Origin of the sequence: Kitasatospora sp. NPDC059795, assembly GCF_042732175.1 — a bacterium.
Taxonomy (GTDB): domain Bacteria; phylum Actinomycetota; class Actinomycetes; order Streptomycetales; family Streptomycetaceae; genus Kitasatospora.
Window position 1 is genome coordinate 147,243 of sequence record NZ_JBHWID010000010.1, and the last position, 55,863, is coordinate 203,105.

Annotated in this window: 52 protein-coding genes (1 of these 52 cut by a window edge); 33 read left to right on the top strand and 19 right to left on the bottom strand. The window is 72.4% G+C overall.

Annotated elements, in window-relative coordinates:
- Positions 1–206: 206 nt before the first annotated feature.
- Together ACFV4P_RS21610 and ACFV4P_RS21615 are read right to left on the bottom strand one after the other, a co-directional pair.
- On the bottom strand, positions 207–947 hold the full coding sequence (locus ACFV4P_RS21610; RefSeq protein WP_380473365.1) for a hypothetical protein: 741 nt from the start codon (positions 945–947) through the stop codon (positions 207–209).
- Entirely contained in the window at positions 944–1,852 is a 909-nt protein-coding gene (locus ACFV4P_RS21615) for an ABC transporter ATP-binding protein (RefSeq protein ID WP_380473366.1), read from the bottom strand. The genes ACFV4P_RS21610 and ACFV4P_RS21615 overlap by 4 nt, the downstream gene beginning before the upstream one ends.
- A 142-nt stretch (positions 1,853–1,994) precedes the next feature.
- On the opposite strand from ACFV4P_RS21615, the gene ACFV4P_RS21620 reads away from it, so the two are divergent.
- Positions 1,995–3,155, top strand: a complete 1,161-nt coding sequence (locus ACFV4P_RS21620) for a sensor histidine kinase (protein WP_380473368.1) — start codon at positions 1,995–1,997, stop codon at positions 3,153–3,155.
- Positions 3,152–3,820, top strand: a complete 669-nt coding sequence (locus tag ACFV4P_RS21625; RefSeq protein ID WP_083646467.1) for a response regulator transcription factor — start codon at positions 3,152–3,154, stop codon at positions 3,818–3,820. The genes ACFV4P_RS21620 and ACFV4P_RS21625 overlap by 4 nt, the downstream gene beginning before the upstream one ends.
- Positions 3,821–3,844: 24 nt before the next feature.
- Here ACFV4P_RS21625 and ACFV4P_RS21630 read toward each other — a convergent pair whose 3' ends face one another.
- The gene (locus ACFV4P_RS21630) at positions 3,845–4,432 is read right to left on the bottom strand and encodes a hypothetical protein (RefSeq protein WP_073808049.1); all 588 of its coding nucleotides are present in this window, start codon (positions 4,430–4,432) and stop codon (positions 3,845–3,847) included.
- Between the two features lie 347 nt (positions 4,433–4,779).
- Here ACFV4P_RS21630 and purN point away from each other — a divergent pair, with 347 nt between their 5' ends.
- Positions 4,780–5,439, top strand: a complete 660-nt coding sequence (purN, locus tag ACFV4P_RS21635) for a phosphoribosylglycinamide formyltransferase (protein ID WP_380473370.1) — start codon at positions 4,780–4,782, stop codon at positions 5,437–5,439.
- Positions 5,436–7,019 carry a bifunctional phosphoribosylaminoimidazolecarboxamide formyltransferase/IMP cyclohydrolase gene (gene purH / locus ACFV4P_RS21640; RefSeq protein WP_380473372.1) on the top strand — a complete coding sequence of 528 codons (1,584 nt, stop codon included), beginning with the start codon at positions 5,436–5,438 and terminating at the stop codon, positions 7,017–7,019. Before purN ends, purH begins: the two co-directional genes overlap by 4 nt.
- 69 nt (positions 7,020–7,088) lie before the next feature.
- Here the strand turns inward: purH and ACFV4P_RS21645 are convergent, their stop codons facing one another.
- The 3 genes from ACFV4P_RS21645 to ACFV4P_RS21655 all read right to left on the bottom strand — a co-directional run bounded on the left by ACFV4P_RS21645 (position 7,089) and on the right by ACFV4P_RS21655 (position 8,841).
- Positions 7,089–7,820, bottom strand: coding sequence for an RDD family protein (locus ACFV4P_RS21645; RefSeq protein ID WP_380473374.1), 732 nt, complete (start codon positions 7,818–7,820; stop codon positions 7,089–7,091).
- A 140-nt stretch (positions 7,821–7,960) separates the two neighbouring features.
- On the bottom strand, positions 7,961–8,407 hold the full coding sequence (locus ACFV4P_RS21650) for a DUF2752 domain-containing protein (protein ID WP_380473376.1): 447 nt from the start codon (positions 8,405–8,407) through the stop codon (positions 7,961–7,963).
- Positions 8,404–8,841, bottom strand: a complete 438-nt coding sequence (locus ACFV4P_RS21655) for a hypothetical protein (RefSeq protein ID WP_380473378.1) — start codon at positions 8,839–8,841, stop codon at positions 8,404–8,406. Before ACFV4P_RS21655 ends, ACFV4P_RS21650 begins: the two co-directional genes overlap by 4 nt.
- Before the next feature lie 259 nt (positions 8,842–9,100).
- Here ACFV4P_RS21655 and ACFV4P_RS21660 point away from each other — a divergent pair, with 259 nt between their 5' ends.
- From ACFV4P_RS21660 to ACFV4P_RS21685, 6 genes are all read left to right on the top strand, one after another.
- The gene (locus ACFV4P_RS21660) at positions 9,101–9,955 is read left to right on the top strand and encodes a bifunctional methylenetetrahydrofolate dehydrogenase/methenyltetrahydrofolate cyclohydrolase (protein ID WP_380473380.1); all 855 of its coding nucleotides are present in this window, start codon (positions 9,101–9,103) and stop codon (positions 9,953–9,955) included.
- A gap of 17 nt (positions 9,956–9,972) precedes the next feature.
- On the top strand, positions 9,973–10,371 hold the full coding sequence (locus ACFV4P_RS21665; protein ID WP_380473382.1) for a DUF3017 domain-containing protein: 399 nt from the start codon (positions 9,973–9,975) through the stop codon (positions 10,369–10,371).
- Positions 10,372–10,613: 242 nt separating this feature from the next.
- Positions 10,614–11,606, top strand: coding sequence for a malate dehydrogenase (locus ACFV4P_RS21670; RefSeq protein WP_380473384.1), 993 nt, complete (start codon positions 10,614–10,616; stop codon positions 11,604–11,606).
- Between the two features lie 69 nt (positions 11,607–11,675).
- Positions 11,676–12,989 carry a hemolysin family protein gene (locus ACFV4P_RS21675; protein WP_380473386.1) on the top strand — a complete coding sequence of 438 codons (1,314 nt, stop codon included), beginning with the start codon at positions 11,676–11,678 and terminating at the stop codon, positions 12,987–12,989.
- Positions 12,990–13,018: 29 nt separating this feature from the next.
- Entirely contained in the window at positions 13,019–14,056 is a 1,038-nt protein-coding gene (gene trpS / locus ACFV4P_RS21680; RefSeq protein ID WP_073808061.1) for a tryptophan--tRNA ligase, read from the top strand.
- Positions 14,056–14,613: a 2'-5' RNA ligase family protein gene (locus ACFV4P_RS21685; protein ID WP_380473388.1), complete on the top strand. Its 558-nt coding sequence runs from the start codon at positions 14,056–14,058 to the stop codon at positions 14,611–14,613. The genes trpS and ACFV4P_RS21685 overlap by 1 nt, the downstream gene beginning before the upstream one ends.
- 69 nt (positions 14,614–14,682) lie before the next feature.
- On the opposite strand, the gene ACFV4P_RS21690 is transcribed toward ACFV4P_RS21685, so the two are convergent.
- Positions 14,683–17,118: a CDP-glycerol glycerophosphotransferase family protein gene (locus ACFV4P_RS21690; RefSeq protein ID WP_380473390.1), complete on the bottom strand. Its 2,436-nt coding sequence runs from the start codon at positions 17,116–17,118 to the stop codon at positions 14,683–14,685.
- A 115-nt stretch (positions 17,119–17,233) separates the two neighbouring features.
- Positions 17,234–20,812: a CDP-glycerol glycerophosphotransferase family protein gene (locus ACFV4P_RS21695; RefSeq protein ID WP_380473392.1), complete on the bottom strand. Its 3,579-nt coding sequence runs from the start codon at positions 20,810–20,812 to the stop codon at positions 17,234–17,236.
- Positions 20,813–20,954: 142 nt separating this feature from the next.
- Here ACFV4P_RS21695 and ACFV4P_RS21700 point away from each other — a divergent pair, with 142 nt between their 5' ends.
- From ACFV4P_RS21700 to ACFV4P_RS21710, 3 genes are all read left to right on the top strand, one after another.
- Positions 20,955–21,953: a glycosyltransferase family 2 protein gene (locus ACFV4P_RS21700; protein ID WP_380473394.1), complete on the top strand. Its 999-nt coding sequence runs from the start codon at positions 20,955–20,957 to the stop codon at positions 21,951–21,953.
- A gap of 61 nt (positions 21,954–22,014) precedes the next feature.
- Positions 22,015–22,959, top strand: coding sequence for a YihY/virulence factor BrkB family protein (locus tag ACFV4P_RS21705; RefSeq protein WP_380473396.1), 945 nt, complete (start codon positions 22,015–22,017; stop codon positions 22,957–22,959).
- A 93-nt stretch (positions 22,960–23,052) separates the two neighbouring features.
- Positions 23,053–23,964 (top strand): class I SAM-dependent methyltransferase, encoded by a 912-nt coding sequence (locus ACFV4P_RS21710; protein ID WP_380473398.1) that lies wholly within the window; start codon positions 23,053–23,055, stop codon positions 23,962–23,964.
- A gap of 4 nt (positions 23,965–23,968) precedes the next feature.
- Here the strand turns inward: ACFV4P_RS21710 and ACFV4P_RS21715 are convergent, their stop codons facing one another.
- Positions 23,969–25,231 carry a D-alanyl-D-alanine carboxypeptidase family protein gene (locus ACFV4P_RS21715; RefSeq protein WP_380473400.1) on the bottom strand — a complete coding sequence of 421 codons (1,263 nt, stop codon included), beginning with the start codon at positions 25,229–25,231 and terminating at the stop codon, positions 23,969–23,971.
- 136 nt (positions 25,232–25,367) lie between these two features.
- Here ACFV4P_RS21715 and ACFV4P_RS21720 point away from each other — a divergent pair, with 136 nt between their 5' ends.
- The 3 genes from ACFV4P_RS21720 (at position 25,368) to ACFV4P_RS21730 (ending at position 28,818) form a co-directional block, all read left to right on the top strand.
- Positions 25,368–25,625: an SCO4848 family membrane protein gene (locus tag ACFV4P_RS21720; RefSeq protein ID WP_073808072.1), complete on the top strand. Its 258-nt coding sequence runs from the start codon at positions 25,368–25,370 to the stop codon at positions 25,623–25,625.
- 110 nt (positions 25,626–25,735) lie between these two features.
- Positions 25,736–27,337, top strand: a complete 1,602-nt coding sequence (locus tag ACFV4P_RS21725; RefSeq protein WP_380473402.1) for a hypothetical protein — start codon at positions 25,736–25,738, stop codon at positions 27,335–27,337.
- Between the two features lie 140 nt (positions 27,338–27,477).
- Positions 27,478–28,818, top strand: a complete 1,341-nt coding sequence (locus ACFV4P_RS21730; protein ID WP_380473404.1) for a hypothetical protein — start codon at positions 27,478–27,480, stop codon at positions 28,816–28,818.
- Between the two features lie 70 nt (positions 28,819–28,888).
- Here ACFV4P_RS21730 and ACFV4P_RS21735 read toward each other — a convergent pair whose 3' ends face one another.
- From ACFV4P_RS21735 to ACFV4P_RS21760, 6 genes are all read right to left on the bottom strand, one after another.
- Positions 28,889–29,662, bottom strand: coding sequence for a succinate dehydrogenase iron-sulfur subunit (locus tag ACFV4P_RS21735; RefSeq protein ID WP_380473406.1), 774 nt, complete (start codon positions 29,660–29,662; stop codon positions 28,889–28,891).
- Complete coding sequence (gene sdhA, locus ACFV4P_RS21740) at positions 29,662–31,404, bottom strand: succinate dehydrogenase flavoprotein subunit (protein WP_380473408.1); 1,743 nt, start codon at positions 31,402–31,404, stop codon at positions 29,662–29,664. The genes ACFV4P_RS21735 and sdhA overlap by 1 nt, the downstream gene beginning before the upstream one ends.
- Before the next feature lie 25 nt (positions 31,405–31,429).
- The gene (locus tag ACFV4P_RS21745) at positions 31,430–31,918 is read right to left on the bottom strand and encodes a succinate dehydrogenase hydrophobic membrane anchor subunit (protein ID WP_073808080.1); all 489 of its coding nucleotides are present in this window, start codon (positions 31,916–31,918) and stop codon (positions 31,430–31,432) included.
- Between the two features lie 6 nt (positions 31,919–31,924).
- Positions 31,925–32,305 (bottom strand): succinate dehydrogenase, cytochrome b556 subunit, encoded by a 381-nt coding sequence (gene sdhC, locus ACFV4P_RS21750; protein WP_073808082.1) that lies wholly within the window; start codon positions 32,303–32,305, stop codon positions 31,925–31,927.
- A 218-nt stretch (positions 32,306–32,523) separates the two neighbouring features.
- A complete protein-coding gene (locus ACFV4P_RS21755; RefSeq protein WP_083646471.1) occupies positions 32,524–33,021 on the bottom strand; it encodes a 2-oxo-4-hydroxy-4-carboxy-5-ureidoimidazoline decarboxylase in 498 nt (165 codons plus the stop codon).
- A 239-nt stretch (positions 33,022–33,260) separates the two neighbouring features.
- Complete coding sequence (locus tag ACFV4P_RS21760) at positions 33,261–34,004, bottom strand: SDR family oxidoreductase (RefSeq protein ID WP_380473411.1); 744 nt, start codon at positions 34,002–34,004, stop codon at positions 33,261–33,263.
- Positions 34,005–34,201: 197 nt separating this feature from the next.
- Here ACFV4P_RS21760 and ACFV4P_RS21765 point away from each other — a divergent pair, with 197 nt between their 5' ends.
- Positions 34,202–35,791 (top strand): methylmalonyl-CoA mutase, encoded by a 1,590-nt coding sequence (locus ACFV4P_RS21765; protein WP_380473413.1) that lies wholly within the window; start codon positions 34,202–34,204, stop codon positions 35,789–35,791.
- A 94-nt stretch (positions 35,792–35,885) separates the two neighbouring features.
- On the opposite strand, the gene ACFV4P_RS21770 is transcribed toward ACFV4P_RS21765, so the two are convergent.
- Positions 35,886–37,937, bottom strand: coding sequence for a protease pro-enzyme activation domain-containing protein (locus ACFV4P_RS21770; protein WP_380473415.1), 2,052 nt, complete (start codon positions 37,935–37,937; stop codon positions 35,886–35,888).
- A 393-nt stretch (positions 37,938–38,330) separates the two neighbouring features.
- Between ACFV4P_RS21770 and ACFV4P_RS21775 the strand changes: the two genes are divergently transcribed.
- The 9 genes from ACFV4P_RS21775 (at position 38,331) to ACFV4P_RS21815 (ending at position 47,737) form a co-directional block, all read left to right on the top strand.
- Positions 38,331–39,581: an amidohydrolase gene (locus ACFV4P_RS21775; protein ID WP_380473417.1), complete on the top strand. Its 1,251-nt coding sequence runs from the start codon at positions 38,331–38,333 to the stop codon at positions 39,579–39,581.
- 269 nt (positions 39,582–39,850) lie between these two features.
- Entirely contained in the window at positions 39,851–40,921 is a 1,071-nt protein-coding gene (locus ACFV4P_RS21780; protein ID WP_380473419.1) for a BMP family protein, read from the top strand.
- Between the two features lie 223 nt (positions 40,922–41,144).
- Positions 41,145–42,770: an ABC transporter ATP-binding protein gene (locus ACFV4P_RS21785; RefSeq protein ID WP_380473597.1), complete on the top strand. Its 1,626-nt coding sequence runs from the start codon at positions 41,145–41,147 to the stop codon at positions 42,768–42,770.
- Positions 42,771–42,774: 4 nt separating this feature from the next.
- Positions 42,775–43,953 carry an ABC transporter permease gene (locus ACFV4P_RS21790; protein WP_073808088.1) on the top strand — a complete coding sequence of 393 codons (1,179 nt, stop codon included), beginning with the start codon at positions 42,775–42,777 and terminating at the stop codon, positions 43,951–43,953.
- Positions 43,950–45,215, top strand: coding sequence for an ABC transporter permease (locus tag ACFV4P_RS21795; protein WP_380473421.1), 1,266 nt, complete (start codon positions 43,950–43,952; stop codon positions 45,213–45,215). The genes ACFV4P_RS21790 and ACFV4P_RS21795 overlap by 4 nt, the downstream gene beginning before the upstream one ends.
- On the top strand, positions 45,212–45,598 hold the full coding sequence (locus ACFV4P_RS21800) for a cytidine deaminase (RefSeq protein ID WP_073808091.1): 387 nt from the start codon (positions 45,212–45,214) through the stop codon (positions 45,596–45,598). Before ACFV4P_RS21795 ends, ACFV4P_RS21800 begins: the two co-directional genes overlap by 4 nt.
- A gap of 95 nt (positions 45,599–45,693) precedes the next feature.
- Positions 45,694–46,971 (top strand): thymidine phosphorylase, encoded by a 1,278-nt coding sequence (locus tag ACFV4P_RS21805; RefSeq protein ID WP_380473423.1) that lies wholly within the window; start codon positions 45,694–45,696, stop codon positions 46,969–46,971.
- Positions 46,972–47,018: 47 nt separating this feature from the next.
- Positions 47,019–47,402, top strand: a complete 384-nt coding sequence (locus ACFV4P_RS21810) for a type II toxin-antitoxin system RelE/ParE family toxin (RefSeq protein ID WP_380473425.1) — start codon at positions 47,019–47,021, stop codon at positions 47,400–47,402.
- Entirely contained in the window at positions 47,399–47,737 is a 339-nt protein-coding gene (locus ACFV4P_RS21815; RefSeq protein WP_380473427.1) for a helix-turn-helix domain-containing protein, read from the top strand. Before ACFV4P_RS21810 ends, ACFV4P_RS21815 begins: the two co-directional genes overlap by 4 nt.
- Here the strand turns inward: ACFV4P_RS21815 and ACFV4P_RS21820 are convergent.
- Together ACFV4P_RS21820 and ACFV4P_RS21825 are read right to left on the bottom strand one after the other, a co-directional pair.
- Positions 47,734–48,294: a Uma2 family endonuclease gene (locus ACFV4P_RS21820; RefSeq protein ID WP_380473429.1), complete on the bottom strand. Its 561-nt coding sequence runs from the start codon at positions 48,292–48,294 to the stop codon at positions 47,734–47,736. The two genes, ACFV4P_RS21815 and ACFV4P_RS21820, sit on opposite strands and share 4 nt — an antisense overlap.
- Positions 48,291–49,568 (bottom strand): MFS transporter, encoded by a 1,278-nt coding sequence (locus ACFV4P_RS21825; protein ID WP_380473431.1) that lies wholly within the window; start codon positions 49,566–49,568, stop codon positions 48,291–48,293. Before ACFV4P_RS21825 ends, ACFV4P_RS21820 begins: the two co-directional genes overlap by 4 nt.
- Before the next feature lie 64 nt (positions 49,569–49,632).
- Between ACFV4P_RS21825 and ACFV4P_RS21830 the strand changes: the two genes are divergently transcribed.
- From ACFV4P_RS21830 to ACFV4P_RS21840, 3 genes are all read left to right on the top strand, one after another.
- A complete protein-coding gene (locus tag ACFV4P_RS21830) occupies positions 49,633–50,589 on the top strand; it encodes a LysR family transcriptional regulator (RefSeq protein WP_380473433.1) in 957 nt (318 codons plus the stop codon).
- A 597-nt stretch (positions 50,590–51,186) separates the two neighbouring features.
- Positions 51,187–52,332, top strand: a complete 1,146-nt coding sequence (locus tag ACFV4P_RS21835; protein ID WP_380473435.1) for an adenosine deaminase — start codon at positions 51,187–51,189, stop codon at positions 52,330–52,332.
- Between the two features lie 250 nt (positions 52,333–52,582).
- Positions 52,583–53,065 (top strand): hypothetical protein, encoded by a 483-nt coding sequence (locus ACFV4P_RS21840; protein WP_380473437.1) that lies wholly within the window; start codon positions 52,583–52,585, stop codon positions 53,063–53,065.
- Between the two features lie 100 nt (positions 53,066–53,165).
- Here ACFV4P_RS21840 and ACFV4P_RS21845 read toward each other — a convergent pair whose 3' ends face one another.
- Positions 53,166–53,348: a PspC domain-containing protein gene (locus ACFV4P_RS21845; RefSeq protein ID WP_073808100.1), complete on the bottom strand. Its 183-nt coding sequence runs from the start codon at positions 53,346–53,348 to the stop codon at positions 53,166–53,168.
- Between the two features lie 274 nt (positions 53,349–53,622).
- Here ACFV4P_RS21845 and ACFV4P_RS21850 point away from each other — a divergent pair, with 274 nt between their 5' ends.
- From ACFV4P_RS21850 to ACFV4P_RS21865, 4 genes are all read left to right on the top strand, one after another.
- Positions 53,623–54,417: a hypothetical protein gene (locus ACFV4P_RS21850; protein WP_380473439.1), complete on the top strand. Its 795-nt coding sequence runs from the start codon at positions 53,623–53,625 to the stop codon at positions 54,415–54,417.
- Positions 54,418–54,566: 149 nt separating this feature from the next.
- On the top strand, positions 54,567–55,382 hold the full coding sequence (locus ACFV4P_RS21855) for a hypothetical protein (protein WP_380473441.1): 816 nt from the start codon (positions 54,567–54,569) through the stop codon (positions 55,380–55,382).
- 92 nt (positions 55,383–55,474) lie between these two features.
- Positions 55,475–55,801 carry a hypothetical protein gene (locus ACFV4P_RS21860; protein WP_380473443.1) on the top strand — a complete coding sequence of 109 codons (327 nt, stop codon included), beginning with the start codon at positions 55,475–55,477 and terminating at the stop codon, positions 55,799–55,801.
- Positions 55,798–55,863 carry the 5' end (the start) of a hypothetical protein gene (locus ACFV4P_RS21865; RefSeq protein ID WP_380473445.1) on the top strand. Its footprint extends 165 nt past the window's final position, so only the first 66 of its 231 coding nucleotides appear in the window; it begins with the start codon at positions 55,798–55,800; its stop codon lies off the right edge, out of view. Before ACFV4P_RS21860 ends, ACFV4P_RS21865 begins: the two co-directional genes overlap by 4 nt.

A 55,863-nucleotide genomic window follows, 5' to 3' on the forward strand; every position in this document is an offset into this window, starting at 1 on the left:
GGTGCGGGGCCGGGTGTCTGTCGGCTGGCGTGCCGAGAGCGCGTCATGCGTCGCGGCGGCGCAGGGTGCGCAGGCCTGCCGCCACTGCGAGGGCCGCCCACGTGACCGTCAGCAGCAGGCCGCCGCCTTGACGCAGAGTGCCGGGCTGCGGGCTGCGGCGGTGCCGGCGCCTACCGGCCGACTGAGAGCGTGCCGAGCGCCGAGCGTCATGCGTCGCGGCGGCGCAGGGTGCGGAGGCCTGCCGCCACTGCGAGGGCCGTCCATGCGGCCGCCAGCAGCAGGCCGGTGGTGTGGCCGTAGTGGACGTCCGGGGCGTCGTGCAGGCGCATCGCGTACAGGCCGGCCCGGTCCGGGAGGAACTGGGTCACGTCACGGACCCCGGGGATCGCGGACAGCGCGGTGGTGCCGAGGAAGACCATCGGGGAGAGCAGGCCCAGCGCGGCGGTCTGGTTGCGCAGCACGGTGGTCAGCGACAGGCACAGCACCAGCAGCAGCGGGTGGTAGAGCACGCCCGCCGCCAGCGCCCGCGCGGTGCCCGGGGCGGACAGGTCGAGGCCCACCGAGGCTTCGGTGGCGGCGAGCTGGCCCGCCACCGAGAGCACCCCGACGGCCAGGCCCAGGCCCGTGCCGAGCAGCAGCTTGCCGCGGAAGAACCGCACCCGGTCGGGGACGGCCGCCAGCGAGGTGGCCAGGGTGCCGGAGGCGTACTCCTGGCCGACCAGCAGGATGCCCAGGCAGACCACCGCGACCTGGCCGAAGTTCAGACCGTAGAACACGCCCTCCATCGGGTCCTCGGTGAGCGAGGTGTCGGTCTTCCCGTAGGAGAACTGCACGACGGCGGTGATGCCCGCGCTCAGCGCGACCGCCAGCAGCGGCGTCGTCCACAGCGAACGCAGCGTGGTGAACTTGGCCCACTCGGCGCGCAGCGGGAACGTGGTGGCGCTCATGCCGTCACCGCCCGGTACTCGACGGCGTCCGCGGTCATCCGCATGAATGCTTCCTCCAGGGAATCGTGGGTGACGGACAGTTCGATCAGCACCACCCGACGGGACGCGGCCAGCGCGCCCAGCTCGCCCGGGTCGGCGTCGGGGACGTCCCACGCGCCGTCGCCGAGCGGCGCCGCCTCCGGGTGGGCCTCGGCGAGCAGCGCGGCCAGCCCGGCCGGGTCGACGGCCCGGACGCGGACCCGGCGGCGGCCGTTCTCCGCCAGGAAGTCGGCGGTGGAGGTGTCGGCCAGCAGCCGGCCCCGGCCGATCACCACCAGGTGGTCGGCGGTCTGGGCCATCTCCGCCATCAGGTGCGAGGAGACCAGCACCGCGCGGCCCTCGTCGGCGAGCCGGCGCAGCAGCGTCCGGATCCACCGGATGCCCTCCGCGTCCAGGCCGTTGACCGGCTCGTCCAGCAGCAGCGCGGCCGGGTCGCCGAGCAGGGCGGCGGCGATGCCCAGACGCTGGCGCATGCCGAGCGAGAAGGTGCGGATCCGGCGGCCGGCGGCGTCCGGGAGGCCGACCAGGGCCAGCACCTCGTCCACCCGGCGGGCGGGAAGCCGGTGCGAGGCGGCGATCCAGCGCAGGTGGCCGGCGGCGGTGCGGCCGCCGTGCACGGCCTGTGCGTCCAGCAGGGCGCCGACCCGGCGCAGCGGCTCGGTCAGCCGGGCGTAGGGCAGGCCGTCGACCAGGGCCGTGCCGGAGGTCGGCCGGTCCAGGCCGAGCGCCATCCGCAGGGTGGTGGACTTGCCCGCGCCGTTCGGCCCGAGGAAGCCGGTCACCCGGCCCGCCGCCACCCGGAAGGTGAGGCCGTCGACGACCCGGCGCTCCCCGTACGCCTTGGTCAGGTCACGAATCTCGATCACGCCGGCTCCCTCCGTCGGTGCCCTTCGGCCTGTGGGAGCAAGTCAACCGGCGTGCCGTGCAAGGGAGATCCCGCCGGGGAGTGGTCCGTCTCCCTCTCGGGAGGGAGGGTGCGGCGGGGTGTCGGTGCGGGAGGATGGCGCGATGCCCGCACTGCTGATCGCTCCGCTGCTGCGCCCCGTCACCTACGTCCGCTGGCTGCATCTGCTGATCGGCCTGGTGTTCGCCGGGGTCGTGCTGCTGGTCTACCCGGGGACGGAGGGCGTCTCCACCGGGCGGGCGCTGCTGGTCGGCAGCGCGGTCGATGTGCCGCTGCTGTGCCTGGTCGCGCTGGTGCCGGCGGTGCGGCGGGCCGAGGGCGTGCAGGCGCGGCTGCTGCTGGCGCCGGAGCGCGAGGAGTCCATCGGCGTCGCGCCGTCGGCGAGTTGGGCCGATCGCGGGCGGACGGCGCTCTGGCTGGTCGCCCGGGTGGCGCTCGGCACCGCGGTGGGCACGCTGACCGTCGCGGCGCTCGGCGCGGCCGCCCGTGCGGCCGGGCCGCCGTTCGGCCCGCAGGTGCTGCTCGCCCCGCTCGTCCTGTTCGCCCTGCTGTGGCTGGTGGTGCTCGCCGGGCGGCTGCAACTCGCGCTGGCCGTCAGGCTGTTGGGGCCTTCGGCGGCCGAGCGGCTGGCCGCGGCGGAACTGCGCGCGGAGCGCCTGCTGGAACGCAACCGGCTGGCCCGCGAACTGCACGACTCGATCGGCCACGCCCTGACCGTGACCGTCCTCCAGGCCGGCGCGGCCTGCGAGGTCGCCGACCCGGCGTTCCGCGACCGGGCGCTGGAGGCGATCGAGACCACCGGCCGGCGCGCCCTGGACGACCTGGAACGGATGCTGGTCCTGCTCCGCGAGGCCCCCGAGACCGCCGCCACCGAACAGCCCGGCCTGGACCGCGTCGAGGAACTGTTCGCCGCCGCCCGCGCCGCCGGCAGCCCCGTCGACGTCCGACTGGACGTCCGCGTCGGCGAGTTGCCGGGCGTGCTGTCCCGCGAGGCGTACCGGATCGTCCAGGAAGGCGTCACCAACGCGCTGCGGCACGCCCCCGGCGCACCCATCGGCATCCGCGGCGCCGTCGCCGACGGCGCCCTCGCCCTGGACTGCCGCACCCCGCGCACCGGCGGCGGCTCCGGCAGCCGCAAGGGCGGCGGCAAGGGCCTGCGCGGCATCCGCGAACGCGCCGTGCTGCTCGGCGGCGAGTGCGAGGCCGGCCCGGACGGAACGGACTGGCTGCTGCGGGTCCGGCTGCCACTACGGTTGGGCCGATGACGATGATCAAGGTGCTGCTGGTCGACGACGAGGAGCTGATCCGGGCCGGCCTGCGCGCCGTCCTGGACGCCCAGGACGGCATCGGCGTGGTCGGCGAGGCCGAGGACGGCGCCCAGGCCCTCGGCCTGGTCCGCTCGCTGCGCCCCGACGTGGTGCTGATGGACGTCCGGATGCCCGGTGTGGACGGGCTGGCCGCGACCCGGGCGATCCTGCGCGCCGCCGACGAGCCGCCGAAGATCCTGGTCGTCACCACCTTCGAGGCCGACGACTACGTGTACGAGGCGCTGCGGGCCGGCGCGGACGGCTTCCTGCTCAAGCGTTCCCGCCCGGCGGAGATCGTCCAGGCGGTGCGGCTGGTCGCGGCCGGCGAGTCGCTGCTGTTCCCGGCGTCGATCCGCCGGCTCGCCGCGGCCCGCGCCGAACGGGCCGCGGACGGCGGGGCGGTGGCCCGGGCCGGCCTGACCGAACGCGAGGGGCAGGTGCTGCGGCTGATGGCGCGCGGACTGTCCAACGCGGAGATCGGCGACCGGCTGCACCTGGGCGTGCAGACCGTCAAGACGCACGTCAGCAGCCTGCTCGGCAAGCTCGGCGCGCGCGACCGCACCCAGGCGGTGATCGCCGCCTACGAGTCGGGCTTCGTCACCCCGTCCGCCGAGGAGGCCTGACCGCCGGGGCGGCCCGGCCGCAGGTCACTCCGCGGGGCCCTCGTAGATGGTGGTCACCCACTTGGGGACGTCGGTGCCGCAGCTCTGCACGCCCTCCTTGGTGATCGCGGAGTTCACGCAGTCCAGGTAGTCGTGGTACGTGAACTGCAGGGCGAAGGTCGCCAGCGACATCGCCAGCGCCAGGCCGCCGGTGAGCAGCGCGGAGAGCGCCGCCGGGACCTGCGGGCGGACCGGGCGCGACGCGAACGGGTCGGTGACCGGCTCGGCGGGCACGCGCAGCACGGCGACGGCGTACCAGACGGCCAGCAGGGACAGCGGGAAGCCGATCCAGAACAGGCCGAACAGCGTGGTCAGCAGCGCGCCGAAACCCGACAGCAGGGCGTTGCGGGCGGTGCGGTGGGTCGGGTCGGCCAGGTCGAGGCGGGGGCCCTGCGGGCCGGGCTCGGGGCGCGGGCCCCACTGCGGCGGCTGCGGGCCGTCGCCCTCCGGCGACCCGTCGGGCCGCTCACCGGAAGGCGACTGCGGGACGCGGGGACGCCAGGGCTGGTCCGGGGCGCCGGGCGGAGGGGGCGCGAAGGGGTTGCGCTCGCCGCTGTCCTCGCCGCTGCTCATGGTGTCGGCCGTTTCTGCTCGTCGTCGGTCCGCCCGGCGGTGGGGGAGTGGGCGGTCGGTCAATGATCCCTCACGCGCATCGCGGCTGTACGGCACCCCGCACGTCCGGGGCCGGACGGCCGGGAGATCCCCGTCTCAACTACGCGCGTAGCGTTGCCGGGTGGTTACGGGTGGCCTCCCACCAGCCGTTATCGTGGTGACGGTCGGCAGCTCCCGACGGTTCCCAGGGCCCCGCAGCGCCGCGGCCGTCCGTGCCCGTCGACGGTTCCCGACCTGCCGCCGCCCGTAATGGCCCCACCGACGGTGGACGTACCAGCGGGCGACACGACCTACGGAGAATCGCTGCCGTGGCTGCCGCTGACGCCCAGGTGTTCCCGCCCCGTACCCCCGGACCGGCCCGCCTGGTGGTGCTCGTCTCCGGCTCCGGCACCAACCTCCAGGCGCTGATCGACGCCGCCGCCGACCCCGCCTACGGCGTGGAGATCGTCGCGGTGGGCGCGGACCGCGACCACATCGCCGGCATCGACCGGGCGCAGCGGGTCGGCATCCCGGTGTTCGTCGAGCGGGTCAAGGACCACGCCGACCGCGCCTCCTGGGACGCCGCGCTGACCGCCGCCGTCGCCGCCCACCGGCCCGACCTGGTGATCAGCGCCGGCTTCATGAAGATCCTCGGCCCCGCGTTCCTCGGCGCCTTCGCCGGACGCACCGTCAACACCCACCCCGCGCTGCTGCCCGCGTTCCCCGGGGCGCACGGCGTCACCGACGCCCTGGCGTACGGCGTGAAGGTCACCGGCTGCACCGTGCACCTGGTGGACGCCGGCGTGGACACCGGGCCGATCATCGCCCAGGGCGTGGTGGAGGTCGAGGACGCCGACCACGCCGACGGCGGCGACGCGCTGCACGAGCGCATCAAGACTGTCGAGCGCAAGCTGCTCGTCGAGGTCGTGGGCCGGCTGGCCCGCGAAGGACACCGCATCGAAGACCGAAAGGTATGGATTCCGGCATGAGCGCCGCTTCCTCCGCCAACACCCCCGTCTCCGAGAACGTACGCCCGATCCGGCGCGCGCTGATCAGCGTGTACGACAAGACCGGTCTGGAGGAGTTGGCCCAGGGGCTGCACGCCGCCGGGGTCGCCATCGTCTCCACCGGCTCCACCGCCGGCCGGATCGCCGCCGCCGGCGTCCCGGTCACCGAGGTCTCCGAGCTGACCGGCTTCCCCGAGTGCCTGGACGGCCGGGTCAAGACCCTGCACCCGCGGGTGCACGCCGGCGTCCTCGCCGACCTGCGCCTGGAGTCGCACCGCGCGCAGCTCGCGGAGCTCGGCGTCGAGCCGTTCGACCTGGTCGTGGTGAACCTGTACCCGTTCACCGCCACCGTCGCCTCCGGCGCCACCCCCGACGAGTGCGTCGAGCAGATCGACATCGGCGGCCCGTCGATGGTCCGCGCCGCCGCCAAGAACCACCCCTCGGTGGCCGTCGTGGTCGACCCGGCCCGCTACGCGGACGTGCTGACCGCCGTCCAGGGCGGCGGCTTCGACCTGCTGACCCGCAAGCGCCTGGCCGCCGCCGCGTTCGCGCACACCGCCGCGTACGACGTCGCCGTCGCCTCCTGGTTCGAGCAGTCCGGCTACACCGAGTCGGACGCGGCGTTCCCGTCCTTCCTGGGCGACACCTGGGAGCTCGGCAACGTCCTGCGCTACGGCGAGAACCCGCACCAGCAGGCCGCGCTCTACCTCGACGGCACCGGCGGCCTGGCGGGCGCGCAGCAGCTGCAGGGCAAGGAGATGTCCTACAACAACTACGTGGACACCGACGCCGCCCGCCGCGCCGCCTACGACCACGCCGGCCCCGCCGTCGCGATCATCAAGCACGCCAACCCGTGCGGCATCGCCACCGGCGCGGACGTCGCCGAGGCCCACCGCAAGGCCCACGCCTGCGACCCGGTCTCCGCGTACGGCGGCGTGATCGCCGTCAACCGCCCGGTCACCGTCGAACTGGCCGAGCAGATCGCCCCGATCTTCACCGAGGTCGTCGTCGCCCCCGGCTACGAGGACGGCGCCCTGGAGGTGCTGACCAAGAAGAAGAACCTGCGGGTGCTGCTCGCCCCCGAGGCCCCCGCCGACAAGCTGGAGTCCCGCCGGATCTCCGGCGGCGTGCTGCTCCAGCAGGTCGACCGCGTCGACGCCGCGGGCGACGACCCGGCCACCTGGACGCTGGCCACCGGCGAGGCGCTGTCCGCCGACGAGCTCGCCGAACTCGCCTTCGCCTGGCGGGCCTGCCGGGCCGTCAAGTCCAACGCGATCCTGCTCGCCAAGGACGGCGCCTCGGTCGGCGTCGGCATGGGCCAGGTCAACCGGGTCGACTCCTGCAAGCTGGCCGTCACCCGGGCCGGCGAGCGGTCGGTCGGCGCCTACGCCGCCTCCGACGCGTTCTTCCCGTTCGCCGACGGCCTGGAGATCCTGCTCGCCGCGGGCGTCAAGGCCGTGGTCCAGCCCGGCGGTTCGATCCGCGACGAAGAGGTCGTCGCCGCCGCCGAGAAGGCCGGCGTGACCATGTACTTCTCCGGGACCCGGCACTTCTTCCACTGACGCCGCGCCCCGGAACGCCGAGGGCCCCGCACTCCGTCCGGAGTGCGGGGCCCTCGGGCTTCTGCGGTGCTATCGCTTGATCACGACGGTGCCGGCGGCACGGTCGTGCCAGCCCTGCAGCTTGCCGGAGTTGTCGAAGAACGGCGACAGCCAGATCAGGAGCTGAACGAGGAAGCACAGGAACGCACCGACCTGCGGGATGATGAAGCGGATGAAGCCGCCGCCCACGCCCGGGTTCTGGCCGTCGGCCTCCTTGACCACGCGCAGGCCCAGGGCCATCTTGCCCAGGGTGGCGCCCACCAGGCCGACCATCAGCCACTCGTAGAGCAGGTTGAAGATGCCCATCACGGCGATCATGCCGAAGAACGCGGCGATGCTGCCGCCGGAGGCCGAGGTCTGCTCGTTCACGCAGTTGCTGTACGACACGGTGCCGTAGTCGTAGCCCGAGCAGTCCTTGAGGTCGCTCGACAGACCGATCATGCCGGCCAGGCCGAGCGCAAACGCGATGGCGAGGACCACAAGGCTGATCAGAATGTCCAGCAGACGGGCCAGGAAACGCTGGCCCATGGTGGCGACCCGCACCATGCCGAGGTTGGCGATGTTGATGTAGCCGTTGTTGGCCTGGATCGTGCCGGGCGCCTGCGGGTAGCCGTAGCCGTAACCGGGCTGCGGCGGCACCTGGCCCTGCGGGTAGCCGTAGCCGGGCTGCTGCGGCGGCTGCTGCGGGTAGCCGTAACCCGGCTGCTGCTGCGGCGGCGGCTGCTGGCCGTAGGGGTTGTTGGGGTCGGGCGGGTAGCTCATCGATGCCTCCGGGCAGGAAGGAGCGTGGACGGAACAGTGAAAACCTGGGGACGGACGGGCAGGGGAAACGCCGACCGGGTCGGAGAGTAGCGGACGAGTCCGACGGTGAGGGGATCAACAGCCATCAGCCGGACCTCCGTTCAGAGCGTGAGAACACCGAGGCGGACCAACTCCCAGGCCCAGGCCACGATCGCGGCCACGCCCAGCAGCAGGTTCCGCCGGCCGTACGACAACGCGCCCCACCAACGGGCCGGGCCCAGCGGCGCGAACACCAGCGCCGCCACCGCCGCCACCGTCACCGGGTTCGCCGCCAACGCGGCCCCCCAGTGCGCGTGGCCGGCCTCGATGAACACCGTGGTGCTGCCGCACAACGGGCACGGCACACCGGTCGCCAACCGCAACGGGCAGAGCACGCCCGGGTCGTGGGCGTCGTGCACCGCCGCCACCGCCAGCGCCGCACCGGCCACCGCGGCCAGCCGCAGCACCGTGTCGGCCCACCGCCGCCAACGACCCGTCGACGCAGCGCCGGGCGGCGGCAGCGGACGGTCCGTCACCGGGGCGGGCGGCGCGGGCGTCGCCGGGCTCATGCGTCCGGAACGACGAAGTAGAGGACCACGACCGCGATGCTGATCAGCAGCGCCAGCGAGTTCAGCGCGATGCCGCCGATCGCGGCGGTACGCCCCGTCCCGCCCAGCTGCGCGGACCTCTTCAACCCCGAGACGCCGAGGCCCACGCCCACCACGCCCACCAGGCCGACGAACCAGCAGGACAGCAGGATCGCCAGGAAACCGACCACCACCGAGGCCGTGGCCAGCGAATTGTTCACCGCCATCGGCACACCGGGCGGGTACGGGTGAGAGGTGTGCGGCGGCTGCTGCGGATAGCCGTAGCCGTAAGGAGGCTGCGGCTGCGCCGGCGGCGGCGCCTGGGGATAGCCGTACGGCTGCTGCGGCGGCGGCCCGGGCCGGCCGCCGGCCTGGCCGTAACCGCCGTACGGGTCCGGCTGGTACGGATTGCTCACGTGTCGATTCCCCCGACTTTTTCGTCCCCCGCCGCCGGACGATCCGTCACCGGACACGGGCGGCGGTACTTGCCCCGTCATCGTGAGCTTTGGCGCGGCGCGATGTCCAGCCACATGCAGGCCACACGCACGAACGTGGCACAACTGCAATCCCCCGGCACGCTCCGTGGCCGCCGCCGGGACGCTCCGTGCAGGACCGCCCCGGCGCCGACACCCGCCCCGGCACCGACACCCGCCCCGCATCCGGAAGAATGGAGACATGACTGCCCAGATTCTCGATGGCAAGGCCACCGCGGCCGCGATCAAGTCCGAACTCGCCGTCCGCGTGGCGGCCCTCAAGGAACGGGGCATCGTCCCCGGCCTCGGCACCGTCCTGGTCGGCGACGACCCGGGCAGCCGGTGGTACGTCAACGGCAAGCACCGCGACTGCGCGGAGATCGGCATCTCCTCCATCCAGCGCGAACTGCCCGCCACCGCCACCCAGGAGGACGTCGAGAACGTCGTCCGCGAGCTCAACGCCGACCCGTCCTGCACCGGCTACATCGTCCAGCTGCCGCTCCCCAAGGGCCTGGACCAGAACCGCGTCCTCGAACTGATGGACCCCGACAAGGACGCCGACGGCCTGCACCCGACCTCGCTCGGCCGCCTCGTCCTCGGCATCGACGGCCCGCTGCCCTGCACCCCGCTCGGCATCGTCGAACTGCTGCGCCGCCACGACGTCGCCATCGACGGCGCCGAGGTCGTGGTCGTCGGCCGCGGCATCACCGTCGGCCGCTCCATCGGCCTGCTGCTCACCCGCCGCAGTGAGAACGCCACCGTCACGCTGTGCCACACCGGCACCCGCGACCTCGCCTCCCACCTGCGCAAGGCCGACATCGTGGTCGCCGCCGCGGGCGTCCCGCACCTGGTCAAGCCCGAGGACGTCAAGCCCGGCGCGGCCGTGCTCGACGTCGGCGTCTCCCGCAGCGAGGGCAAGATCGTCGGCGACGTGCACCCCGGCGTCGCCGAGGTCGCCGCGTGGATCTCCCCCAACCCCGGCGGCGTCGGCCCGATGACCCGGGCGATGCTGCTCAACAACATCGTCGAGGCGGCCGAGCGCCGCGCCGGCGTCTGAGACCGGTGCCCGGCGTCATGAAGCGCGCCCGCCGCCGCCCCGTCACCACCGAAGGCACCCTGCCGCCGGAAGGCTCGCGGGCGGCACTCGGCCGCGGCCACACCCTCCCGCTGCGGCAGTGGCCGATCACCCTGGTGCTCGCCGTCGTCACCCTCGGCCTGCTGATCACCTGGGCCGGGAACTTCCGCCTCGGTCTGCTCGCCGTCGGGGTCGCCCCCCTGCTCGGCGCGCTCCTCCGGCTCGGCCTCCCGGACGTCGGCCTGCTCGCCGTCCGCAGCCGGTTCACGGACGTCACCCTGATGTTCGTCCTCGGCGGGGTGATCGTGCTGCTCACCCTGGTGGCGCAGCCCAACCCGTGGCTGAACGTCCCCGTGCTCGACAACATCGGACGCCTCATCGGGCACCCGGTGCACTGAGAAGAACTGCGCGACAAGCGCAAAGCACCCCACCGCAAGGTCGCGATCACGTGCAGGTCATTGTCCTGCGTCGCGATCCTGCGGTGGGGTGCCTTCCGCTTCGCGCAGTTCCCCGCGCCCCTGTTTTCCCAGCCATCTGCCTTCGCGATAGCCTGTCTCGGGTCTCTCGACATCGAGAGATCATCTCGGCTCCAGCGCGCCGATGTGCCTGGGGCGCCTGGCGACAGCTGGAGAAGGTAGATATGACTCGCACCCCCGTCAACGTCACCGTTACCGGAGCGGCCGGCCAGATCGGCTACGCGCTGCTCTTCCGCATCGCCTCCGGTCACCTGCTGGGTGCCGACGTGCCGGTGAACCTGCGCCTGCTGGAGATCCCGCAGGGCGTGAAGGCCGCCGAGGGTGTCGCGATGGAGCTGGACGACTGCGCGTTCCCGCTGCTGCGTGACATCACCATCACCGACCAGGCGAACGTGGCGTTCGACGGCGCCAACGTCGCGCTGCTGGTCGGCGCGCGTCCGCGCACCGCCGGCATGGAGCGCGGCGACCTGCTGGCCGCCAACGGCGGCATCTTCGGTCCGCAGGGCAAGGCGATCAACGCCCACGCCGCGGACGACATCAAGGTCCTGGTGGTCGGCAACCCGGCCAACACCAACGCCCTGATCGCCCAGCGCAACGCCCCGGACGTGCCGGCCGAGCGCTTCACCGCGATGACCCGCCTGGACCACAACCGTGCCGTCGCCCAGCTGGCGAAGAAGGCCGGCGTGACGGTCGAGGACGTCAAGAAGGTCACCATCTGGGGCAACCACTCCGCCTCCCAGTACCCCGACCTGTTCCACGCGGAGATCTCCGGCAAGTCCGCGTTCGACGCCGTCGGCGCCGACCAGGAGTGGGTCGAGAACTTCTTCATCCCGAAGGTCGCCAAGCGCGGCGCCGAGATCATCGAGGTCCGCGGCGCGTCCTCGGCCGCCTCGGCCGCGAACGCCGCCATCGACCACGTCCACACCTGGGTCAACGGCACCCCGGCCGGCGACTGGACCTCGATGGGCATCGTCTCCGACGGCTCGTACGGCGTGCCGGAGGGCCTGATCTCCTCGTTCCCCGTCACCGCCAAGGACGGCAAGTTCGAGATCGTCCAGGGCCTGGACCTCTCCGAGTTCGACCGCAAGCGGATCGACGCCTCCGTCAAGGAGCTCGCCGAGGAGCGCGACGCGGTGCAGGAGCTCGGCCTCATCTGAGTGCCGCTCCGCCGCGTGTGAACGGCCGGGTGCCCACGGGGCGCCCGGCCGTTCTCCTACACTCGGGCCGTGAGCGAAACCCTGCAGGACGCCGCGCTCGTCCTGGTGTTCATCATGCTGGGCGGGTTGTTCAACGTCGCGGAGATCGCGCTGATCTCGCTGCGCGAGGGACAGATCCGCGCCCTGGAGTCGGCGGGCTCCCGCCGCGCCGCCCGGGCGGCGCATCTGGCGGCCGACCCGAACCGGTTCCTGGCCGCCGTGCAGGTCGGGGTGACGTGCATGGGCTTCCTGTCGGCGGCGTTCGGCGCCGACACGCTGGCCGGCAAGCTCGCGCCGGTGTTCGTGAAGGCCGGCCTCTCGGACGGCGTCGCGGACGCGGTGGCGCTGGTCGGCCTGACCCTGGTGATCTCCTACGCGTCGCTGGTGCTGGGCGAGTTGACGCCCAAGCGGATCGGCCTGCAGCGGGCCGACTCGATCGCCCTGCTGGCCGCGCCGGTGGTGGACGTGATGTCGGTGGTGCTGCGCCCGGCGATCTGGCTGCTCGGGCACTCGACCGACCTGATGGTGCGGCTGCTGGGCGGCGACCCGACCGCCGGGCGGGGCGCGATGAGCCCGGAGGAGCTCCGCGGTCTGGTCGCGTCCAACACCGAACTCGGTTCGGACGAACGCGAGTTGATCAACGAGGTGTTCGCGGCGGGGGAGCGCCAGCTGCGCGAGGTGATGGTGCCGCGCACCGAGGTGACCTTCCTGGACGGCGACCGGCTGGTGCGCGAGGTCCGCGCCGAGACGGACTCCTCGCCGCACTCCCGCTACCCGGTGGTGGAGGGCTCCTACGACGCCGTCACCGGTTTCGTGCACGTCCGCGACCTGTACGGGGTGCGCGGCGAGCAGGCCGCCCGGGTCCGCGACCTGGCCCGGCCCGTCAAGCTGCTGCCCGCCACCAAGCGGGTGCTGGAGGCGATGAGCGAGATGCGCCGCGAGGGCCACCACCTGGCCATCGTGGTCGACGAGTACGGCGGCACCGCGGGCATCGTCACCCTGGAGGACCTGGTCGAGGAGGTGATCGGCGAGATCCGCGACGAGTACGACGCCCAGGACACCACCGCGACCCGGCGACTGGCCGGCGGCGGCGTCGAACTCGACGGCCTGCTCAACCTCGCGGACTTCGCCGAGGAGACCGGCTTCACGCTGCCCGAGGGCCCGTACGAGACGGTCGCCGGGTTCGTGGTGCGCGAGCTCGGCCGACTGCCGGAGAAGGGCGACCAGGTGCTCACCGAGTCCGGCGCCCGGCTCACCGTGGCCCGCCTGGACGGGCGGCGGATCGAACGGCTGCGGGTGAGTGCCGTCACACTGCCGAACCCGGGTTCGGCGGACGTTTCCTGAGCGGCCGGGGGAACTGGAACAATGGCTCCATGGTCAACGCAGCGGTCACCGGTCCGGTGAAGGACCGTCCCCGGGTGCTCTCCGGCATCCAGCCCACCTCAGGCTCCTTCCACCTGGGCAACTACCTCGGCGCGGTGCGCCAATGGGTCGACATGCAGGAGGCGAACGACGCCTTCTACATGGTCGTCGACCTGCACGCGATCACCGTCGAGCAGGACCCGGCGACGCTGCGGCAGAACACCCGGGTCTCGGTCGCGCAGCTGCTCGGTGCGGGTCTCGACCCGGAGCGCTGCACCCTGTTCGTGCAGTCCCAGGTGCCCGAGCACGCGCAGCTGGCCTGGGTGATGAACTGCTTCACCGGCTTCGGCGAGGCCTCCCGGATGACGCAGTTCAAGGACAAGTCGCAGAAGCAGGGAGCCGACCGCACCACCGTCGGCCTGTTCACCTACCCCGTGCTGATGGTCGCCGACGTCCTGCTGTACCAGACCCAGACCGTCCCGGTCGGCGAGGACCAGCGCCAGCACCTGGAGCTCACCCGCGACCTCGCGGAGCGGTTCAACACCCGCTACGGCAAGACCTTCACCGTCCCCGAGCCGTACATCCTGAAGGCCACCGCCAAGATCCAGGACCTGCAGGACCCGGCGGCGAAGATGAGCAAGTCCGCGGCCAGCGACAAGGGCCTGATCAGCCTGCTCGACCCGCCGAAGACCAGCGCCAAGAAGTTCAAGAGCGCCGTCACCGACACCGACACCGTGGTCACCTACGACGAGGCGAACAAGCCCGGCGTCTCCAACCTGCTGCGCATCCACTCCGCGCTCAGTGGGATGAGCATCGAGCAGCTGGTCGCGCACTTCGACGGCAAGATGTACGGCGCCCTGAAGACCGAGCTGGCCGAGCTGTTCACCGACTGGGTGACCCCGTTCCAGACCCGCGTCCAGAGCTACCTGGACGACCCGGCCGAGCTCGACCGGGTGCTGGCGCTCGGCGCCGAGAAGGCCCGCGCGGTGGCGTCCGAGACGCTCGCCGAGGTGTACGACCGGGTCGGCTTCCTGGCGCCGAAGCGCTGATGCCGACGGCTGCCGCCCCCGATGGCGACGGTCTCCCCGAGACCGTCACCATCGGCGTGTCCATACACGTCCCGGAGCCGTACGGCAGCCAGGTGCAGGACGCCCGGGCCGGCCACGGCGACCCGCAGGCCCGGGCGATACCCACCCACGTCACGCTGCTGCCGCCCACCGAGACCCGGGCCGAGCACCTGCCCGGAATCGAACGGCACCTGCGGGCGGTGGCCTCGGCGCAGCGCCCGTTCCGGATGCTGCTCCAGGGCAGCGGCACCTTCCGCCCGATCTCCCCGGTGGTCTTCGTCCGGGTCGAGGAGGGCGCCCAGGAGTGCCGCGAGCTGGAGGCCGAGGTGCGCTCCGGCCCGCTCGCCCGCGAACTCGCCTTCCCCTACCACCCGCACGTCACCGTCGCCCACGGCCTGCCGGACGCCGTCCTGGACGAGGCGCACGAACAGGCCCGGAGTTTCCGCGCGGTGTTCGACGTCACCGAATTCGTGCTGTCGACATTCGGTGACGACGGGGTGTGGCGGCCGTGGCGCAGTTATGAATTCGGCTGTTCCTGAGCATTTGCTTTCTGAAGGTTCTCCGAAAAGGCCGGCCGCCGGTGCGGAGGCCGGGAGTTTCCGGTGGATTCACTGGGAGTCGGCTGAGTGCCCGGCGGCCAGCTCCAGCATCCGGTCGACCACCCGGGCGGCGGCCTTCCCGTCGTCCAGCGGACAGAACCGCTCGCGGAACGCCCGGTAGCGCTCCCGGTGGGGGGCCGGGTCGAAGTCGCGGAGCGCGGCGACCAGGTCGGCGGAGGTGGCCAGCACCGGGCCCGGGGCGTTCGCCTCGAAGTCGAAGGTGAAGCCGCGCAGCCGCGTCCGGTAGTGCTCCAGGTCGTAGGCGAAGAACAGCATCGGCCGGCCGGTCACCGCGAAGTCGAACATCAGCGACGAGTAGTCGGTGACCAGGACGTCCGCGATCAGCATCAGGTCGGCGACGTCCGGATGGTCGGAGACGTCCCGGACGAACGCGTCGTCGGGCATCCGGCCGCCCACGTGGACGTGCGGGCGCAGCAGCAGCACGTGGTCGTCGCCGAGGGCCGCGCGGGCCTGCTCGACGTCCAGCTGCAGGTCGAGCCGGTAGCGGTCGCCGTCGCCGCGCTGGTCGTCGCGCCAGGTCGGGGCGTACAGCACCACCTTGCGGCCCTCCGGGATGCCCAGCCGGGCGCGGACCCGGGCGGCCTCCTCGGGGTCGTTGCGCACCAGCCGGTCGTTGCGCGGGTAGCCGGCCTCCAGCATCTCGCCGCGGTAGTCGAAGGAGTCGGCGAGGATCGGCGTGGCGAACGGGCTCGGCGACAGCAGCAGGTTCCACTGCCGCACCTCGTGGGCCAGCCGGTCCAGGTAGCCGTCCGCGGTCAGCCAGTCGCTCTCCACCTGGCGGGCGATCCGCTTCAGCGGGGTGCCGTGCCACAGCTGGGCCACCACCTGGCCCTCGCGGCGGTCCAGGAAGTCCGGGAAGTGCGTGTTGCCGACCAGGTAGCGGCTGGTCGCCAGCGCCTCGTACCACTCGGGGCTCCACTGGCGGACGGCGGTGGCGCCCGGCGGGGGCTGCTCCTGGCCGTCCTCGACCACCCACAGGTGCTGCAGCGGCAGGCCGCGGGCGACCAGTTCCTCGTGGACGGCACGCGGGTTGCACGAGTAGCTGCGGCCGCCGAACACGTCGTACAGCACGGTGTCGCGCAGCGGCCGGCGGCGGGCGGCCGGGTAGCTCTCGGTGCGCAGCCGCAGCTGGCGGTGGGCGCTGCGCTCGACGGCGGCCAGCACCGGCTTGCTGTCCAGGATCAGGGTGTCGTGCCAACGGTGCTGCAACTGGAACGACTTGGGGCCGGCGTGGGCCACGGCGGGCAGCTGCGGCAGCACGTTGGGGTGCAGGCGCAGCGACAGGCCGGAGTGGTCGGGGTCGTCGGCGGGGCGCAGCGCGGGTTCCCAGACGCCCTTGGCGAGCGGCCGGGGACGGCCGTCGGAGGCGGCCGGTTCGAGGGCGAGCACGGCACGGAAGCGGCCGTTCGGGCCGACCTGGGCGGGCAGCCGGCGCTCCCGGCCGTCGCCGCTGTGCCGCAGCACGAGGTCGACCGGGCGGGACCCGAAGTGCGGGAGTTCGCCGCGGAGTTCGAAGCCGGCCGGGGACGGCACCATGGCGTCGACCAGCGGCTCGGGCTCCTGGACGCAGAACTGCAGGCGCTGGTCGGACAGTTGCTTGGCGTACAGCACCTGCCCGTCGTCCAGCGGGAGCTGCCGGCGGCCGCCGGGCGGGCAGTTCAGCAGCAGGTCGTGCCCGCGGCCGTCGCGGTCGACCAGCGCCGGGTCCCAGTGCCCGTCCGACCGGCACAGCCTGGCGGGGACGAGCGCGGTGAAGGTCCCGCCGTCCCAGTCGGTGGCGCAGGTGACGGTGGCGTCGCTCTGCCGGTGGCGCAGCGTCAGGGTGCTGCCGGCGGCCCGGGCGGGGGCGGCGCCGGACAGTCGGAATCCGGCGTCGGTGCAGGTCAGTTCGGTGGCGACGGCCCGGTCGAGGTGGACGGTCAGCTGCAGGGTGCCGTCCTCGAAGTGCAGGACGAGCAGCACGTCGTCGCCGGCCCAGTGCGCGGGCGGGTACTCGCCGGTGCCGCACCAGTGCGGGGCGAGCGGGGTGACGGCCCGCTGGTCGCCGGCGGTGAGGCGGGCGGTGATCCGCCAGGTGCCGGCCTGCCACTGGCCGCGCCGCTGGAGCAGCGCCGGGTCGAGCAGCGCGGTGAAGCCGGTCCAGTCGAGCCGGTACAGGTCCTGGCCGCTGTCGTCGGTGGCCTCCGGCAGGTAGTGCGGGAAGGTGCGCAGCAGCGTCGGCCGGCGGCCGTTCGGCGGCGTCAGTTCGAGCTCGACCCGGGTGGCGCCGGGACGGTCGCCCGGCTGCCCGTCCACCCGGCCCTCGCCGAGCAGCGTGAGCACGCCGCCGTCCCAGCTCGCCCGCCGCAGCCCGGTGCGGGCTGCGGCGGACGTCGTGGTCCGGGCGCGGCGGAAAAGGCCGGGGAAAAGCGGAAGACGCAGCACGCAGTCATGACATCCAAGGGAACTGGTGAAGTCAATTTCCCCAACCCTGGGAATACCCTGGGTTTCCTGGGAATTGGGGGAATCGGCTGTCCCTTGACCTGCGGTTTACTCTCCGTTATTTGCCTTCTGCCAGCAGTGCGTCCGTCACCCGACTGGCCGCACTGCCGTCGTCGAGGTCGCAGTACGCCTCGCGGAATGCCGCGTACTTGTCGGCGTACTCGGCGCTGACCTGCGACAGGTCGCCGAGCGCGGCGACCACCTCGGCGGAGGTGGACAGCAGCGGGCCGGGCGCCCGGTTCTCCAGATCGAGGCTGAAGCCGCGCAGGTTGTCGCGGTAGTGCTCCAGGTCGTAGGTGAAGAACAGGACCGGGCGGCCGGTGTTCATGAAATCGAACACCGAGGACGAGTAGTCGGTGACCAGAACGTCCGCGATCAGCAGCAGCTCCGCCATGTCGGGGTAGGTGCTGACGTCCCAGACATAGCCGTTGCCGGCCTCGGGGAGCCGGCCGCGGACCACCTCGTGGGCGCGCACCAGCAGCACCTGGTCGTCGCCGAGGGCGGCGCGGGCCGCCTCCAGGTCGAGCTGCAGGTTCAACTGGTAGCCGCCGTCGGGCAGTCGACGGTCCTCGCGGAAGGTCGGCGCGTAGAGCACCACCTGCTTGCCCTCGGGCAGGCCCAGCTGCTCGCGGACCCGCTCGGCGGTCTTCTCCCGGTCGGCGGCGAACAGCAGGTCGTTGCGCGGGTAGCCGCTCTCCAGCACCTGGCCCTTGAAGTCGAAGGCGCGGCGCAGCACGGGCGCGGCCCAGCGGCTGCCCGCCACCATCAGGCTCCACTGCGGCACCTCCTCCTTGAGGTGCTCCAGGTAGCCCGCGTCGGTGAACCAGACCTTCTCGAAGTCGGTGCCGATCCGCTTCAGCGGGCTGCCCTGCCAGGTCTGCAGGACGACCTGGCCGGGGCGGCGGCGGAAGTACGTCGGCAGGTGGGTGGAGGTGACGATGTACTTGGCGGTGGCCAGCGCCTCGAACCACTCGGGGGAGCGGTGCCGGACGCACTCGGCGGTCTGCGGCAGCTCGGCCTGCAGGTCGACGGAGGTCCACAGGTGGCGCAGCGGCAGGCCGCGGCGGACGAGCTCCTCGTGCACGGCGCGCGGCGAGTCCGCGTACAGGCCGCCGTCGGCTGCCCACCAGTCCTCGCGGACGGTGTGGTACAGCACGGAGTCGGTGAGCGGACCGTACTGGCCCTTCTTGTAGGCGTCCCGCAGCAGGCGCTGCCGGTAGTCGCTGCGCTCGGCCGGCGACAGCGGGTCGTGGGACTCCAGCGACAGGCTGTCGAAGGTGCGGCGCTCCAGCGCGACCCGCTTGCCGCGGGCCGTCACCTCCATCGGCAGCGCGTCGAAGGTGGACGCCGCGAGCGTCGCGGACGGCCACTCGCTGTCGACGGGGGCGCCGAGCGGGCGGAACAGCACCGTCCAGGTGCCCTTGTGCAGCGGGACCAGGCCGGCGAAGGACGCGGTCGGCAGCGCGGGCAGCGCGGCCCGGAAGCGGCCGTCGGCGATCTCCACCGGGTAGACGTGCTCCTCGCGGCGCTTGCCGTGCTGGATCACCACCTCGTAGCGGTGGGCGCCGGGCAGCGGGAACGAGCCGCTGAGCACGAAGCCCTCGCCGTCCTTGGCCTGGGCGACCTCCTCGACGACCGGCTGCACGACCTGGTCGCACAGCTGCAGGTAGCCGCTGGGGGAGGGCTTGGCGTACAGCGTGCGGGCGCCGTCGCCGAGCGGCAGGTGCAGCTCGACGGGCGCGCGGCGGTCGTCCAGGACGAGGGGCAGCGCGGTGCCGTCGGTGAGCTTGAGTTCGAGGTCCCAGCGGTCGCGGGTGCGCTTCTCGGCCGTCGGGTCGAGGGCGTTCCACGCCTCCCGGACGGCGGTCAGCTCGGAGACCCGGAACCGCGCGGTGAACGGCAGGTCGCGGCCGGACGGGACGCCCAGCTCCAGCGGCGCGAACACGTCGCGCTCGGACTCGACGTGCTTCAGGCGCAGCTCCGCACCGGCCAGGTCGGCGCCGGAACGGGCCAGGCCGCGCAGCTCGACGGCACCGTTCTCGGCGCTCGCCGCGACGGCCCGGGCACGCACCCGCTCCACCCGCAGCAGCAGGTGGTTGTCGCGCGACCACGGCACGACCCGGACGTCGTCCTCGACCCAGTGCACGGGCGCGTACTCGGCGCGGTCGTGCCAGCCGACCGACACCCGGCCCTTGTAGACGCCGCCCTTGCCGGCGCCGGCCACCAGCACCCGCCAGGAGCCGTCCTTCCACTCGCCGCGGTGCTTGAGCCGCGCCGGGTCGATGGTGGCGGAGAAGCCCGCCCAGTCGCAGCTGTACAGGTCGTGCGGGGAGCTGGCGGTGGCCTCCGGGCTGAACTCGGCCTTGGTCTGCACGGCCACCACGCGACGGCCCTTGGCCTCGCGCAGGACCAGTGCCTTGAGCATGTCGTGCTTGTTCTCGGCGCCCAGGTGCTCCGGGAAGGCGTGCCCGGTCAGCTGCAGCTTGTCGCCGACCCAGCGGGCCTCGTACAGCCGGGAGCGCATCACCAGGGCGTTGTTCAGCCGCAGCACGTCCGCGGGGACGCTCTTGCGGCCGCCGCGCAGGAACGGGTAGTCCGCGTACGGGCGGAGCAGGCCGCGGACCGGGGCGGCGCCGTTGCTCTCCTTCTCGAAGCGCAGCTGCTCGATCAGCTCGTCGAGCCGGCCCTGCAGGGTCAGGTGGTACTTGAGGCGCAGCGGGGCGCGCAGCTTGCGGACCTGCTCCGGGCCGATCGCGCGCAGCAGGCGGCCGGCCGACTCCAGGTAGGCCGCGTTGTACTCCGGGTCGCCCTCCAGCACCGAGCCGAAGAACATCGGGATCTCCTCGACGAGGTTGTTCTCGTCGTAGGCGTGCAGGTACTTGCGGAACTTCGGGTCGCTCTGCTTGCCCAGCCAGTCGCGGACCAGCTCCATCGACTTGACCCGGTCGATGACGCCCTTCGGGTTGGTCTTCATCTGGGTGATCGACATCTCGCCGACCTCCCGCTCGCGCCAGTGGTAGATCGGCTCGGCGAGCACGTCGACCCGGCGGGCCAGGTAGTGGTGCGGCACGCTGACCGGGGCGTCCTCGTACAGGATGCCCTCGGGGTAGAGCACGCCCGCCCGGTCGAAGAAGGAGCGGCGGTACACCTTGTTCCACGCGGTGCGGTCGGTGACCAGCGCCGGGATCTCGGTGATGTGGGTGCGCAGCCGGGTCGCCGCGAACGGCTTGCGGTGACCGCCCGACTGGTAGTGGCCGACGGCGCGGAAACGCAGCACGTTGCCGGTGCAGAAGTCCGAGCCGGTCTCGTCCAGGGTGCCGATCATCAGCTCGTACGCGGACGGCGGCATGGTGTCGTCGCTGTCGACGAACGCGAGGAACTCGGTGCCCTCGGAGATGTGGCGGTAGCCGGTGTTGCGCGCCGCACCGAGGCCCTTGTTCACCTGCTGGACCAGCCGGAAGCGAGAGTCCTTCGCGGCGTAGGCCTTGGCGATGTCGGCGCTGGAGTCCTTGGAGCCGTCGTCGACCATGACGCATTCGAAGTCGTCGAAGGTCTGGCCGGCGATCGAGTCGAGGCACTCCTCCAGATAGCGCTCGACGTTGTAGATCGGGACGACGACAGACAGACGGGGGGCCATCGGGAGCGCAGAGCCTTTCCTCAGGGAGTGCGGCCGGGTGGGCCCGGCAGATGTGTCGAACCCGGACCGGCACCGGCCGCGATCCTACCTCTCCGGGCTTGCTAGTCTGCGCCTGGCCAGGCCAGGTCAGGAGAGTGAAGAGATGCCGCGGTTCAGTGTGATCGTGCCCGTCCACGCCGTGGAGGAGTACCTCCCGGCCTGTCTGGACTCCGTCCTGGAACAGACCTTCACCGACTTCGAACTGATCGCCGTCGACGACCGTTCGCCCGACGGCTGCGGCGCGATCCTCGACGAAGCGGCCGCCCGGGACAGCCGGGTGACGGTCCGTCACCTCGAAGGGAACGTCGGCCTGGGCCTCGCCCGCAACGCCGGACTGGAACTCGCCACCGGCGACTACCTGATCTTCCTGGACAGCGACGACACCCTCACCCCCGACCTGCTCGCCGCCACCGACGCCCGGCTGCGCGCCACCGGCGACCCCGACCTGCTGGTGTACGACTACGCCCGCAGCTACTGGGACGGCCGCGTGGTGCGCTCCGCCTCCGCCCCCGTGTTCGCCAAGCCCGGCGCCGACACCTTCACCCTGGACGAGCGCCGCGACCTGCTCGACCTGCTCCAGGTGGTGTGGAACAAGGCCTACCGGCGCGCGTTCGTCGAGCAGCAGGGCCTGACCTTCCCGCCCGGCTACTACGAGGACACCCCCTGGACGTACCCGGCGCTGCTCGCCGCCGAGTCGATCACCCTGCTCGACCAGGTCGGCGTGCACTACCGGCAGCGCCGCGAGGGCGGCAACATCCTCGCCACCGCCTCCCGCAAGCACTTCGACGTCTTCGAGCAGTACGACCGGGTGTTCGCCTTCCTCGACGCCCGCCCCGACCTGGACCGCTGGCGGCCGGTGATCTACCGGATGATGCTCGGCCACCTCGCCACCGTGGTCACCAAGCCCGGACGCGTCCCCGCCGGCGACCGCCGCGAGTTCTTCCGCCGCGCCGCCGAGCACTGCACCCGGCACCGCCCCGACGGCTACCGGCCGCCGGCCGGCCCCGAGGGCGTCCGCGGCGAACTGCTCGGCCGCGGCAGCTACCTCGGCTTCCAGAGCCTGCGGGTGCTCGCCAAGGCCCGCCGCGCCGTCCGCCGCTGAGCATTCGGGCGGGCGGCGCGTCACCCGGACGCAGCACCGCCCGCCCGGTATACAGGGGCGGATGGACTTCCTCGCCCGGCTGCCGCTGATCGGACCGCTGCTGGCCCGGGTGCTGCGCAGCCGCCCCTACCTGGTGTACCGGCTCTTCGCCGAGGTCCAGGGCAACCGGCTGGCCGGGGCGGTCACCTTCTTCGGGTTCCTGGCGCTGTTCCCGCTGCTCACCGTGGCCCTGGCGATCGCCCTGGCCACGCTCTCCGACTCCCGGGTGCACCACCTCCAGGAGCAGATCGCCGAGCAGCTGCCCGGCCTCGCCGACTCGCTCGACCTGAACGCGATGGTCGCCAACGCCGGCACCGTCGGCCTGGTCTCCGGCGCCCTGCTGCTGGTCTCCGGCCTCGGCTGGGTGGACACCATGCGCGGCGCGGTACGCACGGTCTGGCGGCTGCCCGACGACGCCGGCAACCCCGTTCAGGTGAAGCTGCGGGACTGCGCGGTGCTGTTCGGGCTCGGCCTGGTCTGCCTCGCCTCGCTGGCCGCGTCCGCGCTGGCCACCATGCTCGCGCACCGGCTGGCCGACCGGCTCGGCCTGGACGGCGGGGGCGCCCGCTGGCTGCTGTCCGGTCTCGGATTCCTGATCGCGGTCTGCGCGGACCTGCTGCTGTTCTGGTATCTGCTCGGCCCGTTCGCGCGGATCCGCGGTCAGCGCCGACGCACCCTGCTGCAGGGCGCGTTGATCGGCGCGGTCGGCTTCGAAGTGTTGAAGATCGCACTCTCCTCGTACCTGGGTTCGGTTGCCGGACGCAGCGTCTACGGGGCCTTCGGGGTGCCCGTCGCACTGCTGCTGTGGATCAACTTCGTGGCCAGACTGCTGATGTACAGCGCGGCCTGGACGGCCCTCGCCGACCCCGAGGCGGCCCGCCGGCGGGCCGTCCGGCAGGCCGAGGCCGCGCTCGCGACCGCCGTCGAATCCGAACAGCCACCCCCTGTCCGGCATTCGGACGACTGACTATGATCCCGGTCACAACTCATTTGCTCGGCTGTCCCTCGGCCGACCGTCTCGCCGGCGCCCCCAGCGCCGGCCAGCATCTCTGGAGGCCGCGTGTCCGTCACCGACACCACCGCCGCGCCGCCCGTACCAGCCACCCCCGACGACGTCCCGGGATGGTTCTTCCGCGTCGACCGCGAGGTCTTCGCATGGCTGCTCGACCGCCAGAGCGCCGCCGGCGTCACCGGCGACCTGCTGGAGATGGGCGCCTACCTGGGCCGCTCCGCGATCCTGCTCGGCGACCACCTGCGCCCCGGCGAGACCTTCACCGTCTGCGACCTGTTCGACATGGACGCCCCGGACGACGACAACTCCGCCGAGATGACGATGTCCTACCGCTCCACCCTCACCCGGCGCGCCTTCGAGACCAACTACCGGGCGTTCCACGCCGAACTGCCGACGATCATCCAGGCCCCGACCTCGGTCCTCGCCGACGGCCGGGTCGCCGCCGACAGCTGCCGCTTCGTCCACATCGACGCCTCCCACCTGTACGAGCACGTCGCGGGAGACATCCTGGTGGCCCGCGACGCCCTGGCCGGCAACGGCATCGTCTCCCTCGACGACTACCGCGCCCCGCACACCCCCGGCGTGCACGCCGCCGTCTGGGAGGCGGTCTTCACCCTCGGTCTGAAGCCGGTGCTGCTCACCCCCGAGAAGTTCTACGGCACCTGGGGCGACGCCGAGGCGGTCCGCGCCGACCTGCTCGCCCGGGACTGGCGCGCCGAGGGCTTCCGCCTCGACGAGGAACACCTCGCCGGGCAGACCTGCCACCGCCTCGCCTGGGACGAGCCCGCCGGCCTCGCCGAGGCCGCGGTCCACGCCCAGTCCGGCGGCTCCGCCGGGGCCGCACGCCCCCACCAGCAGCGCTCGCTGGCCCGCCGGGTCGCCATCGACGTGATGCCCCCGGTCGCCACCCGCGCGGTCCGCCGCGCACTCAGCGCCGGGCGTGCCCGCAAGTCCTCGTGAGTTCCTAGGACTTGTCCGGTCTGCCCGCCCGGGCCTCCCGCAGGGCGGCCCGGCGGCGCAGCGCGCGCAGCCGCAGCATCCCGACCGCCGCCACCGCCGCGCACAGCCCGACCGCCGACCAGGTCGCCGCGCCCGGGCCGTCCGCCACGGTGTGCGCGGCCCGCACCGGGTCCGCCGCGACCGTCGGCCGCTTCGTCGACGAGGCGCCCGCGGACGGAGCGGCGGGCTGCGCGGCCGACGGCGTCCCGGCGACCGGCTCGGCCGGGCCCGCGGTGGGTTCGGCCGGGGGCGCCTTGTCCTCGGCCAGCGCCCCCACCGGGGTGACCTTCCCCGTCGCGGCGAAGCCCCAGTCCAGCAGCGCCGCCGCCTCGTCGTACACCTTCGGGCTGCTCGCCGGGTGCATCACCGTCACCAGCATGGTCCGGCCGCCGCGCACCGCCGCGCCCGTGTACGTCGCCCCCGCGTTGGTGGTGTAACCGTTCTTCACGCCGATCAGGCCCGGGTACTTGCCGAGCAGCCGGTCGGTGTTGGCGATGCCGAAACTGCCCCGCTGCCCGTTCTTGTCGACCGCGCCCGGGAACTGCGCCCACCGCGTCCCGCAGTACCCGCGGAACTCCTCGTTGCGCAGCCCCGCCCGGGCGAACAGCGTCAGGTCGTACGCCGAGGTGACCTGCCCGTCCATGTCGTACCCGTCCGGGCTGACCACGTGGGTGTCCCGGGCCTGCAACTGGTCCGCCCGGGCCTGCATGTCGGCGACGGTCTTCGCCACCCCGCCGTTCATGGTCGCCAGCACGTGCACCGCGTCGTTGCCGGACGACAGGAACACCCCGCGCCACAGGTCCTCGACCTTGTAGTCCAGGTCCTCCTTGATGCCGACCAGACTGCTGCCCGCGCCCATCCCCTGCAGCTCCGACCAGCCCACCCTGTGCACCTCGTCGGCCGGGAAACGCGGCAGCACGGTGTCCGCGAACAGCATCTTCAACGTGGACGCGGGCGGCAGCTGCGCATGCGCGTTGAACGCCGCCAGCACCTCGCCGCTGTCCGCGTCCGCCACCACCCAGGACTTCCCGGTCAGGTTCGACGGCAACGGCGGCGCCCCCGGCCCCGGCGCGACCTGCACACCCGGCGCACCCAGCCGTTCCCCGCCCACCACGGCGGGCGGCGGCGCATCACCGGGCACCGCCGCGACGGCGACCGGCAGGCCGACCGGGAACAGCACCAGCGCGGCAGCGGACGAACCGTGGACGATCCGGCGGACAGTCTGCATTCACGGAAGCTAACCCGCCCCCGCCGCCCGCACGGCCCGAGCCGCAGCCCGCCGCACGAACGAGTACCGCCCGCTGCTCCGAACGGCGGGCCGCGCATACTGGACGGGCCACCCGTCTGCCCCGAAGGACCCCGCCATGAAGCTCAGCCGCCCGGTCTCCTGGTTCCTCACCGCCTTCGGCGTCTGGTCGATCTTCATCTGGACGACGTTCGCGAAGAACCTCTGGAAGGACTCCGGCGGCCAGGCGTTCGTCAACGGCGACCACGGGCAGCCCACCGCCTTCTTCTGGGTCCACCTGCTGCTCGCCGTCACCTCCCTGCTGCTCGGCCTCGCCATCGGCTGGATCGGCGTCCGCGGCCTGCGAGCCCTGCGCCGGGCGGCCGTCGCGGAGTAGCGCCCGACGCACCCCCGACGCACCCTTGCGGCCGGAATCGCGGGGCTGCCAGGATGCGCGGCCGGGCGATCGATCGATCGTCCGCGCATCGTTTCCTGGGGGGAATCCCGATGTCCCGCACCACCTCCGCGCGGCTGCTCGCCGCCTGCGCCACCACCGCCCTCGCGGCGGGCCTGTTCACCGCGCCCGCCGCGCAGGCCGTGCCCGGCCACGCCGTCACCGGCCCGAGCGTCCGGGCGACGCCGGCCCTGGCCGGTGACGGCTGCTGGGCCACCGGCACGCCCGGCTGGGTCACCACCGCCGACCCGGTGCTCACCGCGCACACCACCGCGCCCTCCGCCCGCTTCAAGGTGTGGGACGCCACCGGCACGAAGGTCTTCGACGGCGCCGCCGACACCGCCGCCGACGGCACCGTCCAGGTCACCGTCACCGGCCTGGCCGACGGCCCGGGCTACACCTGGCAGGTCTGGCCCGAGTACGCGCCGGGCTCCGGCGCGCCCACCGAGACCTGCCGCTTCGGCGTGGACACCGCCGCACCCACCGGCCTGACCGTGACCTCCACCGACTTCCCGGAGAACGGCGGCGGCAAGTTCGCCGGCCAGCCGGGCGTCTTCACCTTCTCCGCGACGGACGCCGGTTCCGGCGTGGCCTGCTTCCGCTACGCCCTGGACAACGTCATCGGCGTGGGCGGCTGCACCCCCGGCCCCGACGTCGTCGCGGCCGCCGCCGACGGCACCGCGAGCGTCACGATCAAGCCGGACGAGTGGGGCACCCACCACCTCTCGGTGCAGGCCCTGGACCACACCGGCCGGGTCGCCCAGACCGTCTACACCTTCCTCGCCCCCTGGAACCCCAACCCGCCGAAGGCCCTCGGCGACGTGGACAACGACGGCGTGCCCGACATCCTGCTGCCCGACTCGAACGGCAACCTGCTGGTGATCAGCGGCAACGCCGGCAGCACCACCCCGACCACCGTGGTGCCCGCCGCGCGGGCGCCCTGGGGCGGCAGCTGGAGCGGCCTCCAGATCACCCACAAGGGCTGGAGCGGCGGCGGCGCGTCCGCCGACACGATCTACGTCCGCGACGCCTCCCCGGGCAACTCCGGCCTCCTCTACCAGTACGTCAACCGCGGCGGGCTGCCGCTCGGCACCCGGTCGCCGTCGCTGACCTACCACGCCACCGACTGCGTCGACACCGCGATGCAGCCGGTCGCCTGCCCGGCCGGCCACAGCACCGACTTCTCGGCCGTCCAGCAGCTGGTGGCGTTCGGCTCGGTGAACCCCGCGAGCCCGGTGGGCATCACCCTGCTGGACGTCGAGCAGGGCGACCTGTGGCTGCAGCACGACCCGTCCCGGTTCGGCGATTCCGGCCGGCTCACCACCACCGGCCTGTGGAACGGCTACGACCTGATCGCCCCCGGCCCCGACGCCAACGGCAACCTCGTGCTGTGGTCCCGCGAGCAGGCCACCGGCACCCTGCGCGCGCACGCCGTGCCGAAGCTCGCCGACGGCAGCTTCGACTTCTCCGGCCTGGCGAACCCCGCCGACGGCACCGTCATCGGCAGCTTCCCGGTGGCCGACTACCCGACCCTGGGCAGCTCCGGCGACCTCGACGGGGACGGGCAGGCCGACCTGTACGCCGTCACCGCCGGGCGGCACCTGATCACCTTCAAGGGCGTCGTGAACCCGAAGGACCTCGGCCCGCTGGCCTGATCCGGCATCAGGAATGTCCGCGGTCGGACCTCTGGAGGTGGCTGAATCCTGCTGCTAGCCTGCCCGGCACGACTCCCGGGCGGGCCGGCGGCGAGGGACCGGCGCCGGGCCGGGGAGCAGGGGATGGGGGAGGCTCCGCGATGAGCACCAGCACCACCCTCGGCGACGCCCGCCCCGAGTGGGCGCAGCGCCACGAACGGGAACGGCGGCACCGGCGCGCCAAGTCCAGGCTGCGGCTGCCGTTCGCGGTGGCCGCGGCCTGCCAGGCCGTGCTGCTGCTGTGGTGGGCGGCCGGGTACCCGGCGTTCACCGGCAGCGCGCGGAGCGGTGCGCCGCTGTACGACGCCGCCGTGCGGATCCTGCACCCGGCGGGGGCGACGCTGGCGCAGAGCGTGCTGGTGGCGTTCGCGCTCGGGCACCTGGCGGCGGCGCTGGCCCGGTTCGGGGTGCGCGGGCGGTGGTCGGGGCCGGTGGCCGTCGCGCTGGCCGCGCTGCCGCCGACCGGCAGCCTGGTGGTCTCGCTCAGCCCCGAAGTGCCGTCCACCGCAGGCGCGTTGCTGCTCACCGCGGCGGGCCTGCGGCTGCTCGCCCGACGCATCGACGGGACGCTGCACCGGGGCGGGCCCGCGCAACGGCTGGATCTGGCCGTACTGTTCTCGGCCATCGCGCTGCTCGCGCTGACCGGCCCCCGCGGCGTGGGCACCGCGCTGATCGCCGCCCTGGTGCTGCTGCCCGCCCTGCCCCGGGTGCGCGGCCGGCTCGCGCTGCTCACCGCCCTCGCGCTGGCCGTGCCGATCGCCCTCGCCGTGCTCGGCCACCCCGCGGCCCGCACCGGCGACCTGCACACCCTGCGCGCCGCCGACCTGGCGCTCGCCCAGCACCGCGACCCGACCCGCCCGGACCCGGCGCTGACGGCCCTCGCCCCGGCCGCCGGCTGGGACGCGGCCGGCGCGGACTGCTCGGCGACCGCCGCCCTCACCGAGCGCTGGGACGACGCCGCCGCCCGCCGCGCACAGGACGAACTCGCCGCCGCGTGGCGGCAGTTGCTGCGCGACCACCCGGACCGGGTGCTGGACGCCCGGCTCTGCCGGAGCCGCCTCGCCTGGGCGGTGTGGGCGGGCACCGGCGGCCCGCACGCCGCCACCGAGGTACCGGAGCCGTCCGCGGCCTCGCACGGCCTGCTGCGGCCCCTGCACTCCGCCGCCGCCTGGAGCCGCACCCTGCTGCGCGCCCCGCAGCTGGACTGGCTGCTGTGGCGCGGCGCCCTGTGGGCGTACCTCGGCCTCGCGGCGGCCCTGCTGTACGCCTGGCGGCACCGGCTGCCCGCGCTCGTCCCGGTGGCCGGCGCGGCCGTCCTCGGCACCCAACTGGCGCTGACCGCGTCCGCCGCCGGCCAGGACTACCGGACCATGGCGGTGGCGCTGTTCCTCGGCCCGCTGCTGCTCACCCTGGCCACCGTCAGACGCGCACCCGCCCCCTGAGCAGAAGCCCGAGCAGAAGCCGAAGGGCCCGTCCGGAGCGAACTCCGGACGGGCCCTTCGGGGCTCAGGACTAGAAGCGACGCGTGACGAGCGCGCGCTTCACCTCCTGGATCGCCTTGGTGACCTCGATGCCACGCGGGCAGGCCTCCGAGCAGTTGAAGGTGGTGCGGCAACGCCACACGCCCTCACGGTCGTTGAGGACCTCCAGGCGCTGCTCGGCGCCCTCGTCGCGGGAGTCGAAGATGAAACGGTGCGCGTTGACGATCGCCGCCGGGCCGAAGTACTGGCCGTCGTTCCAGAACACCGGGCACGAGGAGGTGCACGCGGCGCACAGGATGCACTTGGTGGTGTCGTCGAAGCGCTCGCGGTCGGCCTGCGACTGCAGACGCTCGCGGGTCGGCTCGTTCCCCGAGGTGATCAGGAACGGCATGACGTCCTTGTACGCCTGGAAGAACGGGTCCATGTCCACGATCAGGTCCTTGAGGACCGCGAGACCCTTGATGGCCTCGATCGTGATCGGCTTCGCCGGGTCGACGTCCTTGATCAGGGTCTTGCACGCCAGCCGGTTGCGCCCGTTGATCCGCATGGCGTCCGAACCGCAGATGCCGTGCGCGCAGGAGCGACGGTACGTGAGGGTGCCGTCCTGCTCCCACTTGATCTTGTTGAGCGCGTCGAGGACGCGCTCCTTCGGGTCCATTTCGAGCTGGTAGTCCACCCACACCGGGTCCGGGTGCTCCTCCGGGTTGAACCGGCGGATCCGAAAGGTGACGTTGATCAGCTTGGTGCTGCCGGCCTCGACCGCGTCCAGCGCGGCCGAGTGCGTCTCGACGGTCGGAGTGGACATCAGTACTTACGCTCCATCGGCTGGTAGCGGGTCTGCACGACCGGCTTGTAGTCGAGGCGGATGGAGGTGGAACCGTCCTCGGCCACCTCGCGGTACGCCATCGTGTGCTGCATGAACTTCACGTCGTCGCGGGTCGGGAAGTCCTCGCGGTAGTGACCGCCGCGGGACTCCTCGCGGGCCAGCGCGGAGACGACCAGCACCTCGGCCAGGTCGAGCAGGTTGCCCAGCTCGACGGCCTCCAGCAGGTCGGTGTTGTAACGCGAGCCCTTGTCCTGGATCGAGACGTTCTTGAAGCGCTCCTTGAGCGCCTGGACGTCCTCGACGGCCTGCTGCAGGGTCTTGCCGGTGCGGTAGACGGACACGTTGGTGTCCATCGACTCCTGCAGCTCCCGGCGGATCGCCGCGACCGACTCGGTGCCGGTGGACTCCCGCAGGCCCTCGACCAGCGCCTCGACCAGCGCGCCCGGGTTCGCCGGCAGCTCGACGAAGTCGTGCTTGTCGGCGTACGCGGCGGCGGCGATGCCCGCGCGGCGGCCGAACACGTTGATGTCCAGCAGCGAGTTGGTGCCCAGGCGGTTGGCGCCGTGCACCGACACGCACGCGACCTCGCCCGCGGCGTACAGGCCCGGGACGATGTCGGTGTTGTTGCTCAGGACCTCACCCTCGACGTTGGTCGGGATGCCGCCCATCGCGTAGTGCGCGGTGGGCTGGATCGGGATCGGGTCCGTGTAGGGCTCGATGCCGAGGTAGGTGCGCGCGAACTCGGTGATGTCCGGCAGCTTGGCGTCCAGCTGCTCCGGCGGGAGGTGCGTCAGGTCCAGGTAGACGTGGTCGCCCTCGGGGCCGCAGCCGCGGCCGGCCCGGATCTCCGAGTAGATCGCGCGGGAGCAGACGTCACGGGACGCGAGGTCCTTCATGACGGGGGCGTAGCGCTCCATGAAGCGCTCGCCGTCCTTGTTGCGCAGGATGCCGCCCTCGCCGCGGGCGCCCTCGGTGAGCAGGATGCCCATCCGCCAGATGCCCGTCGGGTGGAACTGGAAGAACTCCATGTCCTCCAGCGGCAGGCCGCGGCGCAGCGCCACGGCCTGGCCGTCACCGGTCAGGGTGTGCGCGTTCGAGGTGACCTTGAACATCTTGCCGGTGCCGCCGGAGGCGAACACCACGGCCTTGGCCTGGAAGACGTGGATCTCGCCGGTGGCGAGCTCGTACGCCACCACGCCGGCGGTCTTGCCCTCGTTGATCAGCAGGTCGAGGACGTAGAACTCGTTGAAGAACTCGACACCGTGCTTGACGCAGTTCTGGAACAGCGTCTGCAGGATCATGTGGCCGGTGCGGTCCGCGGCGTAGCAGGACCGGCGGACCGGGGCCTCGCCGTGGTTGCGGGAGTGGCCGCCGAAGCGGCGCTGGTCGATCCGGCCCTGGTCGGTGCGGGAGAAGGGGAGACCCATCTTCTCCAGGTCGAGGACCGCGTCGATGGCCTCCTTGCACATGATCTCGGCGGCGTCCTGGTCGACCAGGTAGTCACCGCCCTTGACCGTGTCGAAGGTGTGCCACTCCCAGTTGTCCTCCTCGACGTTGGCGAGCGCGGCACACATGCCGCCCTGCGCCGCGCCGGTGTGCGACCGGGTCGGGTAGAGCTTGGTCAGGACCGCGGTGCGGCTGCGCTGCGTCGACTCGATGGCCGCGCGCATGCCGGCGCCGCCGGCGCCGACGATGACGGTGTCGTACTGGTGAATCTGCATGGGGTCAGTCGCCTCTGGTGGCTCGTCAGATGTTCGGGTCGAAGGTGAAGATCACCAGGGTGCCGAGGACCACCGTGAAGATGGTCGCGACAGCCAGGAGACCCTTCAGCCACATGCGAGTGGCGTCCTTCTCCGCGTAGTCGTTGATGACGGTGCGCATGCCGTTCGAGCCGTGCAGCATCGCCAGCCACAGCATCAGCAGGTCCCACATCTGCCAGAACGGGGAGGCCCAACGGCCCGCCACGAAGGCGAAGCTGATCTTCGAGACGCCGCCGTCCAGCATCAGGTTGATCAGCAGGTGGCCGAGGACCAGCACCACCAGGACGACACCCGACAGGCGCATGAACAGCCAGGCGAGCATCTCGAAGTTGGTGCGGGTGCGGCGCGGGGTCTTCTTCGTGCGAGCCCGGGCGGGCTCCACGACGAAGGCGTCGGCAGGGTTGCCGGTGCCCAGGCCCTGGCCCGTGTGGGCCTGCAGCGAGGGGACCACCAGGTCCTTGATCTCAGTCGACATGCCGGATCAGCCCCCGAACCAGGTGCGAAGGGTGTGCTGCAGAACGGGGTAGAAGGCGCCGCCCATCAGGACGACCCAGATGCCGACGACAGTCCACAGCATCTGCTTCTGGTACTTCGGGCCCTTGGCCCAGAAGTCCACCGCCACGACGCGCAGGCCGTTCAGGGCGTGGAACAGGATGGCGGCCACGAGGCCGTACTCCATCAGGTTCACCAGCCAGAACTTGTAGGTGGCGATCACCGAGTCGTACGCCTCGGGCGACACCCGCACCAGGGCGGTGTCCAGGACATGTGCGAACAGGAAGAAGAAGATCAGGACGCCGGTGACTCGGTGAGCCACCCAGCTCCACATGCCTTCCCGGCCGCGGTACAGCGTTCCAGCCGGCACGGAAAACCCTCCGGAAGCGGATCGGGGGCTCGGCCGGCTTCGTGTCGGTCAGCCCGGCCGGATACGGTCCACCGGCCGCGAGCATCCTATCGACGCGCCGGGCCCCTCCGTCCTCCGGGGGCCCTGCTGTGATCAATCAGGCACGCACGGGCTAATCGGAACGGGAACTCTCGTGCTTCGCGGACATCCGATCACACTGCGGGGCGGCCGCCCGGAGCTCAGCTCCGGACGGCCACCAGGTGTTCCAGGCGGGTCAGTGCGATGCGACGCAACTCCTCGGCGGAGATGAGGCGTTCCTCGTCCGGGTCGTTGGCCAGCCGGGTGCGGATCGAGGTCAGCACCGCGTCCAGCATCTCCTCGTGGTCCACGCCTTCCAGGCAGACCACGAAGACATGGCCGAAACGTGCCTCGTACGCGGCGTGCGCGGCCCGCAGTGCGGTGTGCGCGGCCTGGCTGCCGGGCGCGCGCATGCCGACCAGCGGCTGCGGCATCCAGCTCTCGTCGGCCAGCGCCTCCGCGAGGTCCGCCGGGCGCAGGTCGTAGCTGGCCTCGCTGGCGGCCGCCAGCAGCGAGCCGATGTCGGGGTAGGGGCGGTGGGCGGTCAGGCGCAGGGCCCAGCGGTGGCTGCCGCAGCAGGCGAGCAGCGCCTCCTCGACCGCGCCGGAGTCGGCCTCGTTGAACCGGTGGAGTCCCAGGAGGGACGGATCCGTCCGCACGTCCAGACGCTGCGGCGGGATGTCGCTGGTCAGCGGATCCTCCTCGTGAGGGCGGGAAGGGGGGATGCTGCAGAGACAGAGAGGGTGTGGCGGCGCCCCCGCGCGGAGCCGATAGGGCTCGGCGGGGCAGCGCCTCCACGGTAGTTGAGGGTTCATCAGTTGGGGAGGCGGCGAGCCGATTTCATCCGATCGAGCTATCAAGTTGTGACCCGCCGCCGTCCCCGTTCACGCGGAACCGGTCAGTTGGTGCGGTGCACCTTGTGGTTGGCGGCCTGCGCCCGCGGCCGGACGACCAGCAGATCGATGTTGACGTGCGCCGGACGGGTCACCGCCCAGGACACCGTGTCGGCGATGTCCTCGGAGGTGAGCGGCTCGTCGACGCCCGCGTACACCGCGTCCGCCTTCGCCCGGTCACCGCGGAAGCGGGTCAGCGCGAAACCCTCGGACTTCACCATGCCGGGGGCGATCTCGATCACCCGGATCGGCTCGCCCACGAGTTCGAGGCGGAGGGTCTGCGCCACCGAGTGGACGGCGTGCTTGGCCGCCACGTACCCGCCGCCGCCCTCGTACGCGGCCAGCGCCGCCGTCGAGGACATGATCAGCACGGTGCCGTCGCCGGTGGCGCGCAGCGCCGGCAGCAGCGCCTGGGTCAGGTGCAGCACGCCCAGCACGTTGACCTCGAACATGGTGCGCCAGTCCTCGGGGTCGCCGGCCTCGACGCTCTCCGCGCCGAGCGCGCCGCCCGCGTTGTTCACCAGCACGTCCACCCGGCCGACCTCGGCGGCGAACGCGTCCACCGCGGCCCGGTCGGTGACGTCCAGGGTGTGGGCGCGGCCGCCGAGCTCCTTCGCCAGCTCCTCGATCCGCTCGGTGCGGCGGGCCGTCAGCACCACCTGGAAGCCGTCCGCCGCCAGCCGGCGGGCGGTGGCCGCCCCGATGCCGCTGCTGGCGCCGGTGACCACCGCCACCTTCTGCTCGCTCATGTCCCACTCCTCTTGTCTCGGCCTGGTGTTCGGTGCAGGGGGATCATCCCGGATCATCCCAAGGAACGGTTCGCGGGTGTTGTGAGCAAGCTCCCAGCCGTGGCATCTGTCTGCCCGTGAGGGGCGCGGCTACATTGCGTATCCAGCCGTGCCGTCAGCCGGCGTCGATCCCTCACCACCTTCCGCGGAGGACATCCATGGCAGCCGAGCCCCGCCGCACCGAGTCGGGCCTGCCGATCGAGCCGGTGTACGGCCCCGAGACCCTGGCCGGCTTCGACGCCGCGAGCCGACTCGGCACCCCCGGCCAGTACCCCTTCACCCGCGGCGTCTATCCGACCATGTACACCGGCAAGCCGTGGACGATGCGCCAGTACGCCGGCTTCGGCACCGCCGCCGAGTCCAACGCCCGCTACAAGCAGCTCATCGCCAACGGCACCATGGGCCTGTCCGTCGCCTTCGACCTGCCCACCCAGATGGGATACGACTCCGACGCCGCGATCTCCTCCGGCGAGGTCGGCAAGGTCGGCGTCGCCGTCGACAGCGTCGAGGACATGAGCGTCCTGTTCGGCGGCATCCCGCTCGGCGAGGTCTCCACCTCGATGACCATCAACGCGCCCGGCTCGCTGCTGCTGCTGCTCTACCAGTTGGTCGGCGAGGCCCAGGGCGTGCCGTCGAACAAGCTCACCGGCACCATCCAGAACGACGTGCTCAAGGAGTACATCGCCCGCGGCACCTACATCTTCCCGCCCAAGCCCTCGCTGCGGCTGATCGCCGACGTCTTCCAGTACTGCCGGGCCGAGATCCCCAAGTGGAACACCATCTCCATCTCCGGCTACCACATGGCCGAGGCCGGGGCGAACCCCGCGCAGGAGATCGCCTTCACCCTCGCCAACGGCATCGAGTACGTGCGCACCGCGGTCGCCGCCGGCATGGACGTCGACGACTTCGCGCCGCGGCTCTCCTTCTTCTTCGTCTCCCGCACCACGCTGCTGGAGGAGGTCGCCAAGTTCCGTGCCGCGCGCCGGATCTGGGCCCGGGTGATGAAGGAGGAGTTCGGCGCGAAGAACCCGAAGTCGCAGATGCTGCGCTTCCACACCCAGACCGCGGGCGTCCAGCTCACCGCCCAGCAGCCCGAGGTCAACCTGGTCCGGGTCTCGGTGCAGGCGCTGGCCGCCGTCCTCGGCGGGACGCAGTCGCTGCACACCAACTCCTTCGACGAGGCGATCGCGCTCCCGACCGAGAAGTCCGCGCGGCTCGCGCTGCGCACCCAGCAGGTGCTGGCCTTCGAGACCGACATCACCGCGACCGTCGACCCGTTCGCGGGCTCCTACGTGGTCGAGGCGATGACGGACGAACTGGAGGACGCCGCGCTGGAGTTGATGGCCAAGATCGAGGACATGGGCGGCGCGGTCGCGGCGATCGAGCAGGGCTACCAGAAGAGCGAGATCGAGCGCACCGCGTACCGCATCCAGCAGGAGCAGGACTCCGGCACGCGGACCGTGGTCGGCGTCAACCGCTTCCAACTCGCCGAGGAGGAGCCGTACGAGCCGCTCCGGGTCGACCCGGCGATCGAGGCGCAGCAGGCGGAACGGCTCAAGCGCCTGCGCTCCGACCGGGACTCGTCCGCCGTCGACCGCGCGCTCACCTCGCTGCGCAAGGCGGCGGAGGGGACGGACAACGTGCTGTACCCGATGAAGGAGGCGCTGGCGGCCCGGGCGACCGTGGGCGAGGTGTGCGACGCGCTGCGCGGCGTGTGGGGCACCTACACGCCGGTGGACCGCTTCTGAGTGCGACCCCGCGCCCCTGACGGGGCGCGGGGTCGAGATGCGGAAGAGGGGTGCCGGGAGAACTTCCCGGCACCCCTCGACTGCGTTCTGCGGGTTACTTCTTCTTGATGGCGAAGGACTTGAAGAAGCCCTTGCCCGGGGAGCCCAGGCCGGTCGCCGTGTCGTAGCCGCTGGAGGCCGAGAGGCCGTAGTCGGCGCCGATCTTGTAGAGCCGGACGCGGAGGGAGCCGGAGACGACGCCGAGGTCGACGACGTTGCCGCGCTTGGTGTTGACGGCGTTGTCGTCCACGTCGTGGAAGGCGTTGGTGTCGGCGCGGTCGTACAGGGCCGGGTTGGCGAAGCCGAGGGCGCGGCCGCCGCGGGTCTCGATGGCGTTGGCGAACATGGCCGCGGTCTCCGGGGCGGAGACCGAGGTGCCGCCGTAGCCGCCCTCGCTGTAGCCGCCCTCGGCGGTGAAGCCGACCAGGGTGGCGGCGACCAGGTCACCGCTCATCGCGATGTCCGGGGTGGCGCGCAGCGGGGTCTTGGACTTGGTGCCGTCGGCAGCGGTCTTGCTGATGCTGTCCGGGACGACGCCCCGCTGGTACCACGGCTGCGCGAAGTCCTTGGAGACACCGCCGCCGCCGCCGAAGTAGAAGGCGCCCGGCATCGGGCTCCAGGACTTCTGGTCGGCGGAGAGCACCGAGCGCAGGTCGCCCATGGAGACCTCGTGGCCGTACTTGCCGGACTTGTCGCCGAGTTCGAGGGCGGTGCCGCCGACCGAGGTGACCCACGGGGAGGAGGACGGCCACTGGGCCTGGGCCTGGTTGGTGTCGGCCTCGCAGTTGACGCCGGTGGCGGCCGCACCCGGGGAGTCGTCGCCGCAGTCGCCGGAGGAGAAGGTGAAGCCGATGCCGGTGAGGGCGCCCAGCTGGAAGATCTGGTTGTCGGCGGCCACCACTGCGGGGTCGATGTCGCCGGACTTGCCGTGCATGATCTCGCCCCACGAGTTGGAGACGATGTCGGCGAGGTGCCCGTCCACGACCTTGGCCATGGCGTCGTAGAGGTCCTCGTCGTAGCAGGAGTTGCCGCCGACGTAGACGACATCGGCGTCCGGCGCGAGGCCGTGCACCATCTCGACGTCGAGGGCTTCCTCGCCGGCCCAGCCGGCGGGGCCGCCGCACTCGTCCTGGTGGGTCCACTTGTCCGGGGTGACGTACTCGGTGTACTGGCCGGTCTTGAACGGCTGGTCGCCGTGCAGGGCGGAGAAGTGGTTGGCGTCCTGCTCCATGGTGGACAGGCCGTACGCGTCGATGACGGCGACGCGGGCGCCCTTGCCGCCGACCTTGGCGTCGGTGACGCCGTAGGCCTTGCGGAGCTGGGACGGGAGGTAGGAGCAGGGGGCGAACGGGTCGTTCTTCTCGTAGCCCTCGGGCGCGCCCTTGGCGATCTTCGAGCCGTAGCCGTCCTCGGAACAGGTCGGGACGGTCGGCAGGGTCGCCGGGTCCTTCTTGTCCGGGCCGGCCGGCTTGGCGTTGGCGCTCTTCTCGGCCTCGCGGACGGAGGTGGCGGAGGAGCTGTTCTTGTGGATCGCGTCGGCCAGGCCGGAGACCGCGAGGACGGCGCCCGAGACGGAGGCCGGGAGCTTGGCGTCGCTGGTCGGCGCCCGGTGGGTGCCGTCCGCGGTGCGGTAGTTGTGGAAGCCGATGCCGAAGGCCTTGGCCATCGCGGCGGTGGAGCCGGCGACCTGCACGTAGTGGGCGTTGCTGGCGGAGACCGTGAGGCCCGCGCCGGACACCCAGTCGGTGACGGCCTTGACCTGCTCGGGGGTGGCGCCGAACTTCGCCTGGGCCTGCGCGGACGACAGGAACTGGCCGTAGGAGGCCGAGTTGGGGTCGGAGACGGCCTGGGCGAGGGCGGCGAGGCCGCTCGCGTCGCGGCCGGCCAGGTAGATCCGGACGGTCGCCGGGGCGGCGGCGTCGGCCGCGCCCGCGTCGGCCTGCGGGGTGGCCCACTCCGGGTGGGTGCCCGGCAGGGTGCGGGCGGTGTCGCCCACGGGGGTGGCGGCGAAGGCCGGAACGGCCGCGCCGAGGGTGGTGAGGATCAGTGCGGCCGCGACGGTGGCGGGCGCGATGCTCTTGGCGAGCCGATTGCGCGCGATGGGCACGTCGGTCCCCCCTTCTCGGTTCGATGGAGCGTCAACGGCCCTTCGTGAGGGCGTGACGAGGCGCGCCGCAGGCGGACGGTCCCACCCCACTGCGGCACCGGAGTTGACTGTGCGAAAGCTGTCTATTCGGACTGATGTGCGCCGCTCAAGAGTGCGTCCGAAAGCTTTACTGGGCCATGACCCGATCGGGGGGAAGGGTTGGCCGGGGGCCCGGCGGCGGGCCTGCGGCGTGTCCGGCGGCCGGTGCAGGTCGTTGCATACGAAGGGAGCCGTGCACAGGGGCGAGCCGAATCAGGGAGCCATACCCACCAGGGTTTTGAGGTATGCATCCAAACGGTGAAAACTTTCGCGGAAGAGGGGCCAAAAGCCTCTTACCGGCCTACTCTTGGCCTGGTGAACGATCCTCAGCCCGCAGCCGCGGCCACCGTCACCGCCGTCCGCCCGCTCGCCGGCCTCCGCGCCCGAGTAGCGGCCCACCAGGCCGAGTTGATCGACCTGCGCCGTGACCTCCACCGGCACCCGGAGCTCGGTCGGCAGGAGTTCCGCACCACCCGGCTGCTGCGTGAACGACTGGTCGCCGCCGGGCTGGAGCCGCGGGTGCTCCCGGGCGGCACCGGTCTGCTGGTGGACCTCGTCCCGCCGGGCACGGTGCCGGGCACCCCGCTGCTGGCGTTCCGCGCCGACATCGACGCGCTGCCGATCGACGACGCCAAGACGGACGTCCCGTACCGCTCCACGCTGCCCGGCCGGGCGCACGCCTGCGGGCACGACGTGCACACCGCGGTGGTGCTGGGCACCGGGCTGGTGCTGGCCGAGGCGATGGAGGCCGGGCAGCTGTCCCGGCCGGTGCGGCTGATCTTCCAGCCGGCCGAGGAGATGATGCCCGGCGGCGCGCTGGACGTGATCGCGGCCGGCGGCATGGAGGGCGTCGGGCGGATCTTCGCGGTGCACTGCGACCCCAAGGTGCAGGTCGGCCGGATCGGGCTGAAGGTCGGGGCGATCACCTCGGCCTGCGACAAGGTGATGATCAGCGTGGACGGCCCGGGCGGGCACACCGCCCGTCCGCACCTGACCACCGACCTGGTCACCGCGGTCGCCAAGCTGGCCGCCGAGACGCCGTCCGGGCTGGCCCGCCGGATGGACCCGCGCTGGGGCGTCTCGCTGGTGTGGGGGCGGATCGCGGCCGGCTCCGCGCCGAACGTCATCCCGCAGCACGCCGAGCTGGAGGGCACCGTCCGCTGCCTGGAGCTGGCGGGCTGGCGGCAGGCCCCCGAGGTGCTGGAGGACCTGGTGGCGCACCTCGCCGAGACGCACCGCGCCAAGTGGACGCTGGACTACCACCGGGGCGTCCCGCCGGTGGTCAACGAGGCCGACTCGATCGAGCAGTTCGAACGTGCGATGACCGACCGGTTCGCCGAGGGCCGCGGCCCGGTGGTGGAGCCGACCGAGCAGAGCCTGGGCGGCGAGGACTTCTCCTGGTACCTGGAGCACGCGCCGGGCGCGCTGGCCCGCCTCGGCGTGCGCGGCCCCGACGAGAAGGGCGTCCGGGACCTCCACCAGGGCGACTTCGACGCGGACGAGCGGGCGATCGCCATCGGCGTCGAACTCTTCGCCTCGCTGGCGCTGGAGCACGCCCGGATCTGATCGCGACGGGGGGCTTCGGGCCCCCCTGCCGGGGTGCGGCGCGGCACCTTCCGGGCTCCGGCCCGGAGGCGTACCGTGGTGGCGCGCTACCAGCCAGTAGCGGAACGGGAGTTGAACAAGTGTGCGGCTATGTCCGGATTTGCCCGGGCGTACGACCACATTTTGATAACAACCCCGAGGGCCGTGCAGGCCGTAACACAACCGTGTTCTACGCGCGTTACGGTGGCGCTCGACCACGCCATACGGGTGTGTGAGAAGGAGAAACTCCCTTGCGCCGTTCACTCAAGCTCGCCGCGGCCGTGCTCTCGGGTTCCCTGGGCATCGCCTCGCTCGCCGCCTGCGGCGCAAAGAGCACCGACAACACCACCTCCGCCGGCGCCGGTGGCGGCTCCGGTCTCAAGGTCGGCATGGCCTACGACATCGGCGGCCGTGGCGACCAGTCCTTCAACGACTCGGCCGCGCGTGGTCTGGACAAGGCCAAGTCCGAGCTGGGCGCCACCATCAACGAGGCCGAGGCCAAGTCCGGTGAGTCCGAGGGCGACAAGGAGCAGCGCCTGAAGTCGCTGGTCACCGGTGGCTTCAACCCGGTCATCGCGGTCGGCTTCATCTACCAGGACGCGGTCAACAAGGTCGCGAAGGACAACCCGAACGTCAAGTTCGCGATCATCGACTCCTTCTCGCCGGAGCAGCCGAAGAACGTCACCTCGCTGACCTTCTCCGAGGAGCAGGGCTCCTACCTGGCGGGCGTGGCCGCGGCCAACAAGTCGAAGACCAAGCACGTCGGCTTCATCGGCGGCGTCCAGTCCGAGCTGATCAAGAAGTTCGAGGCCGGCTACGTCGCGGGCGCCAAGTCCGTCGACTCGAACATCGCGGTCGAGGTCACCTACCTCTCCACCCCGCCGGACAACACCGGCTTCGCCGACCCGGGCAAGGGCAAGCAGGCCGCTCAGGGCCAGCTCGACAAGGGCGCGGACGTCATCTACTCCGCCGCCGGCTCCTCCGGCTCCGGCGCCATCGAGGCCGTCGCCACCGCCCCGGGCAACAAGTGGGCCATCGGCGTCGACTCCGACCAGGCCAACCTGCCGGCCCTGTCGAAGTACAAGGACCACATCCTCACCTCGATGGTGAAGAACGTGGACACCGCCGTGTTCAGCTACGTCAAGTCCACCAAGGACGGCACCGACCAGGGCGGCGTGAAGAACTTCGACCTGAAGGACGGCGGCGTGTCGCTGGCCGCCACCGGTGGCTTCATCGAGGACATCAAGGCCAAGCTGGACGCCGCCACCCAGCAGATCACCGGCGGCGCCACCAAGGTTCCGACCACCCCGCCGCAGGGCTGACCCCCTGCCACCCGCGCCGCCCGCCAGTCGGGCGGCGCAGCGGTCTGACACATCTCACGGAAGGGGCTCGGACGGGCTGCGCCAGGCGCATCCCCCGGGCCCCTGCCCATGCCGCACCCCGGTGTCCGTCCGGCGGTCGCACCACGCCCGGCCCCCAGAACCTCCAGCCGGCCCCCTGAGCCTCCAGCGCAACGAAGCGCCCGACGATCAGCAGGAGATCGCCATCACCCCCTCCGACTCCGCCTCTCCCGGCGGCACCCCCAGCGCGGGGACGGCGACACCGGCCGTCGAACTGCGCGGCATCACCAAGCGCTTCCCCGGCGTGGTGGCCAACCACGACATCGACATCACCGTGCGACGCGGCACCGTGCACGCCCTGATGGGCGAGAACGGCGCCGGCAAGTCCACCCTGATGAAGATCCTCTACGGGATGCAGAAGCCGGACGAGGGCACCATCGCCATCAACGGCGAGCAGGTGTCCTTCGCCACCCCGGGTGACGCGATCGCCCGCGGCATCGGCATGGTGCACCAGCACTTCATGCTGGCCGACAACCTCACCGTCTGGGAGAACATCGTCCTGGGCAGCGAGAAGCTGTACGGCATCGGCGCGAAGGCGAAGGCGAAGATCCGCGAGATCTCCGACCAGTACGGCCTCGGCGTGAAGCCGGACGCGCTGGTCGAGGACCTCGGCGTGGCCGACCGGCAGCGCGTGGAGATCCTCAAGGTGCTGTACCGCGGCGCCCGGATCCTGATCCTGGACGAGCCCACCGCGGTCCTGGTCCCGCAGGAGGTCGACGCGCTGTTCGACAACCTGCGCGAGCTCAAGGCCGAGGGCGTCACCGTCATCTTCATCTCGCACAAGCTGCACGAGGTGCTGTCGGTGGCCGACGCGATCAGCGTGATCCGCCGCGGCACCACGGTCGGCGACGCCGACCCGAAGGCCGTCACCGCCCGCCAGCTGGCCGAGCTGATGGTCGGCGCCGAACTGCCCTCCCCGGAGAGCCGCGAGTCCACCGTCACCGACGTGGAGATGCTCCGCGTCGAGGGCCTGCGGATCGCCAAGCCGGACGCCGAGGGCGTCGAGCGCGTGGTGCTGGACGACATCTCGCTGCGCATCCACAAGGGCGAGATCCTCGGCATCGCCGGTGTCGAGGGCAACGGCCAGGCCGAACTGGTCGAGGCCATCATGGGCATGCTGTCGCCGGACGGCGGCGCCGTCACGCTGGACGGCGCCGACCTGACCGGCGCCCGGACCCGGGCCCGCCGGGAGGCCGGCATCGGCTACATCCCGGAGGACCGGCACCGGCACGGCCTGCTGCTGGAGGCCCCGCTCTGGGAGAACCGGATCCTCGGCCACGTGACCGAGCGTCCCAACTCCAAGGGCGCGCTGCTCGACCCGGCCGGCGCCCGCGCCGACACCCAGCGGATCGTCGAGGAGTACGACGTCCGCACCCCCGGCATCGAGGTCACCGCGGCGTCGCTGTCCGGCGGCAACCAGCAGAAGCTGATCATCGGCCGCGAGATGAGCCACCGGCCGAAGCTGCTGATCGCCGCCCACCCGACCCGCGGTGTGGACGTCGGCGCGCAGGCGCAGATCTGGGCGCAGATCCGCTCCGCGCAGCGCGAGGGCCTGGCGGTGCTGCTGATCTCCGCCGACCTGGACGAGCTGATCGGCCTGTCCGACACCATCCGGGTGATCTACCGCGGCGCGCTGGTCGCCGACGCCGACCCGGCCACCGTCACCGCCGAGGACCTCGGCACCGCGATGACGGGCGCCGCGACCGGCAACATCGTCTCCGACCGGGTTCCGTCCACCGACACCGCCGACCACGTCCAGGCGGGGGAGTAGCCACATGACCAGTCCCAACCCCCCGGCTGCGGGAACGGCCGGCCGGCCGCGTTCGCAGCGGTTCGACCTGGAGCGGATCGGCCTCGGCCTGGCCGCCCCCGTGCTGGCCGTACTGCTGTCGGTGATCATCGCCGGCACGCTGCTGGCGACCTCCGGCCGCGACCCGTTCAGCGCCTTCAAGATCATGTGGGACTACGGCACCGCGTCGGACGGCCAGGTCGCCGTCCTGAACAAGGCGACCGTGTACTACCTGGCCGCGGCCGCCGCCGCGTTCGGGTTCCGGATGAACCTCTTCAACATCGGCATCGAGGGCCAGTACAAGCTGGCCATGATGTTCGCGGCGTTCGTCGGCACCCAGATCGACCTGCCGGCCTTCCTGCAGATCCCGCTGATGCTGATCGTCGCGATGTTCGTCGGCGGCCTGTGGGCGTCGATCGCCGGTCTGCTGAAGGTCTACCGGGGCGTCAGCGAGGTCATCTCGACCATCATGCTGAACGCCATCGCCACCGCCGTGATCGGCGTGCTGCTGGTGCCCGGCATCCTCGCGCCGAAGACCAGCGGCGTCACCAACTCGATCCAGACCGCGAAGATCTCCGAGTCCAGCCACTTCTTCGCGATCGAGACCCAGGGCGGCACCCTGTGGGGCTTCATCGTGATCGCGGCGCTGGTCGGCGTGGTCTTCCACTTCACCCTGAACCGCACCCGGTTCGGCTTCGACCTGCGCGCCACCGGCCGCTCGGAGAGCGCCGCCAAGGCGTCCGGCGTCAACGTCAAGCGCATGGTGATCACCTCGATCGTGGTGTCCGGTGCGCTGGCCGGCCTGGTCGGCCTGCCCGAACTGATGCAGAACACCCCGTACTTCGGGCAGAACGTGCAGACCGGCCTCGGCTTCATCGGCATCTCGGTGGCGCTGCTCGGCCGCAACTCCCCGATCGGCATCGCGTTCTCCGCGCTGCTGTTCGCCTTCCTGGACGCCTCCGGCGCCCAGCTGCCCACCCGGGGCGACTTCCCGGCCGAGATCATCCCGGTGATCCAGGGCACCATCGTCATCTGCGTCGTCGTGGCCTACGAACTGGTGCGCCGCTTCGGCCTCAAGCGCCAGCAGCAGAAGGTCGGCGCCGAGCTCGCCGCGCAGGCTGCCGCGGCCGCCGCCCCGAAGGACCAGAAGGAGGTGGCGGCATGACCACCGCTGTCGCGAAGCCGAAGTCGCCCGCCGCGCCGGCCAAGAAGAAGTCCAAGCTGACCTGGCCGGTGGTGCTGCTGCTGATCGCGGGCGCCCTGGTGCTGTTCGCCGCCGTCGGCGCGATCACCGGCAACCACGGACTGACCTCCTCGGGTCAGATCGGCGCCGCGCTGTCCTCCGCCGTCCCGATCGCGATGGCCGGCCTCGGCGGCCTGTGGGCCGAGCGCGCGGGCGTGGTCAACATCGGCCTCGAAGGCATGATGGTGGCCGGCACCTTCTGCGGCGCCTGGGCCGGCTTCCTGGTCAACCCGTGGGTCGGCCTGCTGGCCGGCATGGCGGGCGGCGCGCTCGGCGGCCTGCTGCACGCGCTGATCACCGTCACCTTCGGCGTCGACCACATCGTCTCCGGCGTCGGCATCAACCTGCTGGTGCCCGGCATCTGCGCGTACGTCAACCGGATCTACTACAAGGACTACGTGGTCGACGGCGCCGGTGCGAACCAGTCGCCGCCCGCCGAGTCGCTGCCCACCTTCACCGTCCCCGGCCTGTCGGGCTGGCTGGGCGACATCGAGCAGCACCACTGGTTCCTGGTCTCCGACGTGGCCGGCATCCTCCGCGGCCTGACCACCGAACTCTCCGTGGTCACCCTGATCGCGGGCGCGTTCCTGGTCGCCAGCTACTTCGTGCTCTGGCGCACCGTGTTCGGCCTGCGGCTGCGCTCCTGCGGCGAGAACCCGACCGCCGCCGAGTCGCTGGGCGTCAACGTCTACAAGTACAAGTACCTCGCGGTGATCTCCTCCGGCGCCTTCGCGGGCCTCGGCGGCGCGTACCTCTCGCTGGTCGCCGCGCACTTCTACCGGGACGGTCAGACCCAGGGCCGCGGCTTCATCGGCCTCGCCGCGATGATCTTCGGCAACTGGATGCCGGGCGGCCTGGCCGCCGGCGCGGGCCTGTTCGGCTTCACCGACAGCCTCCAGCTGCGCGACGCCGACTCGGTGCACGTGTTGCTGCTGGTGGTCGCCATCGCGATGGCGCTGCTCGCGCTCTGGCAGTTCTACCGCCGCAAGTTCACCGCCGGCGCGATCAGCATCGTGGTGGCCGGCGGCGTCGCCCTCTGGTACGCCACCACCGACGCCGTCCAGCGCCCGCTGATCGTCGCCACCCCGTACGTGATCACCCTGGTGGTGCTCGCGCTGGCCGCCCAGCGGCTGCGGATGCCCAAGGCCGACGGCCAGATCTACCGCAAGGGACAGGCCAAGTGACGACCGTGGACTGGGAGGCGCTGCGCGTCGCGGCCCGCGAGGCGATGCGCCACGCGTACGCCCCCTACAGCAAGTACCCGGTCGGCGCGGCCGCGCTGGTCGACGACGGCCGCACCGTCACCGGCTGCAACGTGGAGAACGCCTCCTACGGCCTCGGCCTGTGCGCCGAGTGCGGCCTGGTCTCCGCGCTGCACGCCACGGGCGGCGGCCGACTGGTCGCGTTCACCTGCGTGGACGGGGCCGGCGAGCTGCTGATGCCGTGCGGGCGCTGCCGCCAGCTGCTCTTCGAGCACGGCGGACCGGACCTGCTGGTCGAACTGCCTTCCGGGGTACGGCCGATGAGCGAGGTCCTGCCGGACGCGTTCGGCCCGGACAAGCTGTAGTTTCTGCTGGCTGATCACATTGTTACGCGCGTAGAGTGTCGCGGGAGGACATCCCGCGGCACTCTTCGCATTTCACACCTCTCTGGAGCACCTGCATGGACGCCATCTCCGTCATCCGGGCCAAGCGCGACCGGGGCGAGCTGACCGACCCCCAGATCGACTGGGTCATCGACGCCTACACCCGCGGCGAGGTCGCCGACGAGCAGATGTCCGCCCTGGCCATGGCCATCCTGCTCAACGGCATGACGGCCCGGGAGATCAGCCGCTGGACCGACGCCATGATCCGCTCCGGCGAGCGCATGGACTTCTCCTCGCTCGGCGTCCCCACCGCCGACAAGCACTCCACCGGCGGCGTCGGCGACAAGATCACCCTCCCGCTCGCCCCCCTGGTCGCCGCCTGCGGCGCCGCCGTCCCGCAGCTCTCCGGCCGCGGCCTCGGCCACACCGGCGGCACCCTCGACAAGCTCGAATCCATCCCCGGCTGGCGCGCCCTGCTCTCCAACGACGAGATGCTCTCCGTGCTGCACGGCTGCGGCGCCGTGATCTGCGCCGCCGGCGACGGCCTCGCCCCCGCCGACAAGAAGCTCTACGCCCTGCGCGACGTCACCGGCACCGTCGAGGCCATCCCGCTGATCGCCTCCTCGATCATGTCCAAGAAGATCGCCGAAGGCACCGGCGCGCTCGTCCTGGACGTCAAGGTCGGCTCCGGCGCGTTCATGAAGAACCTCGACGACGCCCGCGAACTCGCCCGCACCATGGTCGGGTTGGGCCGCTCCGCCGGCGTCGCCACGGTCGCCCTGCTCACCGACATGTCCACCCCGCTCGGCCTCACCGCCGGCAACGCGCTCGAAGTCCGCGAGTCGCTGGAGGTGCTGGCCGGCGGCGGCCCCGCCGACGTCGTCGAACTCACCCTCGCCCTCGCCCGCGAGATGCTCGCCGCCGCGGGCGTCCACGGCAAGGACCCGGCCGACGCGCTGCGCGACGGCTCCGCGATGGACCACTGGCGCCGCATGATCACCGCCCAGGGCGGCGACGTCGACGCCCCCCTCCCGGTCGCCCGCGAGACCCACGTCCTCCCCGCCCCCGCCACCGGCGTCCTCACCACCCTCGACGCCTACGCCGTCGGCGTCGCCGCCTGGCGCCTCGGCGCCGGCCGCGCCCGCAAGGAGGACCCCGTCCAGGCCGGCGCCGGCGTCGAACTCCACGCCAAGCCCGGCGACACCGTCACCGCCGGCCAGCCCCTCCTCACCCTCCACACCGACACCCCCGAGCGCTTCCCCTACGCCCTGGAAGCCCTCACCGACGCCATCACCGTCGCCCCCACCGGCACCACCTACACCCCGGCCCCGATCGTCCTCGACCGGATCGCGTAGGTCATACGACTCCGTGCGCGCGGCGCGGTCACGCTACGCTGCGCCGCGTGTATGGAGCGCGCTACCTCATTGAGATCGAGCCGGACATCCGTGAATGGCTCTCCGCTCTGCCGGCCCGGCTGTATGCCAAGGCCGAAGAGGCCGTTGATGTGCTGGCCGAACGGCCGACGACGCTTGGCGAACCCTACTCGCGCCACCTCGGCGGCCCGGTGCGGGAACTGCGGTTCGGCCTGGCCGGGGCGGCGACGAGAGTCACCTACTGGCTTGCCCCCGAGCAGCGGATCGTCCTGCTGACAGTGTTCTCCAAGACCAGGATGCGAGAGACTGCAGAAGTCACGCGGGCGCTGTGGGCACAGAAGATCTGTCAGGCGGAGCACCTGCCCGCGCACGAGGAATTCGGCCGCGCGGTCACGAAAGGCGACATTCGATGAACCACTCGCAGTGGAAGACCGCCCGCACCCGAGCCCTCCTGGGGGAGCCGCAGGTGGAGGATCCGGAGGTCGCTGCGCTGCGGCTGGAGATCCGCTATGCGATGGCTCTCGGGCAGGCGGTGTACGACCGCCGGACCGCGCTCGGGCTGTCGCTGGCCGAGCTGGCCCGGCGGGCCGGGCTGACGGAGGCCCAGGTCGAGGTGATCGAGGGCGGGGACACCGTGCCCACCCTGCCGCTGCTGCACCGGCTGGCCGCCGCGCTGGAGTCCGAGCTCGACATCCACCTGGCGCCGGGTCCGGCCGCCGCCGTCCGCTTCGGGCCTCCGGCGGCCTAGCCCGCGGTGTACGTGCGCAGGACGCCGGTGTCGAGGGTCCAGGGGCCGACGGTGATGGTGTCGCCGAACACGAAGTGCTCGCGGCTGGCGTACTCGGGCTCGTCATGGACGATGCCGGTGCCCTTTCGGGGATCGACGAGCAGATAGGTCGGGATACCCATGGCCGAGTAGTCGCGGACCTTGATCAGGTAGTCGTTCTCCGGGTTGGACGCCGAGACGATCTCCACGACCAGGAGGACCTGATGAGGGAGCAGCGCGGCTTCCTCGTCGTTCAGGGCCTCCTCGGGGAAGACCATGATGTCGGGGTTGCGGAGTCGGCCTCGGACGGGATCCACCAGGTCCGCGCCGCCGTGGGCGAGGTGGCCGGGGTGGGTCTGCGGAAGCTGGTCGTTGAGCTGGCGGGCGATGCGGACGACGGCGAGCTCGTGGCGGCTCACCGGCGACATCGTCACGACGATCTGGCCGTCCGCGATCTCGATCTTTCCTGTGCCCGGCACCTGCGGAAGCTGGTCGGCGATCTCGCGGAGCCTGCCGAACACGGCAGGGTCGACGCTCATGCCCGGAGCGTATCGACGGCCACCGCCCGCCGGGCGGCCGTGGCGCGGTGGGTGGCGTACAGCGTCACGCCGGCCGCGCAGGCCATGGCGGTGAGGGCGACGGTGGCGGTGCCCGGCCAGCCGGTGGAGTGGTAGGCGTCGGCGCCGATCGTGCCGCCGAGGCTGTTGCCGAGGTAGTAGGCGATCAGGTAGAGCGCGGAGGCCTGGGCACGGCCGGTGGTGGCGGTGCGGCCGACCGAGGAGGACGCCGTCGCGTGGCCGGCGAAGAAGCCCGCGGTGATCAGGACCAGGCCGAGGATCGCGCAGAACAGCGAGTTCGCGAGGGAGAGCAGCAGACCTGCCGTGGTGGTGGAGATCGCCAGGTAGAGGGTGCCGCGCCGGCCCCAGCGGGCGGTCAGCCGGCCGGCCGAGGCGGAGGACGCCGTGCCGACCAGGTAGACCACGAAGATCGACGCCGCGACCGACTCCGGCAGGTGGAACGGCGCCGAGACCAGCCGGTACCCGACGGTGTTGTAGACCGCGCCGAAGACCGCCATGAACAGCATGCCGAGCGCGTACAGCCGCACCAGCAGCGGGTTGCGCAGGTGCCCGGCGACAGTCGCCGCCAGCTCCCGGGCGTTCACCGGCGTCCGCCGGAAGTGCTTGGCCCGGGGGATCAGCAGCCGGAACGCGAGCACCGCCAGCAGCGCGAGGACCGCCGAGACGGCCAGCCCCGCGCGCCAGCCCCACGCGGCCGCGGCCCAGCCCGAGACCAGGCGTCCGCCCATCCCGCCGATCGAGTTGCCGGCCACGTACAGGCCCATCGCGGAGGCCAGCGCCGCCGGGTGCACCTCCTCCGCGAGATACGCCATCGCGGTGGCCGGGAGCCCCGCCAGCGCCGCGCCCTGGACGGCCCGCAGGACCACCAGCGTGGTGAGGTCCGGGGCGAACGGCAGCGCGAGGGCGAGCAGCGCGGCGGCCAGCGTGGACGCCGTCATCACGGCGGTGCGCCCGTACCGGTCGGAGAGGGCGCTGGCGGGCAGCAGGGCGAGCGCGAGACCCAGCGTGGACGCGGAGGCCGTCCAGCTGGCCTGGCCGGGCGTCAGGTCGAGGTCGGCGGAGAGCACCGGCAGCAGGCCCTGCGTGGAGTACAGCAGGACGAAGGTGGCGACACCCGCCGCGAACAGGGCGAGGTTGGCGCGGCGGAAGTCCCGGCTTCCGGGGCGCAGGCGCAGGTCGGAAACGGCTTCGGGGACAGGGGCGGGCGCGGACGCCTCGGTACTGGCAGGCTGCATGGCAATGACGCTATGGCGGCGCGGCCTGATGCGTCCAATGCATGAATGCGAGATGATTCATGCCGTGACGCATGAGAGCAGCTCCGCGCCGGTCCGCCTCGCCGAACTCGGTCCGGACACCGATGTGACGCGCCTCGCACCGCAGTTGGCGGAGTTCGCGGCGGTCGCCCGACTCGAACACGTCACCCGGGCCGCACAGCTCCTCGGCATGCCGCAACCCACCCTCTCCCGCGCCGTCGCCCGCCTGGAGGCACAGCTCGGCGTCGACCTGCTCGCCCGCCAGGGCCGCACCGTCCGCCTCACCCGGGCCGGACGGCTGCTGCTGGACGCCGTCGAACGCGCGCTCGCCGAGGTCGAACGCGGCGCGGAGGCGGCGCGGGCGGAGGCCGACCCGGCGGCGGGGCGGGTCGCGTTCGGCTTCCTCCACACCATGGGGACGGACGCGGTGCCCGCGCTGCTCCGGGGGTTCCGGGCCGGGCACCCACAGGTCCGCTTCCAGCTGGTGCAGGACTACGTCGCGGCGATGCTGGAACGGCTGCGCGCCGGGGAGTTGGACCTCTGCCTGGTCTCCCCGCTGCCCGACGCGCCGGACCTGACGGCCCGTCCGCTCGACGAACAGCGCCTCTACCTGACCGTCCCCGCCGACCACCGGCTGGCAGCCCGCCGCCGCATCCGCCTCGCCGAGGTCGCCGACGAACCCTGGGTGACCGTCGAGGAAGGCTACGGACTGCGCCACATCATGGAGGGCTTCTGCGCGGAGGCCGGCTTCACCCCGCGGATCGCCTTCGAGGGCGAGGAGGTCGAAACCCTCCGCGGCCTGGTCGCCGCCGGCCTCGGCGTCGCCCTCCTCCCACCCGCCCTCGTGCCCCGCCCGGGCGTCGTCGAACTCGAAGTCACCGCCCCCCGCACCCGCCGCGCCATCGGCCTCGCCTGGCACGCGACACGTCCTCTGACACCGCCGTCCGCCGCCTTCCGCGACTTCGTGCTCTCGCGCCGGGGCAGCATCCTGGCCCACGACTGAACGAGAGCCCCGCGCTCCGCGGCGCGGGCCGCGTGGGTTCCGCTTCGCGGCGGAGGGCGGGGGAGTGGGCCTTCGGGCTTCGCCCCGGCGTGTCCTTGCTGTCGCCGTTACGCCAGGGCGGCATCCTGGCCCGCGGCTGGGCGGGTTCCGCTTCGCGGCGCAGGGGTGCGGGGTGGGCCTTCGGCCGCGTGGGTTCCGCTTCGCGGCGGAGGGCGGGGGAGTGGGCCTTCGGGCTTCGCCCGGCGCGTCCTTGCTGTTGCCTGTCGCGCCGGGGCGCCATGCTCGCCCACGGCTGGGCGGGGGTTCCGCTACGCGGCGGAAGGTGGGGGAGCACGCCATCGGGGCTGCGCCCGGCGGCCAGCACGTCCTTGCTGTCGCCGTTTGCGTTGTCGCGTCGGGGCGGCAGCCTCGGCCACGGCTGGGTGGGGGTTCCGCTTCGCGGCGCAGGGGTGCCGGGGTGGGCCTTCGGCCGCGTGGGGGTTCCGCTTCGCGGCGGAGGGCGGGCCACCGGGCGGGTGTGGTGGGCGAGTTGTTCGTTCGGGGTGGCGCAGCGTGTGGCGGTAGGCGATCTACGCGCGTAGGCGCTATGCTCCGGCAATGGAGAAGCAGATCACTCTCGCGGGCACCACGGCCCCGCGCATTCCCACGGCGGAGCAGATCGCCCGCGCCCCCAAGGTCCTGCTGCACGACCACCTGGACGGTGGGTTGCGGCCGGAGACCATCGTCGAACTGGCCGCCGACTGCGGGTACGAGGGCCTGCCGACCACGGACCCGAAGCAGCTCGGGCTGTGGTTCCGGGAGGCGGCGGACTCCGGGTCGCTGGTGCGGTACCTGGAGACGTTCGCGCACACGTGCGCGGTGATGCAGACCCGGGACGCGCTGGTCCGGGTGGCCGCGGACTGTGCGGAGGACCTGGCGGCGGACGGCGTGGTGTACGCCGAGGTGCGGTACGCGCCGGAGCAGCACCTGGAGGCGGGGCTGACGCTGGACGAGGTGGTGGAGGCCGTCAACGAGGGCTTCCGGCTGGGCGAGGCGAACGCCCGGGCACGCGGCCACCGGATCCGGGTGGGGACGCTGCTGACCGCGATGCGGCACGCGGCCCGCTCGCTGGAGATCGCCGAGCTGGCGAACCGTCACCGGGACGCCGGGGTCGTCGGGTTCGACATCGCGGGTGCGGAGGCGGGCTACCCGCCCACCCGGCACCAGGCGGCGTTCGACTACCTGAAGGGCGAGAACAACCACTTCACCATCCACGCCGGCGAGGCCTTCGGTCTGCCGTCGATCTGGGAGGCGGTGCAGTGCTGCGGCGCGGACCGGCTCGGTCACGGCGTGCGGATCGTGGACGACATCACGGTCGGCGAGGACGGCCGGGTGGAGCTGGGCCGGCTGGCCGCGTACGTGCGCGACAAGCGGGTGCCGCTGGAGATGTGCCCGACCTCGAACCTGCAGACCGGCGCGGCGTCGTCGTACGCCGAGCACCCGATCGGGCTGCTGGCGGAGCTGAAGTTCCGGGTCACCGTCAACACCGACAACCGGCTGATGAGCGGCACCAGCATGAGCCGCGAGTTCGGACACCTGGTGGAGGCGTTCGGCTACACGCTGGGCGACCTGGAGTGGTTCACCGTCAATGCCATGAAGTCGGCGTTCCTGCCGTTCGACGAGCGGCTGGCGATGATCAGCGACGTGATCAAGCCCGGGTACGCGGAGCTCAAGGCCGAGTGGCTGTTCGGCCCGCGCGACTGACACGTGCCGACAGGCGGCGGCAGGCGGCGGCACACGTCGGCACGCGCCGACACGCGCCGACACGACGACACGCCGTCAATGTCCGTGGAGATGGTCGGACTTATCACTCGGGGGAGTGGCCCGATTTTGAACCACGCGCTCCGTTCTCACTACGGTGGGCCGGTCACTGCTGACTCGGTGTGACGGCCGCGCCCTGAATCCCCCTGGCGTCCGACCCCGCACCGGCCCGACCAGGACTGAGGACGCACACATGAAGCAGGCCACTCTGAAGGCCGCCGGCACCGCCGTGCTCGGCGTCGTCGCCGCCGTCGTCGCCGCAGGCACCGCCTCGGCCGCGCCGGTCGCCCCCGGCGGCCTCGGGCTGCCGACCGGCGCGCTCACCAACCCGGGCGTGACGGGTGCCGCCACCGGCGCCGTGAGCAAGCTGCCCGGCGCCGACCAGCTCGGCACCGTGACCGGCGCGCTCAACCCGGCCGCCGGCGCCCCGGCGCAGGCCGCCGCCCCGGCCCACGGCACGGAGCAGGCCGGCCCGGTCGCCGAGCAGGTCGGCCCGGCCGGTGTCGACGCGCAGGGCGTCGCTCCCGAGGCCGCCCATCGGATCGGCGGGCTGGACGCCGTTCCCGGCGGCGCGGGTCTGGCCAAGACCCCGGTCGGCGGCGTGCTCAGCACGCTGACCAGCCTCTCCCCGACCAGCGGAGCGGCCCCGGGCCTGCCGGCCCTGCCCGTCGGCTGACGCGGCCCGCACACGGCCGAAGGGGCCGTCCCGCACTGCGGGGCGGCCCCTTCGTCATGGGCGGCGGAGGGCGGCGGGCGTCGGGGGCGACGCGGGCCGGTCACGGCTCCTGGGGGAGCAGCACCCAGAGCGCCAGGTAGATCAGGAACTGCGGGCCGGGCAGCAGGCAGGAGGCCAGGAAGATGGCCCGGACCGTCCACGGGGTCAGGCCGAAGCGCTGGGCGATACCGGCGCAGACGCCGCCGATGACGCGGTTGTGACGGGGACGGGCAAGGGCGCTCATCTTCTCCTCCGAGGGAGTGCTCCCGGGTCGGGCGGTCCGACCGGGCTGACTCCATCCTCGCGCCGGGACCAGCGGTTTTCCGTCCGTCGCGATGCGGATTCGGACCCGGAGGCGCTCCCCGTCCGGGCGGATCCGGATCTCGGGGTCGGCTCCGGGGCGGACCCCGAGGTTGGCCGCCGGAAAGCCGGGTAGCGACCCGTTTCGGGTCGCCGCGCGATCGGCTGGGACACTCGCGCCACCGGGTTCACGGGGGAACGAGCGAGGGGCGAGAGCGATGCGGACGAGGCGACAGTGGCCGGCCAGGGCCGTGCTGGCGGGGCTGGTCGTGCTGGGGATGGCCGGGGTGGTCTCGGTGGCGTCCTGCGAACCGGACCGGGCCGACGAGAGCGACCCGGCGGCCGTGCCGGACAACGGGCTGGAGGCACTGACGGCCGGAGAGATCCTGGACAAGGCCCGCGGGGCGGGCGCCGACGTGGCCTCGCTGCGCGGCACCGTCCGGACGAAGCAGGAGTCCGGAACCGTGGAGTACTCGCTCTCCGTCGCCCGGAACGGCGACTGCACCGGGACGGTGTCCGAGGGCGGCGTCGAGGCGGAGGTGCTGCGCCAGGGCGGCACGGTGTGGGTGAAGCCGTCCGCCGCGATGCTCCCGCAGCTGCTGCCGGACGCCGGGCCCGACCTCGCCGACAAGTGGCTGGCCGGCACCGGCGAGCTCGGCCGGCGCTACGGCGGCTACTGCGACCTGGTGTTCGGGACGGCGACCGCCGGCGGACCGTTCAAGCCGGCCGACGAGGCCACCGAGTGGACCACGACGGGCGTCCGGCCGGTGAGCGGGGCCCCGGCGGTGTTCCTCGCCTTCCGGTCCGGCGGCGGGGGCGAGCACGCCCGGTTCGGGACGGTGGCGATCGCCGCCGACGGGCCGCCGTACCTGCTGTCGGTGGACGAGACCGGCGACAGCGCCGTCGCGATGCGCTTCGACGCCTTCGGCGAGCCGGTGGACGTCGCCCCGCCGCCCGCCGACGCGATCGCCGACGCGAGCGGCCGCCGGATCGTCCTCGACCCGCCGCGCTGAGCGGACGCCGGGCACCGTCACACCCTTCTTCTTCCGGGCAAACACGGGCAAAGGCGTGGTGAAGGGGCAGAACTGACTGGTGGTCGGGGTCGAAGCAGTGACACACTCACGCGATTTGATTTTCTTCCGCTGAACATGGGGGAGTTCCTATGCGTGCGAACCGGCTCCCGGCCGCCATAGCCCTGACCGTCCTCGCCATGGCGGGAATGACCGCCTGCGGGTCGGACGACCACTCGGGCTCGAACGCGCAGAACGGCCTGGCCGGACTCTCCGGCCAGGAGATCCTTGCCAGGACGAAGGCGGCCGGGGACAAGGCGCCCTCCGTGCGGATGACCTTCCGGATGGAGCAGGGCGGGAGCACCGACCTCATCACCACCTCCGTCGCCCGGAGCGGCGACTGCGCCACGGAGATCGCCGCTGGCGACCCGGTCGAGGAGGGCGCGAGCGGCCAACTCCAGCAGATCCACATCGTGCGCAAGGGCGAGCAGTCCTGGATGAGGATGGAGAACTCCCGCAGCACCGGCGGGGCGGCCGACAAGTGGATGACCGGCCGGGGCAGGTCGGCGGACCAGATGAACAGCTACTGCGAGCTGGCCCTCACGATGCCGCAGACGCTCGGTGACATGGCGAGCTCCAACCGGACCGGCGGGTGGATCAGTGAGGGCAGCACCCGGATCAACGGCGTCCCGGCGGTGATCCTGCGCTTCGTCGCCGGTGACCCCGCCGACGAACTCGCCCTGGTCCCCGAGACCGACACCGGTTCGGCGATGCGGATCGCCGTCGCCACCGAGGGCGAGCCGTACCTGCTGCGCGCGGAACTGACCGTCCGCGGCGACAAGGCCACCATTCTCTTCCGTGACTACGGCGCCCCGGTGACGGTCACCCCGCCGCCCGCCGACCAGGTCCAGGACCTTGGGGACGATCCGGCCGACAGCGAGGACGCGGGCGACGACTTCGAGGGCTGACCCCTGGTCGGTGGCATGCACGGCCCCGGGGCGGAATGCGTCGGCCGCGCATCGGGGCAGTCGATCGTGAGCGAATAGATGGTTGTAGGGATTTGTCGATTCACGGGAATCGGGCGGCCGCCGCGGCCGCACTGTCGGTGCTGCTGAGCACCGCGCTGGCGGGCTGCGGCCCGGTCCGCGGCACGGACGAACGGGCGGTGGCGTCCGTGGCGCCCGTGGTGTCCGCGAGCGCCCGGGGCTCGGACCTGCTGCGGGAGTCCCGGGCGGCGGCGGCCGAGGTCCGCTCGGTCCGGGCCGCGTTCCGGACGGACCGGGCCGACGGCGGCGAGCTGACCGGCGAGGCCTCCACGGACCGGGACGGCAACTGCGTCGGCTGGACCAAGGAGGGCGGCACCCGGATCGGGAGGTCGACGGAGTGAAGGCCGCGGCCTTCAAGTCAGCCGGCGTCACCGCGGACACCGAACTCGTCATCGCCGCCGAG

What these genes read in the sequence shown, in the direction of transcription:
- ACFV4P_RS21820 (WP_380473429.1), bottom strand. Translation starts at nt 48,294, where the DNA reads ATGAGCGTCGACCCTGCCGTGTTCGGCAGGCTCCGCGAGATCGCCGAC.
- ACFV4P_RS21815 (WP_380473427.1), top strand. Translation starts at nt 47,399, where the DNA reads ATGAACCACTCGCAGTGGAAGACCGCCCGCACCCGAGCCCTCCTGGGG.
- ACFV4P_RS21650 (WP_380473376.1), bottom strand. Translation starts at nt 8,407, where the DNA reads ATGAGCCCGGCGACGCCCGCGCCGCCCGCCCCGGTGACGGACCGTCCG.
- ACFV4P_RS21665 (WP_380473382.1), top strand. Translation starts at nt 9,973, where the DNA reads ATGAAGCGCGCCCGCCGCCGCCCCGTCACCACCGAAGGCACCCTGCCG.
- ACFV4P_RS21735 (WP_380473406.1), bottom strand. Translation starts at nt 29,662, where the DNA reads ATGTCCACTCCGACCGTCGAGACGCACTCGGCCGCGCTGGACGCGGTC.
- ACFV4P_RS21610 (WP_380473365.1), bottom strand. Translation starts at nt 947, where the DNA reads ATGAGCGCCACCACGTTCCCGCTGCGCGCCGAGTGGGCCAAGTTCACC.
- ACFV4P_RS21845 (WP_073808100.1), bottom strand. Translation starts at nt 53,348, where the DNA reads ATGAGCGCCCTTGCCCGTCCCCGTCACAACCGCGTCATCGGCGGCGTC.
- ACFV4P_RS21805 (WP_380473423.1), top strand. Translation starts at nt 45,694, where the DNA reads ATGGACGCCATCTCCGTCATCCGGGCCAAGCGCGACCGGGGCGAGCTG.
- ACFV4P_RS21625 (WP_083646467.1), top strand. Translation starts at nt 3,152, where the DNA reads ATGACGATGATCAAGGTGCTGCTGGTCGACGACGAGGAGCTGATCCGG.
- ACFV4P_RS21695 (WP_380473392.1), bottom strand. Translation starts at nt 20,812, where the DNA reads ATGGCCCCCCGTCTGTCTGTCGTCGTCCCGATCTACAACGTCGAGCGC.
- ACFV4P_RS21745 (WP_073808080.1), bottom strand. Translation starts at nt 31,918, where the DNA reads ATGTCGACTGAGATCAAGGACCTGGTGGTCCCCTCGCTGCAGGCCCAC.
- ACFV4P_RS21670 (WP_380473384.1), top strand. Translation starts at nt 10,614, where the DNA reads ATGACTCGCACCCCCGTCAACGTCACCGTTACCGGAGCGGCCGGCCAG.
- ACFV4P_RS21630 (WP_073808049.1), bottom strand. Translation starts at nt 4,432, where the DNA reads ATGAGCAGCGGCGAGGACAGCGGCGAGCGCAACCCCTTCGCGCCCCCT.
- sdhA (WP_380473408.1), bottom strand. Translation starts at nt 31,404, where the DNA reads ATGCAGATTCACCAGTACGACACCGTCATCGTCGGCGCCGGCGGCGCC.
- ACFV4P_RS21645 (WP_380473374.1), bottom strand. Translation starts at nt 7,820, where the DNA reads ATGAGCTACCCGCCCGACCCCAACAACCCCTACGGCCAGCAGCCGCCG.
- ACFV4P_RS21685 (WP_380473388.1), top strand. Translation starts at nt 14,056, where the DNA reads ATGCCGACGGCTGCCGCCCCCGATGGCGACGGTCTCCCCGAGACCGTC.
- trpS (WP_073808061.1), top strand. Translation starts at nt 13,019, where the DNA reads ATGGTCAACGCAGCGGTCACCGGTCCGGTGAAGGACCGTCCCCGGGTG.
- ACFV4P_RS21700 (WP_380473394.1), top strand. Translation starts at nt 20,955, where the DNA reads ATGCCGCGGTTCAGTGTGATCGTGCCCGTCCACGCCGTGGAGGAGTAC.
- ACFV4P_RS21825 (WP_380473431.1), bottom strand. Translation starts at nt 49,568, where the DNA reads ATGCAGCCTGCCAGTACCGAGGCGTCCGCGCCCGCCCCTGTCCCCGAA.
- ACFV4P_RS21725 (WP_380473402.1), top strand. Translation starts at nt 25,736, where the DNA reads ATGTCCCGCACCACCTCCGCGCGGCTGCTCGCCGCCTGCGCCACCACC.
- ACFV4P_RS21850 (WP_380473439.1), top strand. Translation starts at nt 53,623, where the DNA reads ATGCGGACGAGGCGACAGTGGCCGGCCAGGGCCGTGCTGGCGGGGCTG.
- ACFV4P_RS21765 (WP_380473413.1), top strand. Translation starts at nt 34,202, where the DNA reads ATGGCAGCCGAGCCCCGCCGCACCGAGTCGGGCCTGCCGATCGAGCCG.
- ACFV4P_RS21795 (WP_380473421.1), top strand. Translation starts at nt 43,950, where the DNA reads ATGACCACCGCTGTCGCGAAGCCGAAGTCGCCCGCCGCGCCGGCCAAG.
- ACFV4P_RS21730 (WP_380473404.1), top strand. Translation starts at nt 27,478, where the DNA reads ATGAGCACCAGCACCACCCTCGGCGACGCCCGCCCCGAGTGGGCGCAG.
- ACFV4P_RS21835 (WP_380473435.1), top strand. Translation starts at nt 51,187, where the DNA reads ATGGAGAAGCAGATCACTCTCGCGGGCACCACGGCCCCGCGCATTCCC.
- ACFV4P_RS21720 (WP_073808072.1), top strand. Translation starts at nt 25,368, where the DNA reads ATGAAGCTCAGCCGCCCGGTCTCCTGGTTCCTCACCGCCTTCGGCGTC.
- ACFV4P_RS21790 (WP_073808088.1), top strand. Translation starts at nt 42,775, where the DNA reads ATGACCAGTCCCAACCCCCCGGCTGCGGGAACGGCCGGCCGGCCGCGT.
- ACFV4P_RS21855 (WP_380473441.1), top strand. Translation starts at nt 54,567, where the DNA reads ATGCGTGCGAACCGGCTCCCGGCCGCCATAGCCCTGACCGTCCTCGCC.
- purH (WP_380473372.1), top strand. Translation starts at nt 5,436, where the DNA reads ATGAGCGCCGCTTCCTCCGCCAACACCCCCGTCTCCGAGAACGTACGC.
- ACFV4P_RS21620 (WP_380473368.1), top strand. Translation starts at nt 1,995, where the DNA reads ATGCCCGCACTGCTGATCGCTCCGCTGCTGCGCCCCGTCACCTACGTC.
- ACFV4P_RS21840 (WP_380473437.1), top strand. Translation starts at nt 52,583, where the DNA reads ATGAAGCAGGCCACTCTGAAGGCCGCCGGCACCGCCGTGCTCGGCGTC.
- ACFV4P_RS21715 (WP_380473400.1), bottom strand. Translation starts at nt 25,231, where the DNA reads ATGCAGACTGTCCGCCGGATCGTCCACGGTTCGTCCGCTGCCGCGCTG.
- ACFV4P_RS21705 (WP_380473396.1), top strand. Translation starts at nt 22,015, where the DNA reads ATGGACTTCCTCGCCCGGCTGCCGCTGATCGGACCGCTGCTGGCCCGG.
- ACFV4P_RS21760 (WP_380473411.1), bottom strand. Translation starts at nt 34,004, where the DNA reads ATGAGCGAGCAGAAGGTGGCGGTGGTCACCGGCGCCAGCAGCGGCATC.
- ACFV4P_RS21660 (WP_380473380.1), top strand. Translation starts at nt 9,101, where the DNA reads ATGACTGCCCAGATTCTCGATGGCAAGGCCACCGCGGCCGCGATCAAG.